Genomic DNA, 48,932 nt, shown 5'->3' on the forward strand with positions numbered 1-48,932 from the left:
ACCCATGACCGCCCAGCTCACCCCACGACGCACCCGGCCGTCCCGGCCGGAGCCGGCCGTCACGGCCAGCGTCCCGACGCCCGGCCGCGCCCGGAGACAGGATCACCCGCTGTGGTTCCTCGTGCCCGCGCTCGTGGTCCTCGTCGTCTTCTTCTTCGTCCCGACGCTGTTCAACTTCGTCTACGCGTTCACGAACTGGTCGAGCTTCCACAGCGACATCGCCTTCGTCGGCGGCGACAACTTCGCCGCGCTGTTCCAGAACGGCACCCTGCTCGCCGACCTCCGCACGACGCTGATCTACGCCGTCCTCGTGGCCGTCTTCCAGAACCTCTTCGGCCTCGTGCTCGCCCTGGTGCTCGAGGCGGACACCCGCATCAACCGCATCGCGCGCACCGCGTTCTTCGTGCCGGTCGTGATGTCCGCCCTCGCCGTCGGCTACATCTTCCAGGCCCTGCTCAAGCCAGCGGGCGGGCTCAACGCCATCCTCGGCTTCCTCACCGGACACGAGGTCACGATCGCGTGGCTCGGCAGCACCACCTGGACGCTGCTCGTCGTCGCGATCATCCACGCCTGGAAGTGGATGGGGCTGTCGATGCTCATCTACCTCGCCGGACTCAAGACCATCCCCGGTGACGTCCTGGAGGCCGCACGCATCGACGGTTCCGGCTGGTGGAGCACCTTCCGGTCGATCCGGTTCCCGCTCCTCGCCCCCGCGGTGACGTTCAACGTCGCCACCGCCCTGCTCGGGTCGATGAACGGCTTCGACATCGTCCAGGCCACCACCGCCGGAGGACCCGGCGGGACCACCGAGCTGCTCAACATCTTCATCTTCCGTACCTTCGGCCAGGGCCTGTTCGCGCAGGCCACCACGATGAGCCTGTCGCTGTTCGTGATGGTCACCCTGCTGGCGTTCCCCGTCATCTTCTTCCTGCGCAAGCGAGAGGACGTGCTCTCATGACCGTCACCGACCTGCCGCTGCCTGCCGACCAGCGCCGAGCCACGCAGCCGCAGCCCACCCTCCGCCGCCGTCGTCCGGTCAGCCGCTGGCTGCAGCCCGCCGTGGTCGTGCTGCTCGTCGTCGCACTGCTCGGGGTGCCGTTCTGGATGGTCGTCGTCACCGCCGGCAAGGACCAGGCCGAGGCGCTCGACCCGAACCTGTCCCTGCCGTCGCACTGGCAGCTCCTGGAGAACTTCGGCACGGTCCTCAGCCAGGGTCGTATGGTCCCGGCGTTCCTCGGCAGCATGCTCGTCATGGTGCCGTCCGTCCTCGGCGTCCTCATCCTCGGGTCGATGGCGTCCTGGGTGCTCGCCCGCCGGAAGAGCCGCCTCGTCTCGTTCGTGTACGCACTCGGGATCAGCGGCATCGTCCTCCCGCCCGCGGTCGTCACGATCGTGCTGCTGCTGCGCCAACTCGGCCTCGCGGGCACCGCGATCGGCATGATCGGCGTCTACATGGGCATGTACCTGTCGACGGTCATCTTCTTCGTCACCGGCTTCGTCCGGACCATCCCGGTCGAGCTCGAGGAAGCCGCCAGGGTCGACGGCGCCGGACCCGTGCGCGTCTTCGCCCGGATCATCCTGCCGCTGCTCGGCCCGACCCTCGCGACCGCGACGATCCTCATCTGCCTGTACATCTGGAACGACGTCTTCTACGCGCTGTTCGTCGTCGGTGGCCGACTCGACACCCTGCCGCTGAACCTCTACCAGGTCGCCTCGAGCGGGCTCTACCTGCAGAACTGGCACCTGATCTTCGCCTACATCATCCTGATGAGCCTGCCCCTCCTCGTCACGTTCGTCGTGATGCAGCGGAAGATCATCGCCGGGATCACCAGCGGAGCGGTGAAGTGAGCGTACTCGTCGGCAGGTCGTATCGTGAGGGGACCATGACCCCGCCTCGCCGCGAGAAGCCCGTGACCATCAGCGACGTCGCCCAGCTCGCCGGCGTGTCCGTCCCCACGGTGTCCCGTGTCCTCACCGGGGCGGCCAAGGTCAGCGAAGGCCGTCGCTTGCGCGTCCTCGACGCGATCGCCGAGCTCGGGTACCGCCCGAGCGCCGCAGCGCAGACCCTGGCGTCACGCCGGTCCAACGTCATCGGCATCGTCGCCGGGAACACCTCCCGGTACGGCTACGCCGAGGCCATCCGGGGCGTCGAGGAGTCTGCGCGGGCCGCGGGCTACCTGAGCTTCATCGTCGTCGTGGAGACGGCCGACGAGGCCGATGTCTCGGCCGCCACCGACGCGGTCCTCCGCCAGTCGCCGGCCGGGGTCGTCGTCCTGAAGTTCGACCCGCCCGGGGTGGCGGCGCTCGCGGCACTCCAACCGCACATCCCGGTCGTCGCGCTGTCCGGCGTGCCCGAGAGCGGTGTCCCGCAGGCCGTGCTCGACGAGTCGCACGCCGCCGCTGCACTCACCCGGCACCTGCTCGGGCTCGGGCACCGGACCGTCCACCACGTCCGGGTCCCGCCGTCGGGGAAGGAGGACGGCCGGACCTCCGGGTGGCGCCACGCGCTCACCGAGGCCGGCCTCGACGTGCCTGCCGTCCGGGACGTCTCCTGGGACCCCCGGTCGGCGTACGACGTCGGTGTGGCGATCGCGGCCGAGCCGGCGGTCACGGCGGTCCTCTGCGGCAACGACGAGACGGCCATGGGGCTGATCCGCGGACTCCACGACGCGGGCAAGCGCGTACCGGACGACGTCAGCGTCGCCGGGTTCGACGACCATCCACTCGCGGCGATGTTCCTGCCGTCGCTCACCACCGCACGGCAGGACTTCGCCGAGCTCGGTCGGCACGGCATGGCGCAGCTCGAGGCGCTGCTGACCGGAGCTGCCCCGCTCGCACTCGACACGGTCGACCCGCCGGTGCTCATCCGCGAGAGCACCGGCGCGCCCCACGCGTCGTCCAGCGAGAGCGCCGCTGCACCGCACGTTCCACCGGGGGAGTGACCGGTGCCAGCGTCGGAGCGTCCCACCATCTACGATGTCGCGGCCGTCGCCGGTGTCTCACACCAGACGGTGTCCCGGGTGTTGAACAGCCCGGAGACCGTCCGTCCCACGACCCGGACGAGGGTCCTCGCCGTGATCGGGTACCTGGGGTACGAACGGAGTCCCGAGGCGGTCCGGCTCGGGCAGCGACCCCGGCACTGATCCGCACGTCGACCAGGACGTCGGCGGTCCCGCGTGTCCGACTGCTGCCGGTCTGGGCCGCCCCGCGGTGGTCACGGTGCCGAGTCGTCTCCCGGGGCGCGGATCGCACCCGATCAGGACGTCGAGGGCGACCCCGTCCGCCGCACTGCCCGGACGCTGCGGACCGCATCGGGCCAGTAGGGTTCGGGTGTGGATCCGAACAGCCGCGCCCAGGTGACCGCGTTCGCCGCGTACCTCATCGGCCCGTCCGTCGTTCTCCTCGGTGTCGCCGGGGTCTTCGTCCTCGGCGCCGTACCTGGAGCAGCCATGATCCTCGGTGGCCTGCTGATCGTGTGCACGGGGATGCTCGTCAGCGCACTCGGTGCTGGCCGGCCCGAAGTCCCGCGCGCAGACGAGGCCTGACACCTCGCGACGAAGCGCAGCGACCGTCAACGGAACGCGTCGCGCCAGGGCGACGCCGGGTGCCGTGCCGCCCGCTCCCATCGGGCGCCGGAGCCGGTGACCGCTCGGAGGACGACTCGTCAGTCGGTTCCCCGCGCATCGACCCCGTCCCGGAGCCGATCGATCCTGCTCGGCAGCGCCCCGACCTCGAACTGCCCCTGATCGCTGCCGAGCGAGACGATGTGGAGTTGCGGGTTGATCGACCACAGGTGACGCAACGGCGGCCGCCGCCCGGTGTCCGGCCCGAGTGTCACGTTCGTCAGCGGAGTCTTCTCACCGCTCGGAATCCGCATCTGCCAGCGGTACCGTTCGAAGGTCATCGTCCCCGGCGACACGGTGAGACGACCGTGCCGCCACTTCTCCCCAGGCTGACGGAGGGCAACCTCGATGCGGTCGCCGACGAGACGCCGTCCGATGGCGATCCCCAGCGACAGGAGACCGGCCGCGACGGCGAGGCCGACCACGAGGCCGACGAGGTACGCCCAGAACGGACCGCGCTCGGGCCGACCGGTGACAGCGGGGACGATGAAGAAGACGCAAGCCAGCGCGATGACCATGCTCACGAGCACGGTGATGATCCGGAACGAGTGCTCTCGGAGCGGCTGACGAGGCGGCACGTGCGAGCTCCTTCGGTCCACGGGGCAGCGAGGTCGACGCCCGGAGAGCGCGCGACGCGCAACCTGAACGTACTCGCCCTCGTTCAGCCCTGCTGCGCAGCTGGCTCAGATCTGAGGGATCTGTCATGTTCCGATCGTGTCCGGTGGCTTCCGTGCTCTACCGTCGGTCCCGGGGGCTCGAGGCTCCCGCCGACCCTCCGAGGAGCTCCGATGTCCACGACACCCCCTGGCTGGTACCCCGACCCGTCCGGTCAGCACGGCACCCGCTGGTGGGACGGCGCGCAGTGGACGCAGCAGGTCGGTCCGCCGACGTGGCAGACGTCCCGCCCGCGCATCCCCGACCACGTGCCGACCGACACCGTGTGGGTGTGGATCATGGCGCTGCTGCCGATCGTCTCGTTGCCGGTCTCGCTCCTGTACCAGCCCGAGTTCCGCTACGAGGTCCTCCCGGGTGGCGTCCGGACCGTCGATCCGCGGTCGGTCTACACCGCCGGGTACCTGCTCGTGCAGGCGTTCACCCTCCTGGTCTACGCAGCGACCGTCGTGCTCGCGTACTTCGACCAGCGCGAGCTGAAGCGGCGCGGCGTCGTGCGTCCGTTCCCGTGGGGCTGGGCGTTCCTGCTGTCCCCGATCCTGTACCTGATCGGGCGGTACGTGGTCGTCCGGAAGGTCGCGCCGGGCCGACCCATGTGGCCGCTCTGGATCAACATCGCTCTCGTCGTCATCGGCTTCGTGCTCGGCATCGCCCGGGCCGTCGCACTGTTCCAGCAGATGCTCCCGTAGGCGCAGGCCGTCGCGATCGAGGGTCGCTGACGCGACCGGAGCCGGACGGGAGGCGCGGTGCGGGCCCGCCCCGCGCCTCCCGTCCGGGACGGCGGAGCCGGTGCCCTTCGATCAGTCGAGCAGCTGGACGGTTGCGATGACGGCGAGCACGAACGCGACGCCGGCCGCCGTCGACCGGAGCACGTCGATGCGCTCCCACCGCCGAACGACGTCCCGCCAGTCGCTCGGCGGGGCGTCGGCGTCCCAGTCGTTCACGCCGATGTTGATCGGCACCGTGCCGAGGAACGACGCGAGCAGGAACGCGAGGAGTGCCGCCGCCGACGCGATCCTCCACCCGAGGCCCGGGCCCGCGCCGGCCACGACGAGCACGGCGACCGTGGCCAGGACGGCGGGGAGCATGAGGATCGGCACGACGACCTTGAGCCGCTGCACGAGTGCGATCCGGGCGCGGACGTGCGCGTCGTCCGGGAGCCTCGTGAGCGCGGGTTGCACGCCCCACCGGACGATGAACTCCTCGCCGGCGAGGAGGCCGACGAGGACGAGTTGCGCGGTGAGCAGGACGGTCACGCCAGCAGCTTCGCACGGGCGATGGCCCCGCGGCGTGCCCGTTCGACCCATCGTGTTTCCCGATGGCCAGTGGCGATGATTCGGGCTACCTCCGGCCCGGACCCCTCGCCACGCTGGACCCATGCAGCTCTCCTCCCGCTTCACCACCCGCAACGCCGACCGCTTCCGGTTCGTCAAGGCCCCCGGCGTGGACACCCCGCCCGCCCAGCGCGACCCGGCGGTCATCGAGACGGTCAGCCGCATGCTCTCGGAGATCGAACGCGGCGGGATGGACGCGATCGCCCGGTACGCGAAGGAGCTCGACCGGCAAGACGCTCCGGTGGAGCTCACCACGGCGCAGATCGCGGCGAGCGGGGACCGCCTCGCGCCGGACCTGCGCGAGGCGATCGAACTCGGGTCCGCGCGCACGAAGCAGTTCGCCGCGATGCAGCGCGAGCACCTCGCGGACTTCGAGGCCGAGCTCGTCGACGGACTCGTCGTCGGGCAGCGCTACGTCCCGGTCGGCAGTGTCGGCGCGTACCTGCCGGCCGGGCGCTTCCCCCTCACCGCGAGCGCGTTCATGACGGTCGGCGTGGCGAAGGTCGCCGGTGTCCCCTCGGTCGTCGCCTGCACCCCGCCCCAGCCGGACGGCGGTGCGAACGACGCGGTGACGTACGCGGCGCACCTGTCCGGCGTCGACCGGCTGTTCGTGCTCGGGGGCGTCCAGGCGCTCGCGGCGATGGCGTTCGGCCTCCTCGACACCGACCTCGACCCGGTCGACATGCTCGTCGGGGCGGGGAACGCCTACGTGGCCGAGGCCAAGCGCCAGCTGTTCGGCACGGTCGCCATCGACCTGCTCGCCGGACCGAGCGAGGTCGCGGTCATCGCGGACGACTCGGCCGACGCGGAGATCGTCGCGGCGGACCTCCTCGGGCAGGCCGAGCACGGTCCGAGCTCCCCGGCAGCGCTGGTGACCACGTCCGAGCGGCTCGCCCGCGAGGTCGTCGCGGCGGTCGAGCGGCAGCTCCCCACGCTGTCCACGAACGGGATCTGCGGCCCGGCCTGGCGTGACCACGGCTCGGTCGTGCTCGTGCCGACCCGCGAGGACGCCGTGCTCGTGATGGACGAGTTCGCCCCCGAGCACCTCGAGGTGCAGACGACCGAGGACGACTGGTACCACGACCACCTCACCAACTACGGCTCGCTGTTCCTCGGCCACTGGAGCACGGTCGCGTACTCGGACAAGGGCATGGCGGGGACGAACCACACCCTGCCGACCGCCGGGGGAGCGAAGCACAGCGCCGGACTCTCGGTGTCCCGCTACCTCAAGCCCCTGACGTACCAGCGCATCGCCCGCGAGGCCACCCCGGCGGTCGCGCACGCGGTCGACGTCATCTCGGCGAGCGAGGGCATGAGCGCGCACCGCGCCACCGCCACGATGCGGCTCGACACGTACGCTCCCGTCACCGCGACCACCGACTGACCCATCCCCTCCATCCCCGAACCCCGAGCGCAACGGAGCCAGCGATGACCACCGAGCACCACCCCACCCCGACCGTCCCGCCCGCCCCCGGCCTGAAGCGTGAGCTCAAGGTCGCCGACGCCGCAGCGTTCTCCGTCGGCCTGATCGGACCCGTCGGCGTCATGGCACTCCTCGGCGCCGGTGCCGCGGGCATCCTCGGCCGCGGCGCCACCTGGGCCTTCGTGTTCGCCCTCGTCGCGGTCTCGCTCGTCGCGTACGGGTTCGTGAAGCTCTCCCGCCACATCGCCCACACCGGCTCGGTCTACGCGACGGTCGGCCTGACCCTCGGTGCCCGGGCCGGGTTCGTCGCGGGCTGGGCGTTGTTCTTCGCGTACGTGACCATCGGCGCGGGCTCCGGCATCGAGATCAGCCTGTTCGTCACGCAACTGCTGAACGACGTCGGGATCGCCGTGCAGCCGGACTGGATCTGGATCACGATCGTCGCGTTGGCCGTCGTCGTCCTGCTCGGTCGCCGCGAGGTGCACGTCATCACCCGGTCGCTCCTCTACGCCGAGCTCATCGGCGCGGTGCTCGTCACGATCCTCAACGTCGTGGTGCTCGTGCGCCTCGGGGTCGGTGCGGCACCGGCCGGGCGCCACCTCAGCTGGGCGTTCCTGGAGCTGCCGAGCGGCACCGACGTCAGCCTCATCGCCGGGGCGGCGGTCTTCGGGTTCCTCGCGTTCGCCGGGTTCGAGGGCGCCGCCACCCTCGGCGAGGAGACGAGCAACCCGAAGCGCGACATCCCCAAGGCCCTGAAGATCGCGATCGTCGTCGTCGGTGCGTTCTACCTGCTCTCGATCGTCGCGCAGTCGCTCGGCTACGGCACCTCCGCCGGCGGGGTGAAGCAGTTCGCCGGCTCGGCTGCACCGTACGGCGACCTCGCCCGCACCTACGTCGGCAGCTGGCTCGCCGACCTCCTCACCCTCGCCGCCGTCGTCAGCCTCTTCGCGATCTTCCTCGGCACGCTCTCCGGGGCGTCGCGCGTCCTCTTCGCGCTGTCGCGGGACACCGGGATCGCCCGTCCGATCGCGAAGCTGTCGCCGCAGGGTTCGCCGGTGAACGCGCTGAGCGTCGTCGCCGTGGTCGTGGTCCTGGTCGTGATCGGCGAGCGGCTCACCGGGGCCGCCGTGCTCGACGCCACCTACTGGGCGCTGACGGTCGGGACGATCGCGCTGCTCGTCGCCTACGTCCTCGCGACCGTCGGCGCCGTCCGGTTCCTGTTCTTCTCGGGGCGGACCGACACCCCGAAGTGGCAGATCGTCGTGCCGGTGCTCGCGCTGGCCCTCGTGCTCTACACGATCTACAAGAACGCCGTCGGACTCGAGGCCCCGTACAGCTGGTTCCCGTACATCGTCGCGGCCTGGCTGCTCATCGGGCTCGCGATCACGTTCCGCAGGGGGCTGGTCGGACGGGTCGGCGCGGCGCTGGCAGCGTCGGCGGGGAACGGCCGGGAGGCCCCTCCCGCGGTCGTCGACGGCACCTCGCCCCGGCAGGCCCAGACGCCGCAGCCCGACGAGGACGTGGTCCGGTGACGCGCGTCGCGGCGGTCCAGCTCGCGCCGGTCGTCGGCGACCTCGCCGCGAACGCGGCGACCGTCGGAGCGGCGCTCGCCGCCGTGGCGGACGACGTGGACGTCGTCGTCCTGCCGGAGCTCGCGACCAGCGGTTACGTGTTCCGGGACGCCGCGGAAGCACGCTCCTGCGCCGTCCCCGCGACGGACGCGGCCGTGACCGGTTGGGCGACCACTGCCTCCCGGCTGGCCGGCGGAGCCGGTGGGGTCGTGATCGGTGGCTTCGCCGAACTCGGCGAGGACGACCGCGTGTACAACTCGGCCGCCGTGGTCGATGCGTCCGGGGTCGTCGGCGTGTACCGGAAGGTGCACCTGTGGGACGGCGAGAAGGTCTGCTTCACACCGGGGGACCAGCCACCGCTCGTCGTCGACACGCCGCACGGCCGGATCGGTGTCGCGATCTGCTTCGACATGGAGTTCCCCGAGTGGACGCGGCTCGCGGCCCTCGACGGTGCGGAGCTCCTCGCGGTCCCGACGAACTGGCCGTGGGTCGACCGTCCCGAGGGTGAGCGGGCGCCCGAGGTGCAGATCGCGATGGCCGCGGCGCGGGTGAACCGGATGGCGATCGCGTGCGCGGACCGGTGCGGCACCGAACGGGGTGTCGACTGGAACGAGGGGACCTCGATCGTGGACGCCGACGGGTGGGTGCGCGCCGCGACCGGACCGGGAGCGGGGATGGTCGTCGCCGACCTCGACCTCGCGGGCACGCGGGACAAGACGCTCAGCCCCGTCGCGGACCTCTTCGGGGACCGGCGGCCGGACCTCTACGGTCCGCTGGGCCGTCCGTGACGGGTCTTCCCGGCATTCGGTGACGGGTCGTCTCAGCCCTCGGTGAGGAGCTCGCGGGCCAGGCGGGCGAGCTCCGCCGTGGCGGCCGACAGGACCGAGCCGTCCCGTTCGACGAGCGCGACGGTGTCGAGCACCGGCTCGGCGAACGGCGTCCAGTGCAGCCCGAGGGCCGCGGCCGACACCTCGGCCACCGCGCGGGCGATGAACGTGTCGCCGACGCCGGACGCCACGAGGGCGAGGGCCGTCTCCACCTGCTCGACCTCCACGTGCGGCTCGAGCGTCACCCCGGCCAGGCGGGCGCGCTCCGCGAACTGTCGTCGGGTGGGGTCCTTCCAGCCGTAGTGCGCGTCGTAGAGCACGAGTCGTCGCGCAGCCATCGCCTCGATCGTCATCGGGGCGTCGACGATCGACGGGTCACGGCTGACGAAGACGACCTCGTCGCGGCGCAGCGGTGTCACCCGGAGCCCTTCGGTGTCGATCGGCAGCACGACGAGGCCCGCCTCGAGTCCGCCGGACGCCACCTCGCTCGCGACCTCCACCGAGTTGAGCCCGATCACGCGGAGCCGGACGGCCGGGTGCGCTGCGTGGAACCGGGTGAGGAGCTCGTCGAGCGCGTAGTACTTCGCGTTGCGGAGCAGCCCGAACGACGCCGTCCCACCGACGAGCGAGGTCACGGCCCGGAGCGCGCGGTCCGCGGCGTCGGCCTCGGCGACGATGCGCTCGGCCATCGGCAGCAGCACGGCGCCGGCGTCGGTCAGGGTCAGGCGTCGACGGCCGCGGACGAACAGCGCGGTGTCGTACGCGCCCTCGAGCCGCCGGATGAACTCGGACACCGAGGACTGCGAGCGGAGCAGGGCCTCGGCGGCCGCCGTGAACGACCCGAGGCGAGCCACAGCGATGAACACGCGGAGCTGCACCAGGGTCACGGCGGCAGCCTAGCGACGGGGCGTGCGATCAGCGCAGCCGCAGCCGCAGCAGGACCGAGTCACCGTGCACCGGGTCGACCTCGCGCTCGCCGGTGTCCACGAAGCCGAGCTCGTCGAGCACGCGCAGCGACGCGGTGTTCCACTCCCGGACCGTCGAGGCGAGGTGCGTGTACCCGATCGATGCCGCACGGTCGACGACTGCCCTTGCCGCCTCGGTCGCGTAGCCCCGTCCCCGGTGCTCGCGGAGGAACTCGTACGCCAGCTCGGGCTCGGCCGGGACACCGACGCTGTTCGGCACGAGTCCGCAGTACCCGATCGGTGTCGCGGTGCCGAGCGTCTCGACGACGAGCAGCCCGGGAGCCGGCACGTGTCCGTACGCCCGGAGTCGGTCCTCGAGCTCGGCGACGGTGGGGTGACCGTCCGCCGAGATGCGGCGATGCGCGGGGACTCGGGGATCCCGCTCCTCCCAGAGCCGGCGCTGGAAGCCCGCGTCGGCGACCGTCCAAGGGCGGAGCCGGAGCCGCTCCGTGGACAATCCGTCGTGCGTCACGCGAGCAGCGCCGCCAGCCAGGGCTCGACGAGTTCCGCGACCTGCTCTCGTGTGGGGGCATCGGCAGCGTCGTCGTCGCCCCCGAGCCCACGCAGTCCGACGACGTGCCGGGCGATGGTCAGGCCGAGGATGCTCGCCACGACGACCGTCGCGCGGAGTTCCGCGTCCTCGGCGGCGCTCGCCGCGGCGAGGGCGTCCACTCGCTCCTGCAGGTACGCCCGCATGATCCCCGCGGCCTCCGCTGAGCTCGACATCGAGCGGATGAGTGCCATCGTCGCAGGCGGCAGATCACCCAGACGTGCGTCGAGCACCGCGCGGAGGTGGTCGTCGACCTCGTCCCCGCCGAGCGTGTCGACCGGATGCACCGCGAGCGCGAAGAGGCGGTCCTTCGACCCGTAGTGCTGGAGCACGAGCGACGGGTCGACACCGGCGCGGGCGGCGATGCTGCGGACGGTGGCCGCCGGGCCCCGGTCCGCGAACTCGCCCTGCGCTGCTTCGAGGATCCGCGCGGCCGTGGCGGCCCGGCGGTCCTTCCGGGAGATCGGCTCGGTCACGAGTTCACTCTACAACTGGTGAGCGAGCGTGCTACCGTCCACTCAACAGACGATGAGCGAAACGGAGGGTGCGGTGGGCGAAGAACTGATCGGCATCGAGGAGCACTGGGTCCACGAAGGGATCGACCGCGCGCAGCGTGCGCTGCCGGCGGCGAGGCGCGACGACAGCCTGCTGCTGAACGACCACGGCGACGTCGCGCGACAGCTCGCCGACACCGGCGGCGGGCGACTCGCGGTGATGGACGCGCAGGGGGTCGACGTGCAGGTGCTGTCACTCGCGCCGCCCGGGACGCAGGGCCTCGACGCCGCTGACGCCGTCGTCCTGAGTCGGGAGGCGAACGACGAGGTCGCCGCCACCGTCGCGGCGTCGCCCGGTCGGTTCCGCGCCTTCGCCACCCTGCCGCTCGCCGACCCGCACGCAGCCGCCGCCGAACTCGAGCGTGCCGCGGGTCTCGGTCTGGTCGGGGTGATGCTGCACGGTCGGACGGGTGACGTGCTCATCGACGACCCGCGCTACGACGAGCTCTGGACGGTCGCCGAGCGTCTCGGTCGACCGGTGTTCATCCACCCGCAGATCCCGCCGCGTCCTGTCCGGGACGCGTCCTACTCGGGCCTCGGCGACCTGCCCGACCTCGCGATGGCGACCTTCGGGTGGGGCTGGCACCTCGAGGCCGGGACGGCGGCGCTCCGGCTCATGGCACGCGGCGTGCTCGACCGGCACCCGTCGCTGCAGCTGGTGCTCGGGCACTGGGGTGAGCTGCTGCTCTTCTGGCACGACCGAGCGGACGGGTTGGCGCGCGCCGCGGGGACGGAGCGGTCGATCACGGAGTACCTGCGCGAGAACGTGTGGATCACGGCGTCGGGGATGCTCGACCCCGCGATGCTCCGGCACGCACTGGGTGTGACGGGCCCGGATCGTCTGCTGTTCTCGACGGACCACCCGTTCCAGCAGCCGAGCGCGGCTGCGATCGAGGCGTTCCTGGCGGAGTTCACGAACCCGGAGGAGCGGGTGGCGTTCGCGTCCGGCAACGCCCGCAGGCTGTTCGGGATCGCCGGCTGAGACCTCCGTGACCTCCGGTCCGGACACCGCTGCGGTCGCGGACGCGACCACCGGACGGACGGGAGGCACGGTGCCGGCCCGCACCGCCTCCCCCGCAGGCTCGGTCGGCGCGCCCCGCGCAACGCTCCGCGTTGCCGTTGAGCGGGGCGCGCCCGTCCGTCCTTCGTCGCGTCAGCGACGGTCGGCCGCGGCCCGGGGCCGCTCCGGCTCGACGATGGCGCGGACCGCCTCGGTCGTGATGCGCTCGTCCTCGACGGGCTGCGCCTGGCCGCCGTGGTCGTCAGCCGACATCGTGCGCTCGTCGAACGGTGCCGTGCCGGACAGCACCCGCTCGACCTGCTGCTTGTCGATCTGCCGCGTCCACGTGCCGACGAGGACGGTGGCGACGGCGTTGCCGGTGAAGTTCGTCAGCGCGCGGGCCTCCGACATGAACCGGTCGATGCCGACGATGAGGCCGACGCCGTTGACCAGGTCGGGACGGTGCGCCTGGAGCCCGCCGGCGAGGGTGGCGAGGCCGGCACCGGTCACGCCCGCCGCGCCCTTCGACGCGATGATCATGAAGACGAGCAGCGAGATCTGCTCCGGGATGTTCAGCGGCGTCCCGAGGGCGTTCGCGATGAAGAGCGACGACATGGTCAGGTAGATCGCGGTGCCGTCGAGGTTGAACGAGTACCCGGTCGGGACGGTGACGCCGACGACGGGCTTCGAGACGCCGAGGTGCTCCATCTTCGCGATGAGACGCGGCAGACTGACCTCGCTCGAGGACGTCGAGACGATGAGCAGGTACTCGCGGCCGAGGTACTTCATGAGGCGGAAGATGTTCACGCCCGTGACGACCCGCAGCAGCACCCCGAGGACCCCGACGACGAACACGATGCAGGTGATGTAGAAGGCGACCATCAGGGTGCCGAGGGCGAACAGTGCGGCGACGCCGGTCGCGCCGACCACCGCGGCGATGGCGCCGAACGCGCCGATCGGGGCGGCCCACATGACCATCGCGAGGATGCGGAACACGAGTGCCTGCAGGTGCCGGATGCCGTTCAGGATCGGCGCGCCCTTCTCGCCCATCGCCTGGAGCGCGAACCCGACGAGCAGGGCGACGAACAGGGTCTGCAGGATGCTGCCGCTCGTCAGCGAGGACACGAGCGTCGCGGGGATGATGCCGAGCAGGAAGCCCGACGTCGACGACGCGTTCTCCTCGGTGCCGGCCGGAAGCTCGTACTTCGCGGTCGACATGTCGAGGTGGTCGCCCGGGTGGATCAGGTTGCCCACCACCAGACCGATGGCGAGGGCGAAGGTCGACATCGCGATGAAGTACCCGAGGGCGAGCCCGCCGACCTTGCCGACGGTCGCGGCCTTGGCGATGGAGCCGACGCCGAGGACGATCGTGCAGAAGATGACGGGGGCGATCATCATCTTGATGAGGGCGATGAAGCCGTCCCCGATGGGCTTCAACCCGACCGCGAACGTCGGGGCCGCGAGGCCCACTGCGATGCCCGCGGCCACCGCGGCGATCACCGCGATGTAGAGCCAGTGCGAACGGTCCAGACCACGACGCCGACCGGGGCGCGCGGGGGACGGGTGCGTCGATGCCATGAGACTTCCTTGTCGTCCGGGTTCGGAGCGCCGTCGCTCCGATCGGCCCACCCTGCCCCGCGTCCGGCTCGGGGACGGGGTTGCGTTCATAGCGTTCACGGACGCGGTCGTGCGGTCGGGGCCGCCGGTGCCCGAGAATGGTGTCCCGCGACGAGGCGAGGAGGACCGACGTGGCACCGAGACGGTGGAGCATCGCGCAGCGGCTCTTCGCGCTGCAGCTGCTGTTCGTGGTGGTCGGGGTCGCGATCGGAGGCGCCTGGAGCTGGGCCTCGGCCCGCGCCGACCTCGAGCACGACGCGGCGGAGAAGTGCACGGCCGTCGCGGTGTCGGTCGCCCGGAACCCGTTCGTCGTCGACGAGGCCGGGTCCGCCGACCCTTCGGAGCGCCTCGAGCCGTACGCGCTCGACCTCATGCGCCGGACGCACACCGACTTCATCACGATCATGGCGCCGGACCGCACACGGTGGACGCACCCGGACCGGTCCGAGCTCGGGAAGCCCTTCCAGGGCACGATCGCCCCCGCGCTCGCCGGGAGGACGTTCACGGAGACCTACACGGGGACCCTCGGGCCGTCGGTGCGGGCCGTCACCCCGATCACGGACGACTCCGGCTCGGTGATCGGTCTGGTGTCGGCCGGCGTGACGGTGGCGAACATCTCCGGCGCACTCCTGCCCCGGCTGGGGTCGGTGATCGGCATCGCAGCGGCGGTCGTCGTGGTGTCCGCGCTGTTCTCCTGGTTGCTGAGCCGGTACCTCGGCCGCGTCACGGCGGGTCGGGGGCCCGAGGAGCTCGCGCGGGTGTTCGCGTCCTACGAGGGGGTGCTGCACTCCGTCCACGAGGGGCTCATCGTGGTCGACCGGTCGGGCGCGGTCGTCCTGCACAACGACCGGGCCGCGGAGCTGCTGCACCTGCCCGCCCCGGACGAGCGCCACGACCCGATCCCGCTCGCCGACGTCGACGTCCCCGAGGGGCTCCGCGTGCTGCTGGCCTCGGGTGACCGCGCCGTGGACGAGCGCTACGAGACCGAGGACCGCGTGCTCGTCGTGAGCCAGGAGATGGCGTTCTCCCGGGGCGCGTCGAAGCCACTGGGCACCGTCGCGACGATCCGGGACGAGACCGAGCTGCTGCAGCTGACCGGCGAGCTCACCGCCACCCGGTCGCTCAGCGAGGCGCTCCGGACGCAGACGCACGAGTTCGCGAACCGGCTGCACACGATCGTGGCGCTCGTCGAGCTCGGCCGCACGGAGGAGGCGATCCGCTTCGCCTCGGACGAGATCGACCGCCACACGGAGGGCGGTCGGGCTGAGGACCTCGCTGAGGACCTCGCTGTGGGCCCCGCTGAGGACCTCGCCGAGGACGGCGGGCCCGAGCCGACGGCCGGGTCGGTCGCGCCCGGCGTGAAGCCCGATGCGCAGCCCATCGCGCCGGCGGACGTGGTCGCCGCGGTGCTCGACGGCAAGCGACACCGGGCGCTCCGCCGTGGTGTCGCACTCTCGGTCGACACCGCTGCGCTCCGGGAGTCGGTGCCGGCCCCCGCGCTCGACGTCGTCACGGTCCTCGGGAACCTGGTCGACAACGCCGTGGACGCGGCGGCGGAGAACGCGGGCGACCACCCAGAGGTCGTCGTGACCGTCGCGACGACCCCAGCCGGCGCGCGGTTCACCGTCCGCGACTCCGGACCGGGCATCCCGGACCTCGAGACCGCGTCGGTACGCGGCTGGTCGACGAAGGCCCCCGGCCCGACCGGACGCGGCGTCGGGCTCGGCCTCGTCCAGGACACCCTCGAGCGGCTCGGCGGCACGATCGCGGTCACCACCGGCACGGACGGCAGCACCTTCGTCGTCGACCTCCCGCACCGGGAGGGCGCAGCGTGACCGACGTCGTCCGGGTGCTCGTCGTCGACGACGAGCCGCTCACCGCCGAGGCGCACGCGGCCTACGTCGGGCGGCTCGACGGCTTCGAGGTCGTCGGCACCGTGGGGACCGGGCGCGCGATGCTGGCCGCGGTGTCCGCCGAGGCCCCGGACCTCGTCCTGCTCGACTTCGACCTCCCGGACGCGCACGGCCTGCAGCTCGTCCGGGCGCTGCGCACCGCCGGGTCCGCCGTCGACGTCATCGCCGTCACCGCTGCGAACGACGCCCGGGGCGTGCGGAACGCGATCGCGCTCGGCATCGTGCAGTACCTCGTCAAGCCCTTCAGCTTCCGCACCTTCGCGGAACGGCTCACCACCTACCGGGAGTACCGCCGCGGCTTCGAGGACCGCCGAGCACTCACCCAGGCGGACATCGACCAGCGGCTCGGTTCGCTCCGGCCGACCGCGCCGTCGGAGCTGGAGAAGGGCATCGCGCGGGAGACGCTCGAGTCGATCCGGGCGGCACTGATGGAGGCGACGGCGGGCGCGTCCGCCACGGAGGTCGCCCTCGTGACCAACACCTCCCGCGTCACCGCGCGTCGGTACCTGGAACACCTCGTCGCGGCCGGTCAGGTCGAGAAGGACGTGCGGCACAGCGGCCCGGGGCGGCCCGAGTACGAGTACCGCTGGCTCCGCTGACCGGCGCGCGTCGCATCACCGCCAGGCGGCCAGGTCCCGCTCGAGCGTCTCCCTGGCCCGCGCGAGCAAGCCGCGGACGGTCGACACCGGCAGACCGAGCTCGTCGGCGACCTCGAGGTAGGACCGCCCGTCGAGGTGCCGGAGCTCCCAGCACCGCCGTTGCGGCCAGGGCATCGTCGCCAGCACGGCCTCCGCGGCCCGGACGAGCGAGGCGCGTTCGGCGACGTCCGGCGGCGCGAGGTCGACCGGGGCAGCGAAGGAGTCGTCGAGTTCGTCGAAGAGCTGCCGAGCACGCCCGCGGAGGCGGTCGACCGCGCGTCGACGGGCCGTCGTCACGAGCCACCCGCCGATCGCGGCGGGGTCGTCGATCGTGTCGAGGTGGGTCCATGCGGCGAGGAAGGTCTCCTGCACCACGTCGTCCGCCTCGACGGTGGAGCGGAGGACGCGCATCGCGGTGGCGTGCACGAGACGGGTGTGGTCGCGCACCATCGGCGCGAAGGTCGTCGCGGCGGGGGCGACGGGGGCGGGCATGAGCACGGTGCGGTCCGATCCTCGGGTGGATGCGTGAGGACCATTCGGACGCGCGGCGCTGGCGGACGGGGGCTGCGGATACCCCAGACCAGAGGGCAGAATGCGCGTTCTCTGCTTCCCGGTGGGACGGCGGCGAGCGGGACCGTCGGGCGGCCGCGAGCGGGACCGTCGGGCGGCGGCCCGGCATCGGTCAGAAGTGCGTCGACCCCCGGAGTCGCCGCGGACGCCCGTCCGGGTCCGCGGCGAGCCGCGCGAGCGGGGCCGCCCACAGGCGCTGCCACGCCGACACCGGCTCGGGGACGTGCTGCCGGACACGACCGGGCGGCCGGGGTCCCGGTTCGCCGTCCTCGTGCCAGTGGTCGAGCGCCCGCGCGGACGCCTTCCACAGCGCGAGCAGGTCGGCGCCGGTGCCGAGGAGCCTCGGGTCGTCCGGCGTGGTCGCGAGGTGCTCGGCCCACAGTTCCAGCCTGAGGTCGCGCGCGGTCGAGCCTCCGACCACCGCGCACGTCAGTTCGCTGTCGGACGTCCAGGATCGGCGGTTGAAGTTGTCCGAGCCGATGGTGAACCACTCGTCGTCGACGATGCAGACCTTCGCGTGGATGTAGATCGGTCGACCGGACTCGTGCTCCAGGTCGAACACGCCCACGCGGTCCGGAGCTGTCCGCTGCAACTCCCGGATCGCGTCGATCTGCCCGAGCCGCGCAGGCGGACCACCGAGCGCGCCGTCGGAGTTCGGGTAGCGGGGGACGAGCACGACCACCCGGAGCTCGCGGTTCCGTTCGAGGGCTTCGGCGATGCCGGACGCCACCTCGCGTGACCACAGGTACTGGTCCTCGATGCTGATGAGGGAGCGCGCGTTCCGGAAGGCCTTGCCGTACGCCCGTGCCACGCTCCGTTCCCCGTGCGGCGCGAACGGGAATGGCGGCCGCTTCACCCCGTACGTGCGCAGCAGCTGGACGGCGTGGTCGCCGGCCGGGGGCGGGGGCGGTGTCCGCTCGGGCAGCGGTTCCGGGTGCCGCGGCATCCGGGTGAGTCGCTGCAGGAGCATCCGGTAGGGCAGGCTGCGGTCGAGCGGGTGCGGGTCGTCCCACCGCTCGGCGAACACGGCGAGGACGTCCGCGACGACGGGCCCGCGGAGTTCCATCGAGGCGTCGTGCCAGGCGGGGCGGTCACCGTAACGGGCGTCGATCGCGACGTGCTGGGGATCGCCCTCGTGCGCGGCGTCGTCCCGGCGGCTGTGGCACAGGTCGATCCCGCCGACGAACGCGACGTCCGCTGCCGGGTCGTCGTGGTGCTGGATGACGAAGAACTTCTGGTGGTGCGAGCCGAAGACGCGCACACGCTGGTCGAGGAGGACCTCACCACCGGCCTCGTTGACCTTCCGTCCGAGCAGTTCGTTCGACCGGGCGCTGAGGGACGCCGAGACCCGTTCACCGTGCGATCGCCAGATGAGTCCGCGGACCTCGACCCCGGCGCGTGCGCGATCGGCCAGCAGGTCACCGATGGTCGGGCCGTCCGGGAGCAACCGTTCGTCCGCGTCGCCTCGCCAGTCCGTGAACCACACGCGGTCACCTGCCCCGAGCGCGGACAGCTCGGCGTGCAGTCGCGCGAAGTACGGCGCTCCGTGCACGAGCGGGATGACGGCGTTGCCCTCGGACCACGCGCCGCCGCCGCCTCCGGCGTCGGAGTGCACATCGGTGGCGGTGTTCCCGCGTTCGTCGCGGGCCAGGAACCAGTGACGCGGATCGGTGGGCACGTCCGCAGACTACGGCGCGGGACGCGGGAGTGGCCGGGGCGTCCCCCGGCGTTGCCGGATCGGACCGGACCGCTCACCGGATCAGGGGTGGCAGACGGCACGGGCGTCGGACGGGAGGCCCGTGGCGGCGCCGCCACGGGCCTCCCGGCCGTCAGGCGCTCGCGTCGGCCGTCGCGGCGTCCTCGACCAGGCGGACCGTCACCGTGACGAGGTCGGCGCCGCCCTCGACCCACTGGTCGACGAGCCCGCGCACGCGCTCGCCGACCTCGCGGACGGTGTCCGGGGCCGGGCGGTCCCCCGAGACGGCGATGCCGGCTGCGACGCGCACGGCGGCGCCGTGCCGGTCGATGTCGACGAGCACGTCGGGCTCCCGGAGCGCGAGGGCCGTCGCGACCACCTCGGCCGCCGCGTGCACGAGGGGCCAAGGCGGGTACACGGCGAGCACGCCGGGGACCCCGCGGATCGCGGCGGTGAGCTCGCTCGACAGTGCTGCATCGTCCACGGTGGGCTCCTCAGGGCAGGACGACGTCGTCGAAGCGGACGTCGATCGACGCGATCGTGAGTTCGGTGTGGTGGGCGAGCGCGGCGGCGACGGCGTCGCGCAGCCGGTCGGCGGTCTCCTCGGCGGACGCCCCGTAGAGCAAGCTCGCGGTCACTGCGACCCGGACGGGTGCGCCGGGCACGTCCACGTCGCCGTCGAGTTCGCAGCGTCCCATCACGACCTCACGGAGGGCGTCCCCGGCACGCCGGACGACGCCGCGCACCGCGGCTTCGGTCATCGCGAGCCGCAGCCGCGGGTCCGGGTGCGCGACGGGGACGTCGCGTCCCGACCGGACCTCGGATCGGATGGTGTCCAGCAGGCGGTCGATCCAGGCGGTCTCGCGACCCGCTTCGTCGTCCGCGCGCCGTTGCAGTGCGCCGAACGACAGCTCGCGGAGCCGCTGCATGTTCGCCAGGGCCAGCCGGCACCCCGGCGAGGACTCGATGGATGCGTCGAGGGGTTCGCGGCCGCGGTCGAGGTAGTCGGCGAGCTCTTCGATGGTGTGCCCGTCGAGGTCGTCGTCGGGCACCGGGAGGTCGTGGTCGGTCATCGCCATCCCTCCATCTCGGCGGCGAGGAACCGTCGTGCTCGTGCGAGGAGTCCGCGGACGGTGGACGTGGACAGCTCGAGTTCGTCGGCGATCTGCTGGTAGCTGTACCCGGCCGTCTCACGGAGGAGCCAGCACCGGCGCTGGTCGGCGGGGAGCCGGTCGAGTGCCGTCAGCAGGGCGTCGAACTGCAGCCTGTTCTCGACGATACGCTCCGGGCTGCGTGCCGCGTCGACCGGGGCCTCGACCTCGCCGAGTTCCTCGTGGTGCCGACGGCGGCGGAGGCGGTCCAGCGCCTTCCTCGTGGTGATCTGCAGCATCCAGGAGCGGAACCGCGCCGGGTCCTCGAGGTCGGACAGCTTGCGCCAGCCGGTGAGGAAGGCCTCCTGCACGACGTCGTCTGACTCGAGGGTCGACCCGAGGACCTGCTCGGCGTACACCCGCATCAGGGCACCGTGTCGACGGGCGAGCACCTCGAACGCCAGCACGTCGCCGTCCGACGCCCGTACCACGAGCGTGGCGTCGGAACCGCGCTGCAGGGGATCCTCGTCGCCCATCCCCGCCTTCCGGTCCACAGTCGGTCCCGACCGGTCGATCGGAACTCCGAGCATGCACCACGGGGCCGCGACGTGCCCGGGGATCGCTCGTGGCGGCGGTTTCGTGACATCCGCCCTCCCACGGACGTCTACCCGTACGACATGCACCACGACGCCACACCCGAGGCCCACGAGCCGGCCAGTACCCACGAGTCCCCGAGCACGCCCTCGTCGTTCGACCCCCAGGGCCCCGTCCGCGACCTCTGCATGAGCGTCTTCGACCGGTGGCGCTGCGGCCGGGAGGACGGGCACGCGGGGCTCCACTCCACCGGCGACGACGGGCTGACGGCGTCGTGGAACGACACGGCGGCCGGTCGCCGGCTGCGCTGGCGCTGACGGCTGACCGCTGGCCGCTGACCGCTGCGTGCTCTCGCCTCCTACCACCGAGGTCGCGTCGGCGCGCAGCCGCGACCGGGGTACGTCGCAGATGCGCGGTTTCCGGTCACACCGCGTCACGACGCGGCCGGTTCCCGAAGAGTGGTCCCGCGGCGGTACGGATCGGGGGACAAGAACCGGCCTCGAACGGCTCTTGTCTGGGAAGCCGATGGAGGATCTCGGTCCGGCGTGACCACCGTCTGGGGAGGCCCGTCTCATCCGTGAACAGCAACCGCTGGGAACGCCCGGCGGGACGAACGGAAGGAAACGACATGGCTGACACCACGACCACCACCCCCACCCTCGCTGCGAACCGCGCGGCCGGTACCCACGCCGCGGGCTCGAACCCGACCGGCAAGACCACGATCGACGACACCGTCGTCGAGAAGGTCGCCGGCATCGCCGCTCGTGAGGTCAACGGCGTGCACTCGCTCGGCAAGGGCGCCGCCCGTGCGATCGGCGCGATCCGCGACGCGATCGGCCAGCGTGACTTCGGTCAGGGCGTCAAGGTCGAGGTCGGCGAGAAGCAGGTCGCCGCGGACATCGTGATCGTGGCCGAGTACCCCGTGTCGCTGCAGCAGGTCGCCGACGGCGTGCGGTCGTCGGTCTCCCGCGCGCTGACCCAGATCGTCGGCATGGAGGTCGCCGAGGTCAACGTGACCGTCCAGGACGTCTACATCCCGGGCGACGACGACGACAACGACGACAAGAAGGAGTCGCGCGTTGAGTAACACGTTCGCAGGCGCCCTCATCGGGGCGATCCTGGCCGTCGTCGCACTGCAGTTCGGGTTCGGTGGCTTCGTGCTGGTGATCGTGTTCGGCGCGATCGGTGCCCTCGTGGCGGCGCTCACGTCGGGCAAGATCGACCGCGGTGCCCTGACCGACGTGCTGACCGGACGCCGGAGCTCCCGGTGACCGGCGGCCCGGGTGTGCCGGGCCGCGTGGAGATCTCCGCTCGTGCGTTGAACTCGCTGGCGCGGGCCGTCGCAGCCGAACGGCTCGGCGCGCCCGCCCGGCGGGTCCGCGTGGAGCTCGGTGACCACGCGGGCGGCATCGCACTGCAGGTCACCGGTCCCATCCGCGCACGCGACGACGTCGTCGGATCGGCCGTCGCCGCTGCCGAACGCGTCCGTGAACGGGTCGGCGAGCTGTCCGGCCGGCGGGTCGGCAGCGCCCACATCGAACTCACCGGCATCGTGCACGAGCACGACGGCCGGGTCCGCTAGGAGGAACCCATGAGCACCGCCTCGCTCGAACGGCGCATCCAGCGTCGGAGCATCCACCGTTCCCGGTCCGGCGCCGTGTCGGTGTCCCTGGTCGTCCTCGCGCTCGTGGCGGCGTGGGTCGGTACGGAGTCGGTCCTGAAGGCCGTCGGTGCGGCCCCGCTGCTGGCGGACCCGCAGACGGTCGTCGACGCGGCCCTGAAGCCCGATGCGGCGTTCACGACGATCGTCGAGGTCGTCGCCGTGGTGCTCGTGGTCCTCGGGATCGTGCTGATCGTCCTGGCCCTCAAGCCCGGCCGGCAGCACCGTTCCGCGGTCGAGCACGACCGGGGCGCCGTCGTCATCGACACCCGCATCCTCGCGTCCACCGCCGCGAACGCGGCCGGACTGGCCGCCGGCGTCCCCGAGGACAACACCTCCGCGACCGCGCGCGGCCGGAGCACTGAGGTCCGCGTCGTGCCCGTCACCGGGATCCCGGTCGACGAGCAGCGTATCCGGTCCGCGGTGGAGGAACGCCTCGGTCGGCTCGACGGCCGGTTCGGTAAGCGGGTGACGGTCCGTGTGGACGAGAAGGGAACGTTGGCATGACCCGGAGCAACCGCACCCTGAACCGCATCATCCTGCTCGTGTTGGGCCTCGTCGCCGTCATCGTCGGCCTGACCATCGGCGCCGGCGTCCTGCCTCCGGTGCGTGACGCCCTCAACCCGTACGTCACGTTCCCCTCCAGCCTCACCGTTCCTGCGGCGTCGCTGTGGATCGTCGTCGCCGCTTGCGTCGTGGTGATCGTGCTGGCACTGCTGTGGGTGTTCACTCGCGGCCGTGGCGGCACCAGCGTCGCCGTCCGGGAACGCAACGGTGAGGACCAGGTCACGATCAACGTCGCGCTCGTGCGGGACGTCATCGACCACGAACTCGCCGGCGTCCGCGACGTCGTCGGCTCCAAGGTCGACACGTACCTCGTCAAGCGGCAGCGTGCCGCACGGATCCGGGTGAACGTGCGCCGTGGCGGTGACGCGGTCACCGTCCTCGACGCCGTCGACCACGCGATCGGCGTGCTGGACCGCACCCTCGGCCGGCAGGTCCCGGTGCTGGTCCACCTCACCGGCGGCACCCGCGCCGCCCTCGCCAAACCCACCCGCGTGCAGTAGCCCCAAGCACCCACCACACGCAACCAGACCCCGGGAGGCGCACCGCGCCTCCCGGCCGGTCCGGCGTGCTCCCCACCCGATCAACCCCGACGGCAGGACGCAGCAGCGTCCTGCCGTGCTTCATGAGGAGACCCCCATGGCCAAGCAACACCCCGTCAGTGCGTCCACCTCCGAGCAGCGCCGAGAGGACGCGGCCACCTGGTCGCCGCTCGCGCGCTACGCGTCCGAGTTCTTCGGCACCTTCCTGCTCGTGCTCGGCGGTGTCGGCACCGCCCTCTTCGCCGCCAACGTCCCGAGCGCGACCGACAACCAGCAGGGCGTCGGCTACCTCGGCGTCGCGCTCGCGTTCGGCCTCACCCTCGTCGCGGGCATCTCCGCCGTCGGGCACATCTCCGGTGGGCACTTCAACCCGGCCGTGACGCTCGGGCTCCTCGCCGCCGGTCGCACGGACGCCAAGCACGTCGCCGGGTACATCGTGTCCCAGGTCGTCGGCGGTCTCGTCGCCACGAGCATCATCGCGGCGGTCCTCAGCGGCAAGCCCGGTGCCTTCGCTGCAGCCCGCGAGGGCGGCTTCGCCTCGAACGGCTACGGGGACGCCAGCCCGAGCGGGTTCGGTCTCGGCTCGGTGTTCCTGACCGAGGCGGTCCTGACCGGTGTGTTCATCGCGGTGATCCTCTCGATCACCGCGAAGAAGGAGTACCAGGCCGTCGCGCCGCTCGGGATCGGGCTGACGCTCACCCTGATCCACCTCGTGAGCATCCCGGTGAGCAACACCTCGGTGAACCCGGCGCGATCCATCGCCGCGGCCGTCTACGGCGGGGCCACTCCGCTCGCGCAGCTCTGGGTCTTCATCGTCGCGCCGATCCTCGGAGGGGTCGTCGCCGGACTGGTCGTCCGGGTCGCCGGCCGGAAGCGTCTGACCAGCTGACGGGACGCCTGGTGCGGCGACGCTGCGCACCAGCCGCGTGAGGGACTGCACGCTGTGCGGTCCCTCACGACTCGTTCACCTGCCGTCCCCCGAGCGGGGGCGATCACGGGGCGAGACTTCCCACATGAAGCTCTTCGGTAGGACCAAGGGTCGACGGCGCACCGCAGCGTTCGTCGCAGCGGCAGGCATCTTCGCCGCCGCGTTCGCGGGTGTCGCGACCACCAACGCCTCCGCAGCCGATGCCAGCACGGCGCAGCGCGGGACCACGATCACCTCGACCGGGCTGCGTCCCGGGCAGGTGAAGCACGTCTGGTTGATCATCCTCGAGAACAAGTCGTACGACGCGACCTTCACGGGCCTCAACCAGAACAGCTACCTCTGGAAGACCCTGCCGGCGCAGGGGGTGCTGCTGAAGAACTCCTACGGCACCGGCCACTACAGCATGGACAACTACCTCTCCATGGTGGCCGGCCAGGCACCGCAGGCCGACACCCAGGCCGACTGCAACGTCGTGAACACCCGGTTCGGATCCGACCGGAGCATCATCCGCTCCGGGAAGGACGCGGGGCAGGTGCGATCGCTGGCGAACGCCTCGCAGCCGAGCGGCGCCAACGCTCCCGACGGGTCGAACGGCTGCACGTACCCGCACGCCACGCCCACCCTCTTCAACCAGCTCGACGCCGCACACAAGACGTGGAAGGGCTACGCGCAGGACCTCGGGAACCAGCCCGGTCGTGAGGACGGTGTCTGCGGTGCCCCCGGGACGGCCGCGAACAACCCCAAGACGAACCCGACCTACCTGACCCCGACGGCAGACCACCCCGCACCCACGGGCGTGACGAGCTTCACCGGCGCCCAGGCGAACGACCAGTACGTCGCGAAGCACTTCCCGTTCCCGTGGTTCGAGGGGCTCACGGGCACTGCCGGGGCCCACGGATCGGCGGCGAAGTCGCTCACCACGCCAGCCCAGGGCGGTACCGACTGCGACGCGGCGCACATCGCGAACCTCGACTCGTCGTCGAACGGCCTGTTCCGCGACCTGCAGCACGAGAAGACCACCCCGGCGTTCAGCTGGATCACGCCGAACAACTGCAGCGATGCACACGACGCCGTCTGCAAGGGGAACAACCTCTCGGGGTCGTTCACGAGCAGCGGGCAGCCGGTCTACCAGTCGGGCACCCCGGCGCCGGAGTCGACCACCCCGAAGAACCACACCGGTGGTCTCTACGCCTCGGACCTCTTCCTCAAGTACTACGTCCCGATGATCGAGCGCTCGGCCGCGTTCAAGGACGGCGGCCTCATCGACATCACGTTCGACGAGGCGAACCCGCCCTTCACCTACACCGGCAACAGCTTCAACAACGCGAACCACTACGGCCCGACCCTGTCGGACAAGCCCGATGCATCTTCCGGGATCGCGGCCGACCGCGCCGGAGAGAACATCAACGGCAAGAACGTCGCCTACGAGCCCACCGGCCCGAACTCGACGCTCGGCAAGGACGCGAAGGGCAACCAGCTCTACCCGGGCCCCGGCGACAACGCCTTCATCGACCGTCCGCCGGTGTGCACGCAGACCTCGCCGACGCTCGTGCCCGCGAACTGCGTGCCCGGCATCGTCCGCGGTGGCTCCGGCAACACTCCCGGAGCGCGCACCGACGCCGTCGCCGCGAACACCGCGTCGAGCTACGTCAGCGACCAGTCGATCGTCGCGACCGACACCGGCCGCGGCGTGACCGACACGACCGACACGACCGGTCCGGGTGGCATCAGCCCGATCCCCGCCGACACCTTCGTCGGTGCGGTCAGCGACACCGGTCCGCAGTTCCCGACGACCTCCTCGGGCTCGGTCGTCAACGGCTCGTTCCAGCTCCTCGACGCTTCGGGCAACCCCGTCACGCCGACCGGCCCGGTCACGAGCCTCACGCTCAGCGCCGAAGGGGCGCCCGGGTTCCTCAGCACCGGACAGACCGCCGACCCGCTGTACGACGCCACCGATGCCACCCCCGGCGGCGGCGACACCGGCAGTGTGCTCATCAGCCCGCTCATCAAGCCCGGCACCGTGTCCACGACGTACTACAACCACTACAGCTGGTTGCGGACGATGGAGGACCTGTTCGGGGTGAGCCGAGGGGACGACCACCAGCGGCTGCCCGGCGGCACCGTCTCCGACGGCGTCGACGGTCGCGGACACCTCGGGTACGCGGGTCAGGCCGGGCTCGAGCCGTACGGGCCCGACGTGTTCAACAACGCGTCGCCGAGGCACCACCGGTGACCAGGGTGTTCCGGACGACCGCCTCGCTCACCACCGCTGTGGTCGGGGTGGTCGTCCTCGCGGGCACACTCGTCGGCTGCTCGTCGTCTCCGCACGCCGAGCCGAGGGCCGAGGACACCTACGGCGGCATGCCGTCCTACCTCGCGGGGATCTCGTCGACCACCGACGAGGTGCTCGACGGCACCGCGGCCCGGCCGGCCCTGACCTCCGAGGGGGACGCGGTCCGCGTCCACCTGCACGGGGGCGCGACGGTGCTCGCCACCGTCACCGGTCCGGTCGTGCCCGGTGAGGGGCTGCCGTACCAGGGCGAGACGACGACCTGCACGTGGACGGTGTCGTTGCGGGACGCCTCCGGCAGCGTGCCGGTCTCCCTGACCGACCTGACGACGACGGACCAGCTCGGGAACGCCTACCGGCTGTCCCCGGTCCCGGGGAAGGGCACACCGTCGAGCGTGCTCCGTCCCGGGCAACGCACGACGTTCGAGGTCCGCACCGTCATGAAGGTCGGCGAGGGTGTGCTGCGCTGGGCGCCCGGCGGCGGGAAGACCCTCGCCGAGTGGGACTTCGAGGTCGAGAACGACTGAGGTCGCTGACGCGACCGACCGACGAACGGGAGGCACGGGGCGGCTCCGCCACGTGCCTCCCGTCCGTCGTCCGGTCACCACTCCACGACGATCGTTTCAGACCGCGGCGAGCTCCCGCGTCAGCGCCGCCACGAAGTCGTCGATGTCCTGCTCCGAGGTGTCGAACGAGCACATCCACCGCACCTCGTTCCGGCTGGCGTCCCAGTCGTAGAACCGGAAGTGCTCGCGGAGCCGGTCGGCCACGCCCGCCGGCAGTGTCGCGAACACCCCGTTCGCCTGGGTCTCCTGGCTGAACCCGACGCCCTGGATGCTGCCGTCAGCGATGCCTCCCTCGAGCGCGCCGCGGAGCCGAGCAGCCATGGCGTTGGCGTGCCGGGCCGAGCGGAGGTAGAGGTCGTCGGTGAGCAGGGCGATGAGCTGCGCCGACACGAACCGCATCTTCGACGAGAGCTGCATGTTGAGCTTGCGGAGGTAGTGCAGCCCCTCCGACGCCGAGGGGTTCAGCACGACGACGGCCTCGCCGTAGAGGAGGCCGTTCTTCGTGCCGCCGAAGCTCAGCACGTCGACTCCGGCGTCGGTGGTGAAGGCACGCAGGGGAACGTCGAGCGTGGCGGCGGCGTTCGAGATCCGGGCACCGTCCATGTGCAGCTTCATGCCGAGGCCGTGCACGTGGTCAGCGATCGCGCGGACCTCGTCGACGGTGTAGGCGGTGCCGAGTTCGGTGGTCTGGGTGATCGAGACGACGAGCGGCTGGGCACGGTGCTCGTCGCCCCAACCCCAGGCCTCGCGGTCGATCAGTTCCGGTGTGAGCTTGCCGTCCGGCGTCGCGACCGGCAGGAGCTTGATGCCGCCGACCTTCTCGGGCGCACCGGCCTCGTCGGTGTGGATGTGCGCGGTCGCGGTGCACACGACGGCACCCCACCGCGGGAGCATCGACTGCAGCCCGACGACGTTCGCTCCGGTGCCGTTGAAGACCGGGAACGCCTGCGCCTGCTCGCCGAAGTGCTCGGTGAAGACCTCCTGCAGCCGTGCCGTGTAGACGTCCTCGCCGTAGGCGATCTGGTGGCCCTGGTTCGCCGCGGCGATGGCGTCGAGGACCTCCGGGTGGATGCCGGCGTAGTTGTCGGAGGCGAAGCCGCGGAGGTCGAGGTCGTGGAGTCGGAGGGTCACGCGTCGATCCTAGGTTCGGTGGCGGAGGGCTCGGGCGCCAGGGGGATCCGGACGCCGTTCACCGCGGCCGGCTCGGCGTCCCAGAGTCGGACGACCTCGTCCCCGAGGCGTGCTTCCAGCCCGTCGAGCGCCTTGACGACGAAGACGGTCGCGGCAGCGGTGGCCGGGGCGTCCTTCCGGAAGCCCTGGGCGACGGCCCGGGTCCAGGCGTCGGCGGCCGCCTTGGCCGCGGCGTAGTTCGCACCTCCGGCGGTGGGGGACTCGACACTCGTCGACGACACGACGGCGAGGCGCCCGGCGGGCGAGGCCACGAGGTCGTCGTACAGGGCACGGGTCGTGTTCCGGAGCGTGCGGAAGCCGCGGTCGAAGAAGTCCCAGTCCTCGTCGGACTGCCCGGCGAGACCGCCGCCACCCCGCCACCCGCCGACGAGGTGCACGAGACCGTCGACGTGCGTGTCGTCGGCCTGGAGGCGCGACACCAGTCCGTCGACCGCGCTGCGGTCCGCCAGGTCGCACCGCTGGGTCGTGACCTGCGGGACGGACGCGCGCAGTGCCTCCAGGCCGTCTTCCCGGGCACCGACGGCGACGACCGCCGCACCCGCGGCGACCAGTGCTCGCGACACGGCCGCGCCGCTGGTGCTGGTCGCTCCCGCGACCAGCACCGTGCGGCCGGCGAGTGCGCCGCCGCTCACGCGGCGGCAGCCGGGGCGTCGTCGGTCGTCCCCGTGATGCCCGCGGTGGACTGGATGACGGTCGCCATCTTCTTGTTGAGGGCCTCGTAGAACATCGACAGCGGGAACTCGTCGTCGAGGACGGCGTCCGTGTAGCCCTTCGGTGGCCCGGCGAGCGTCTCCTGCGGCAGCCCCTTCGCCCACGTCGAGGCGGGGTGCGGCGTGAGGGTCTGCGTGAGCATCTCGTAGGCGGCGAGCCAGTGCGCCGACTTCGGGCGGTCGATCGAGCGCCAGTAGAGCTCGTTGATCTGGTCGCCCAGCGCGATGACCACGTCGGGGACGGCGTCCCAGTCGATCGTCAGCTGGGTGTCGGTCCAGTGCAGGACGCCGTGCTGGTGCAGCCACGCGAAGAGGAGCTGCCCGCCGAGTCCGTCGTAGTTGCGCACGCGGCTGCCCGTGATCGCGAAGCGGAAGACCCGGTCGAAGAGCACCGCGTACTGCACGAGCTTCGCGTGGTCGCGGATCGCGCGCTGAGCGTCCGACAGCTCGGCGTCCGGCACCTCGGACAGCGATCGCTGCAGGGACACGGATTCGCGGAACGCCGTGAGGTCGCAGCGCAGCTCCTCGAGCGAGTACAGGAAGAACGGCATGCGCTGCTTGATCATGAACGGGTCGAACGGCAGGTCGCCGCGCATGTGCGAGCGGTCGTGGATGATGTCCCACATCACGAAGACCCGCTCGGTGAGCTCCTGGTCGTCGAGCATCGCCGCTGCGTCCTCGGGCAGGTCGAGCTTCGTGATCTCGGCGGCGGCACGGACGACCCGGCGGTAGCGGGCGGCCTCGCGGTCCTGGAAGATCGCGCCCCAGGTGAACGCCGGCACCTCGCGCATCGAGACGGTCTCGGGGAAGAGCACGGCGGAGTTCGTGTCGTACCCGGGGGTGAAGTCGACGAAGCGGAGCGCCACGAAGAGCTTGTTGCCGTAGTCGCCGGCCTCGAGCTCGGCGATGAAGTCCGGCCAGATGACCTCGACGAGCAGGGCCTCGACGAAGCGCGAGCTGCTGCCGTTCTGCGTGTACATCGGGAACACGACGAGGTGCCCGAGGCCGTCGACACGGTGCTGCTGCGGCTGGAACGCGTTCAGCGAGTCGAGGAAGTCCGGGACGCCGAAGCCCTGGGCCTCCCACGCCGCGAAGTCCCGTCCGAGCAGGTCGAGGTACTCAGCGTCGTGCGGGAAGGCGGGGGCGAGCTCGGCGATCGCGGGGACCACCACGGCCAGCAGCTCGGACGCGGCGGCGTGGTCCGAGCGCTCGGGGACGGAGCCGTCCGCGGCCTGCAGGTCCTGGAGTGCGACGACGGCGTCCTTGAGCCGGAGCCACGCCGGGTGGTCCGCGACCTCGCGCACGCGGTGGTGCTCCACCACGGGCCGGTCCTCGACGACCTCGGGCTCTCCGATGATGGCGTCCTGGGTGAACCTCTGGACGAACTGCGACATCTCGAACCTCCCGTCATCGGGCCGTCGTGCATGGCCGGACCGCCTCGATCGGCGGTCCTGACGGAATCCTAATGAGGACCGCGAGCGGCATTCTTGCCACTTTCCGGCGCTTTCCTGCGCGCTGGTGGGACGCACGCTCGGAACCGAGCGCGGCACGCACGACATCGTTCGCGGAGCGCTCCTGACCCCCGTCCGGGACGGTCATCCTGCGGGATGATCCGGCTGGCCGACCGGTCTCGCTACGGTGACGTCGACCGCGTGCCGCCCGGGGCCTGCGCTCGCAGACAGGGGTACCCCGACATGGACCGTCACCACCGCCAGCACAGCCCTCGCCGGCACCGTCGCTCGGGTCGCGCGCACCTCGCCGCCGCGGCCCTGGTCACGGCGTTCGCCCTCGCCGGGAGCCTCGTCGCGCTGCCAGCGGTCGCCGCCCCGTCGGACGGCACGACAGCCGCTCCGGTGGGGTCGGCCGCGACGGGCGACGGGACCGCGCCCGTCGCGACCGGGCCCGGCTGGACGGTGACCCCGACCGACGGTGGGTACACCGTCACCCTGACCCTCGACGAACCGCTGCCCGTCCGCGCCGCCGCCCCGACGCTCGTGGTCGACGGCACCGACATCGGCATCGCAACGACGAGCCTCGACCAGCGCACCCTCACCGTCACGACGACGGACCCGTCCGTGGCGGACGCCACGAGCGTCGTGCTCGGCTCGACCGGCGGCGTGCAGCGGCCGAGCGGCTCCTCACCACAGGTGCAGGCGAAGCCGCAGGCCGGTCCGCGGGAGACCCCGGCGCCGCTCGACTCCGACCCCGCCGCCGCGGGGCCGTACTCCGTCGTCCGCGCCGACTACGACCTCGGGGACCAGGCCGAGACGATCCGCGGGTTCGCCGGGCGCAAGGGCGAGATGCGCGCGGCCGTGTGGCTGCCGTCGAACGCCCCGGGGAAGCGCCCCGTCGCGGTGTTCCTGCACGGTCGGCACGAGGCGTGCTCCGGCGGGACCCCCTCGAAGACCGGCTGGCCCTGCGGGAAGAACCAGACCGTCATCCCGAGCTCCCTCGGCTACACCGCGGCGGCGCAGGCCCTCGCCAGCAACGGCGTCGTCGTCGTGTCGATCTCGGCGAACGCGATCAACGCCCTCGACGGCACGTACGCCGACGACGGCGGGGCGCTCGCGCGTGGTCAACTCGTCCTCGACCACCTCGCGCTGCTCCAGCGCGCGGACGCCGGGGCCGAGCCGCGCCTGTCGGCGGAGCTCGTCGGCAAGCTCGACCTGCAGCACGTCGGGCTCATGGGGCACTCCCGCGGCGGCGACGGCGTCGTCCGCGCGGCGCTGCTCAACGCCCAGCGGAAGCAGCCGTTCGGCATCGTGTCGGTCATGCCGCTCGCTCCGACGGACTTCGGCCGGACGACCCTGCCGGACGTCGACACCGCCGTGGTGCTCCCGTACTGCGACGGCGACGTGTCCGACCTGCAGGGCCAGCACTTCTTCGACGACTCCCGGACGGCGTACGGCGACGACGTGCTCCGCTCGTCGGTGCTCGTGATGGGCGCGAACCACAACTTCTTCAACAGCGTGTGGACCCCCGCCACCTACCCGAAGGCCTCGTCCGACGACTGGTGGGACGACACCGACCCGGTGTGCGGCGCGAAGGCGAAGGGCACGACCCGGCTGTCGTCGTCGGCGCAGTACGCCGTCGGCACGAGCCTCGTCAGCGGCTTCTTCCGCCTGACACTCGGTGGCGAGCAGCAGTTCCTGCCATCGTTCGACGGCACCGGCCGCGTGCCGTCCGCGCTCGGGAAGGCCGACCTCCGCGTGACCGCGTCGCTCCCCGGCAGCGCGCGCCGCGACCTCGCCCCCTTCACCCAGGCCACGGCCGCCGTGACGACCACGGGTGCACTGCGCGGGACGACCTGCGCGAGCTCCGACGGCACCGCGGTCCCGGCATCGCTGCCGACCTGCGTCTCCGGCGCCACCATCGCCCCGGACTACGTGCCGGCCTGGCTCGCTCCGTCCGTCACCGCGACCCCCGCCCTGCACGTCACGCCGACCGGCACCGCGACCGGCGGCGAGGTCCGTGTCGCGGTCGACCCCGCCGAGGGGGACCTGTCGTCGTACGCGGCGTTGTCGCTCCGCCTCACACCGGACGACGGTGCGACCACGGCAGCGGACGTCTCGCTCCGGGTCACCGATGCGACCGGTGCCACGGCGAGCGTCCGCCTGTCCGACGTCAGCCGTGCCGGCGCACTGCTGCCCGGGTCCTCGTCGGTCCCGCGGAAGACCCTGCTCCAGGAGGCGCGGGTACCGCTCGCGTCGTTCGCCGGTGTCGACACCTCGTCGGTCCGCCAGGTGGCGATCGTCGTCCCGAAGGGGAAGACCGGGCTGCTGCTCAGCGACCTCGCCGCCGTGCGGTCCTCGTCACTCGGGACGCCCCGGGTGGTCGACCGTCCGACGGTCCGCATCGCCGACCGGTTCGTCGACGAGGGTGCCGGCCGCGGGTCGACCCGCGTCGCCGTCGTGCTGTCGCGTCCGGCCGAGCAGACGGCGACGGTCGCGTTCGACCTCGACTCGTACGACGGCGCCGTCCCCTCGATCGTGCAGACCGTGGTGTTCCGTCCCGGTGAGGTCTGCCACGCCGTCGTCGTCCCGAAGGTCGGCGACCGGCACACCTCGGAGTCGCCGACGACGACCTGGCCGATGTCGGTCAGCCTGACGCAGGGCGGTGCCGTCCTCGGGGACGGGATCGGAGTCCTCACGCTGCGGGAGGACGACGGCGTGCGGGTGGGCGGGAAGACCCGGCCGTCCGCGCCGCCCGTCGGTGTGGCCGGCGATGCGTGCGCCGAGGCGACCGCCGGCAGCGGAACGGTGACCGTGAGCCCGACGCAGCCGCAGCAGGGACGTCCGACGGTGTTCCGGAGCACGGGCTTCCGGGCGGGCGAGTCGGTCGCCGTGCGCATCGACAGCGGCGGGGTCGTCCGGGTGACGGCGGACGCACGGGGCACCGCTTCGCTCCGGGTCGCGAAGGCACCGTCCGCGGGGCCGCACCGGGTCAGTGCGGTCGGCTACGGATCGGCACGGAAGGCCTCCGGCAGCTTCACCGTGCGGCGCTGACACGGCCGACAGCGGACGGGAGGCGCGGGGCGGCCCCGCACCGCGCCTCCCGGCCGGTGTGCTGTCGGCTCGACGTCCGGTGGGCTCAGCCCGCCAGTGCGGTCGCGACGCGGCTGTCGCGCACGGCCGGGTCGTCCGACAGCGTCGCCTTGACGGGCCCGAGTCGGCTCGGGCGAGGTCGTCAGACGGTAGGTCGCGTCGCAACTCATCGGCACGGAAGCTCCGGACGAGTCGGAGCCGGTGTCGGTCAGAGTCCGACGCTGCCCTGCGAGATGCCGCCGTCGATCGTGACCGTGGTGCTCGTCATGTAGGCGGCTCGTCCGGATGCCAGGAACACCACGACCTCCGCGATCTCGTGCGGCTTCGCGAGCCGTCCGAGGGGGATGGCGTCGTCGAGCTGCTTGAGCTTCTCCGGGTCGGACTCGGTCGAAGCGTTGATCGGAGTCTCCACGGCTCCGGGCGCGATGTTGACGATGCGCACGCCGTGCGGACCGAGCTCCACGCCGCCGCTGCGGGCGAGCATCCGCATCCCGCCCTTCGAGACGCAGTACGCGAGGTTCCCGGGCATGGGCCAGTCCTCGTGCACGCTCGAGATGTTCAGGACGAGTCCGCCGGTGCCCTGGGCGATGAACTGCTTCGCGGCGGCTTGCGTGCCGAAGAACGCGCTCTTCATGTTCACCGCCATCACCTTGTCGTAGCCCTCCTCGGTCTCCTCGAGGAGCGACTTCCGGTCCTCCGTGCCCGCGTTGTTCACGAGCACGTCGAGGGAGCCGTACGTGTCGACGGCCTTCTGCACCATCGCGTGCAGGTCGTCCGACTTCGTGATGTCGGCATCGACACCGACCGCCTTGCCGCCAGCGCGTTCGATCCGTTCGATCAGGGACTCGGTCGCGTCCGCGTGCGCGACGTAGTCGATGACGATGTTGGCACCCTCCGCGGCGGCGGCCAGGCAGATCTGCTCACCGATCCCGCTGTTGCCTCCGGTGACGACGATGGTCTTGCCCTCGAGCAGCATGGTTCCTCCTGTGTGGTGAGCGGGTTCGCCGTCGACGCTGCTCGCCTGACCTGGCCGTCGGCGGCGAACGCCTGAGCTTCCTCGCACCCGCGCGGCTCGAGCGGCGGCGCGGTCAACGACGCCCACGGGCGTACGCGCTGCCGTCGCACGTGTGCACCGCGTCGTCGTCGCCGAGGAGCCGGAGCGAGTACTCGGCGCAGTCGACGAACGTCCCGATGCTGATCCACCACGAGGACCGGCGCAGCCGCCCCCTCGACGGCCCGTCCGACCCGATGCCCGCGCGGTGCACGACCCACCGGAGGTCGCGGGCCTCGGCGTCGAGGAACCGCATGACGGCCTCGTTGTCCCGGTGCTGGCCGTCGTAGCTCTTCGCGATGGTCCGGCGGACGATCCGGAGCGCGAGCGGAAGACGCTTCCCGGGCTTCGCGCTGAGGCCGCCGGCCTGGTACAGGAACCGCTGGACGCCGTGCCGACGCATGGCGGGTACGAGGCGCTGGACGAACTCGGTGTTGATCATCCGGGTCTCCTGGGTCTGCCGGTCTCCGAGCATCGCCACCACGGCGTCGATGCCGTCGAGCAGGGAGTCGAGGTCGAGCGGGTCCGTGATCGAACCCTGCACGACGTCGAGGGCGTCGTGGGTGATCGCGAGCTTGGACGGCGTCCGGGCGACGGCCCGGACGGCGTGCCCCGCGGCGAGGGCGAGGCGGACGAAGTGCTGGCCGGTCTGACCGGTCGCACCGAACACGAGGATCTGCATGCACCCAATCTAGGCACTGACTAGAAAATAGGCAACGTCTAGTTCGGGATTAGGATGGTCCTGTGTCCGAACGGCCCTTCCACCACGGCAACCTCCGAGCGGTGCTGCTCGACGAGGCCGTCGCCGTGCTCCGCGAAACGGGTGTCGACGGGCTGTCCCTACGCGACCTCGCCCGACGAGCCGGTGTGAGCCACGGCGCCCCCCGCAGCCACTTCGTCGACCGCCAGGCACTCCTCGACGCCCTCGCGGTGACGGGCTTCGAGCGGCTCACCGCGGCGGTGCGCCGCGCGCTCGCCGCGTCCGGTCCGGACCTCGCGGCTCGCTTCCGGGCGGTCGCGCACGCGTACGTCGACTTCGCGATCGACGACGCCGCGCTGATGGAGCTGATGTTCCAGGCCAAGTCCGGCGCGGGTGTCGGGCCGGCGGGGGAGTCCGCAGCGACCCTGTTCACGGTGCTCGACGGCGCCATGGGACCCCGACCGGACGACGGCGTCGACGAGCCCTCGCGGACCTCGTTCAAGATGCTCTTCGCCGCCACCATGCAGGGCATCGCCGCGCTCGTCGCGTCACGCCGGATCGCGCGTGCGGACGCCGACGGCCTGATCGACGCGGCGACCGAGATGATGCTCGCGTCGGACCTCCGCGCGCGGGCCGTCACCGTGGACTGACCGTGCGGTCCGCAGCGGTCTGCTTCGACCTCGACGACACCCTGTTCGATCATCGAGGGGCGGCCCGCGCCGGCGCCCGGCGGTTCCTCGGCGACCTCGGTGTCGACGTCGACGAGGCGGTCCTCGCGGAGTGGTCCCGGGCCGAGGACGTGCAGTACGAACGGTGGCGGACGGGCGAGATCGACTTCCCGGAGCAGCGGCGGGAGCGGCTCCGGACCGTCCTCCCACCGCTCGGGATCGCGGTGCCGACCGACGACGCGGGACTCGACGCGCTCTTCGGTGCCTACCTCGCCGCGTACCGGGAGGCCTGGCGGGTCTTCCCGGACGTCCTGCCGCTGCTGCGGTCGCTGCGGGATCGCGGGTACCGGCTCGGGCTCTTGACCAACGGCTCCGAGGCGCAGCAGCTCGACAAGCTGACCGTCACGGGGCTCACGGACGCCTTCGACGCGGTGTGCGTCTCGGAACGGATCGGCGTGCAGAAGCCCGACCCACGGGCGTTCAGGCTCCTCGCCGAGCGGCTCGTGGTCGATCCGGAGTCGTGCCTCTTCGTCGGGGACGACCCCGAGAAGGACGTCCGGGGTGCCCGACGAGCGGGCATGCGCGCGCTGCTCGTCGACCGCGCGGACCCCGGGGCCCCGGATCTTCAGACGTTGGTCCGGACGGCCCTCGGCGCAGACTGAACGACGGGTCGACTCAGGCTGACTTGCCCCGGTTCAACCGGTCGGCCGCGTTGCCGAGCAGCCAGTTCACGGCCCAGCCGACGACGCCGACCACGGGGACGAACAGGATGACGATCGTCCAGACGATCTTCACGGCGTCGCTGCGCCGACGGTCGCGCCACACCTGCACGAGTGCGAGCACGTCGAGCGCGAGCAGCACCAGCAGCACGATCGCGTGGACACCGGACACGTCTGAGAACACGTGGTCCTCCCCCTTCCGCACCGGTGGCCCGGTGCGTCGGATCGACCCTACGGATCGGCTCGCGCGGTGTAGTCATCCGCTGGACGGACCGGACGGGAGGCGCGAGGCGGGCCCGCACGTGCGCCCACGCCGCCGGTCCCGGACCGACGCGCCAGCGGCGGGCAGGCCGTGCCGGTGGGGAGCCTCCCGTCCGGTGCGACCCGGCCGTGCGCCGGGGGCGACGCGGACCGTCAGCCCAGCAGGTCGGCGATGCGCGCGGCACGCGCCGCGTTGTCCTGCGCCTCCGGCAGCTCGCCGCGGCTGACGTACCAGAGCGCCGACTCGACCAACCGGGCCACCGACCAGGCGTGGATCCGCTCCGCATCGAGGCCCGTCCGGTCGGCGACGAGGGCCGTCCGCTCGACGACGGCGGTCACCGGGTCGGGCAGCGCGAACGGGTCGTCGACCTGCATGAGCAGCGGGCACAGGTCGTAGGCGGGGTCGCCCGTCATGGGCTTCGGGTCGATCACGAGCCACGGTTCCCGCTCGGCGGCGAGGACGTTGCCCGGGTTGTGGTCACCGTGCACGACGACCTCGCGCGGAGCGGACCGGGGGAGGTCCCGGAGGAGCGCGACCCCCTGCCGGACCACCCCGGGATCGAGCGGTGGGGCGAGGGTGCGCATCCGCTCCTCGGCGAGGAGCGCCCACTCGTCGCAGACGTCCACGAGCCGTTCGAACGGGGAGTCGTCCGGCACACCCGCCGCCCAGAGCCGCGCGGCGGCGTCGGCGCCGATCGTCAGCCGCTCGGCCGCGCCGAGGTCCGTCCGGTCGCCCAGGCGCGTTCCGGGCTCGCACCGCTCCAGGAGGAGCACGAACGGGTCGTCCGGGACCCTGGCGAGCAGCCGCACCGCGCCGTGTCCGTCCCACCAGGCGAGCGCTGCCGCCTCGTCCCGCGCCTCACGGTGCGGGAACGACAGCTTGAGCACGGCAGGGGTGCCGTCCGCGGTGGTCACCGCCCGGACGTGCGAGACGCTGCCGCCCTCGATGACGGCTCCGGGACGGAGGCCCCAGCGCTCGACGGCGGCGGTGAGCAGCGCCGGCACCGACCGGCGCCAGTCCTCCTCCGCCGGCCACACGGGCAGGATCAGCCGGCCACGGGCGTCAGCTTGACCGGGACGGCCTTCGACACCGGGGTGTTGCTCCCCTTCGCGGCGCTGTCGAGCGGCACCAACACGTTCGCCTCCGGGAAGTACGCCGCCGCGCACCCCTTCGCACTCGGGTAGGCGACGATGCGCTGGTCGCGGAGGACCCGTTCGACGTCGTCGTGCCAGACCGTCGTGACGTCGACGTGCTGTCCGTCCTCGAGTCCGAGTTCGGCGAGGTCATCAGGGTTCACGAAGACGACGTGCCGCCCCTTCTTGATGCCGCGGTACCGGTCGTTGAGGCTGTAGATGGTGGTGTTGTACTGGTCGTGGCTGCGCAGGGTCTGGAGCAGCAGGGAGCCCTCGGGTCGCTCGACGTGCTCGAGCTCGTTGACGGTGAGCATCGCCTTGCCGGTCTCGGTCGCGAACGTCCGCGAGTCGCGGGGACCGTTCGGCAGCACGAAGCCCTCCTTGCTGCCGGCTCGGCGGGAGTAGTCGTCGAAGCCCGGTACGACGCGGCTGATGTGGTCGCGGATGACGCCGTAGTCGTCGCGCATGGCCTCCCACGCGATCGGCACCCGGTCGCCGAGGACGGCACGGGCGAGCTCGCAGACGATCGCGACCTCGGAGCGCAGCCCGGGCGCGACCGGCGGCACCTGGCCGTGGCTGCCGTGGACCGAGCAGACCGTGTCCTCCACGGAGACGAACTGCGGTCCCGCGGCCTGGACGTCGACCTCGGTCCGGCCCATCGTCGGCAGGATGAGGGCCTCGTCCCCGACGACGGCGTGGGAGCGGTTCAGCTTCGTGGACACCTGCACGGTCATCTCGGTGCCGCGGAACGCCGCCTCGGCGAGCTGCGAGTCCGAGATCGCGGCGACGAGGTTGCCGCCCATGCCCATCCAGAACTTCACGTCGCCGCGCTGCATGGCCTGGATGCCCTTCAGTGCGTCGACGCCGTGCTCGCGGGGCGGATCGAAGTGGAACTCGTGCTGCAGGGCGTCGAGGAAGGTGTCCGGCATCTGCTCCCAGATGCCCATCGTGCGGTCGCCCTGCACGTTGCTGTGCCCGCGGATCGGGGAGGCGCCGGCGCCGGGCTTGCCGATGTTCCCGCGGAGGAGCAGGAGGTTGATGATCTCCTTGATGGTGTCGACGGCCTTGGTGTGTTGGGTGATGCCCATCGCCCAGGTGATGATCGTGCGTTCCGAGCGCAGGTAGCGGTCGGCGAGTTCGTCGATCTCGCTCAGCGTCAGACCGGTCGCGCGGACCACCTCGTCGTCGTCGACCTGCAGGATGTGCTCGACGAACGCGTCGTACCCGCTCGTGTGCTCGTCGATGAACGCCCGGTCGACCACGGTGCCGGGGGCGGCCTGCTCGGCGAGGACGACCCGCTTCGCGAGCGCCTGCAGCAGGGCCATGTCGCCGCCGAGCCGGATCTGCAGGAACTGGTCGGCGATCTGCGTGCCGTGCCCGACCACCCCGCGGACGCGTTGCGGGTTCTTGTACCGTCGGAGCCCGGCCTCGGGGAGCGGGTTGACCGCGACGATCTCGGCGCCGTTCTGCTTCGCGTCCTCGAGCGCGGTGAGCATGCGCGGGTGGTTCGTGCCCGGGTTCTGGCCCATGACGATGATGAGTTCGGTCTGCTCGAAGTCGTCGTACGCGATCGTGGACTTGCCGATCCCCACGACCTCGGCCATCGCCAGACTCGTCGACTCGTGGCACATGTTCGAGCAGTCCGGGAGGTTGTTCGTGCCGAACGCCCGGACGAAGAGCTGGTACACGAAGGCCGCCTCGTTCGAGGTGCGGCCGGACGTGTAGAACGACGCCTGGTCCGGGCTGTCGAGGCCGTTCAGCTTCGCCGCGATGAGCTCGTACGCACGCTCCCAGCTGACGGGCTCGTAGTGGTCCTTGCCGGCCGGCTTCCAGACCGGCTCGGTCAACCGCCCCTGCATGCCGAGCCAGTACTCGGTCTTGTCGGCCAGGTCGTCGACGGAGTGCTCCGCCCAGAAGGTCCGCGGCACCGTGACCGGGGTGGCCTCCCACACCACCGCCTTGCCGCCGTTCTCGCAGAACTCGGCGGTCTTGCGCTTGTTCGGGTCCGGCCAGGCGCAGCTCATGCAGTCGAAGCCGCCCTTTTGGTTCAGGGCGAGCATCAGCTTGGCGGTCCGCGCGGCCCCGAGCTGTTCGAGCGCGGGCCCCATCGAGTGCAGGACGCCGGGGACGCCGGCTGCCCAGTCCTTCGGTTCGCCGACCTCGAGCTCGGCGTCGGTCACGTCGTCGGTCGGGGGCTGCTTCGTCATCGGGCGCTCACGGTCTCTCGGTCGCTGCTGCTGTCGGTGGTCGTGCCGGGTTCGATGATGCGCTCGGGGCGGCTGTACACGACCATGCTCTGGCCGCGGAGGAACCCGACGATCGTGATGCCGACCTCCTTCGCGAGGTCGACGGCGAGCGACGACGGTGCGGAGACCGCGGCGAGCACCGGGATCCCGGCCATCGACGCCTTCTGTGTCAACTCGAAGCTCGCGCGGCCGCTCACCATGAGGACGGTGCCGCTCAGGGGCAGCCGGTCCTCCTTCACCGCCCACCCGATCACCTTGTCGACCGCGTTGTGGCGACCGACGTCCTCGCGGAGCACGAGCATCCGGCCGGTGCGACCGTCGAAGAGCGCGGCAGCGTGCAGGCCGCCGGTCTTCTCGAACACGGCCTGCTCTTCGCGGAGCAGGTCGGGGAACGTCGCGAGGAGCTCCGGGTCGAGCACGAGGTCGTCGTGGAGGACGGCGTGCTGCGAGGTCGTGCGGACGGCGTCGATGCTCGCCTTGCCGCACAGCCCGCAGGAGCTCGTCGTGTAGAAGGCCCGCTCCAGGCTGGGGTCCGGCGCGGGGACACCGGGGGCGAGGGTGACGTCGAGCACGTTGTACGTGTTGAGGCCCTCCTCGGTCGCGCCCGCGCAGTACCGTGCTGCCAGGAACTCGTCACCGCGGGCGATGACCCCCTCGGAGACGAGGAACCCCGCGGCGAGGTCGACGTCGTTCCCCGGGGTCCGCATCGTGATCGCGAGGGACGAGCCGCCGACCCGGATCTCGAGCGGTTCCTCGACGGCGAGGACGTCCTCCCGCACCGACCGTGACGTGGCGACCGTGATGCGGGTGACCCGCTTCCGCGCGGTGATCCGGTTCATGGGACGGGTCTACCACCCGTACCCGTCGCCGACCAGTGCTCGGTGCGGCTGACGACCAGGCTCGGCCCCGTGATCGGGCTCCGCGTCACGCCCACGGCACACGGAGTGCCGGGACGACGTCTCCGGCGAACCCGCCGCCGGTCCCGACCAGCAGCAGCCCGTCGGCCTCGGCCAGCCCGCGGAGCATCGCCGACGACTGGTGGCTGGTCGGCACCGCACCGTCCGGGGTCGACCGGTACGCGAGCACGAGCGCTCCCCGTCGCTCGTTCGGCACGTCCACGGCGAGCGACACCCGGTCCGGCTCGTCGAGGGCGCGGCCGGTCAGCCCGGCGACGAGCGGGCCGCCGAACAGCACCGCGCCGACCATCGCCGCCATGGGGTTGCCCGGCAGGCAGAGGAACAGCGTCCGGTCCCGTCGGGCGAGCATCGTCGGTCGTCCGGGTCGTACGTCCACCCGGTCGACGACGAGCTCCGCGCCGATCCGCTGCAGTGCGCCGCGGACGTGGTCGGTCGACGACCCGGCCGTCCCGCCCGTCGTGACCACCAGCCGTTCGGTGGCGTCGCCGAGCAGTCGTTCGGTCGCCGTCGGGTCGTCGGGCACCCGCACGGCGGCGACGGGCGACGCACCGAACCCCTGCAGCACGTGGGGGAGCGTCATGGTGAACACGTCCCGGACCCGGCCCGGCTCGGGGACGCCGCGCGCGACGATCTCGTCCCCGAGGACGGCGACCCGGGCGGTCGGTGACGGCACCACGTCGAGGTCGTCCACGCCCGCTGCGGCCGCGAGGGCGATCCGCGGCGGGGTGAGCGGCGTGCCGGCGGTGAAGAGCAGTTCACCGAGCGCGACCTCCTCACCCGCCGGCCGCACGTGCCGGCGGGTGCCCGGACCGTGCCGGACCAGTCGACCGTCCACGATGTCGGCGTCCTCCGAGCGCACGACGGACGTCGTCCCGGGCGGGACGGGCGCCCCGGTCGTGATCGGCCGCGCCCGACCGGTCTCGAGCCGCTCGGTCGACGGGGCCGCCCCGGCGACGATCGCCGCACCGAGCGACCACGGGCCGTCGCCCGCGACCGCCCAGCCGTCCATCGCTGCGCCGTCGTACCCGGGGACGGGGCCGGGAGCGGCCAGGTCCGTCGCGAGCACCCGTCCGAGACCGGCCACGAGGTCCACCCGGACCCCGGGCTCGCACAGCGCGGCACCGGCTGCGTGCGCCGCCGCCCGGGCATCGGTCCACTGCACGGGACCGCGGGTCACGCTCCGCCCTGCTCGGCCCGCGCCGCGGCGAGACGGGTCGCGGTGTCGACGGCATCGGACAGGTCCTCGGCGCTCCCGCCGCGGAGCCCTGCCGCGTACCCGACGAGGAACGTCGTGAGCGGCGCCGCCGGACGGGCGACCCCGTGGGCGGCGTCACGCGCGAGGTCGAGCACGACACCGATGTCGATGGTGGCGTCCGCGGGGAGCCCGAGCGCCTCGGCGAGCTCGGCTTTCCACGCGGCGAGGACGTCGTCTGTGGTCATGCCGCCAGTCAAGCAGTGCCGGTCGTACAGCGGTGTTCGGGTCGGTTCAGGTGAGCCGCTCAGCGTCGTCCGGGGTGTCGACGTCCGTGCACAGCGCCGAGGGCACCGGTACCTCGACGATGTCGAGCGGCGCGATGAGTCGCCGGAGTGACGCACCGTCGACCTCGCCCAGCGAAGCGACCGCCCGCCGCAGGGCCGCCGAGCGGTACAGCGCCAGGAGCGGTTGGCGCCGGCCGTCGTCGTCCACCGCGACCCATCCGTCAGCCGCGGCGCTGGACGAGGAGCCGACCTGAGCAGAGCCCGCCCGAAGTGCCGCGACCGCCTCCACGGGCCGCACCAGGTCGCAGGCCAGCACGAGCGTGGTCGGGGCGCTCGCCGGGAGCGCGTCCAGGGCGGCCGCGAGGCCGCTCACCGGTCCGCCGAACGGTGGGTCCTCACGGACGAGGACGACGTCCGCCGGGGCCCTGGCATCGTCGCGGAGGCCGACGACGACGGTCCGCCGAGCACCGACCGACGCGTCGAGGGCTCGGTGGAGCAGGGTCGAGCCCTCAGGGCCGAGCGCGGTCTTGTCGATGCCGCCCAGCCGCGCGGCCCGCCCGCCCGCGAGCAGGACCGCGTCGAAGTCTGAGCTGTCGGACACGTCCGAACGGTACCGCGTCAGCGGCCGTGTCCCGGAGCGCCCGGATCCGTGGGGAGGGACCATGTGGCGCCGGGGCTCGCCGCGGCCGGAGCACCCGCCGAGGGACGACGTCGCCCGAGTTCGGCGAGCGCCCGTTCGGTGTTCCGCAGTCCGCGCCGCGTCTGCCACGTGCTGAACGCGAGGAACCCGAGGAAGACCACGACGAAGAGGAGCCAGACCGGGTTGACGCTGACGGCCATCACGATGCTGAGCACCGAGAACAGACCGAACACGACCGGTGCGAGCCACCGGTTGCGGAGCCACTGCTTTCGGTACCGCTCCAGCTCCGAGGTCCACCGGCCAGTGTCGACGTCGTCCGGGACGACGCCCGTCCGCATGGTCTTCTGCATGTCCGTGACGGCGTCCGCGCCGCCGGCGCGACGCCGTCGGACGCCGATGATGATGCCGAACACGACGGTCGTGGTGACGGCGGAGAAGAGTGCACCGACCAGTCTCGCGCCGACGTTGATGCGCGACGGGTCGGAGAGGAAGCCCGTGCCGAAGTACGCGCCGCCGACCACCACGAACATGACGGGCAGCAGCACGGGCAGCGGGAGACGGTTGAACCGGTCCACGGGTCCTCCTCGGGTCGTTCCACAGCATGCTCCGACCGGCACCCGGCCGGCTGTGAGCGACGTCCCCCGAGCAGCGGACGGGAGGCTCGGCAGGGCTCCGGCGCGCACGTCCGGACCGCTCGCGGTCGGCTCGCACAGCCGGTGGTGGCTCCGCGGTCAGCTGCAGCGCTCGAGGGTGAAGGACGGCTCGTCCCCGGTGCCGCCGTGGCTCGTCACGAACCCTCGGCCGGCAGCGTCCGACGAACCCCAGTGCCGCACCGTCGTGCACCCGAGCGCGTCGGTCGCCTGGACGACGGGGTCGCTGCTCGTCGCGGAGGACGCGACGACGACGAGCCGGTCGGCCCCGGTCGCGACGAGGCGCTCGATCTGGGACACGGTGAACACCGGCACGTGACCGGAGAACCCGCCGTCCGTGAGGACCTCGCGTCCGGTGTCACCGATGACGTCAGCGGAGATGCGCCACGAGTCGGACAGGAACAGCGGCCGCCCGTCCCGTCCACCGCCGTCCTGCTCGGCGGTCCGGACCAGGGCGGCCTCGGCGGGCGTCAGCGTCGGGTGGCCGCCCCAGACGTCCGGCGTCGAGATGCGGAAGGCCGCGCTCGGGGCGACGCTCCGGTCGGCTCCCGCCATCCCCTGCCGGGCGAGCGCGAACGTCCGGTCGGGGGTGCGGTCGCCGAACGCGAACGCACCGTTGCCCGTCCCCACCGACGCGTCACCGCCGCTGCCGACCCGAGCGGCGTCGAGGGCCTGCAACGAGAAGCAGGCGGGACCCGCGACGACCGCGGCGACGAGCAGGACGGTCGTCGCCCGCCGCCCGCGCGCGCCGGTCCGCACGGAGACGCCGCCCCAGTGCACGAGCAACGCGATGAGCGCGACGATCGTCACCCCGACCGCCACCGCACCGAGCGCCACCGGCTCCGCGGACGACCGCGCGAGCCACGCCCACCATCCACCCTGGACGACGAGGAGTCCGACCGGGACGACGCGGAGCCGACGGTCCGCTGCGTCGACGAGCGAAGTCGCACCCCACCAGCCGACCGCAGCGAGCCCCGCGAGCTGGACACCGATGCCGGCGACGTACGCGGTGTGCGGAAGCCGCATGACGGACAGCACCACCACGGCCGTGACCAGCCACACGGTGACGGTGACGAGCGTCGCGAAGGCGGGTCGTGCCTCCCGGCCGGCGCGTCCCGGCCACCACCGGGCCGCACCGATGCCGATGCCCGCCAGCGCTGCCGGCCACGACCACCCCACCTGCGAGGCGTACCGCGGTGAGAAGAGCTGCAGCAGTGTCGTCCCTCCCGGGCGTGGACCGCCGCCGAAACCGCGGAACTCGTGGGTCAGGTGGGCACCGGCGCGTGCGAACGCGCCGCCCAGTGCGCTGACGGCGCCCGGCCAGGCGCCCGGCAGGAACCGGTCGACGCCGTTGTAGCCGAACACCATCGCGAACACGCTGTCGTCCGTCGAGCCGTCGACGTACGGGTGGTCGGTGGTCGGGAGCAGCTCGACCACCACCGTCCACGCGAGGCTCGCGACGAGCGTGGACGCGACGAGCACCGCGACGTGCCCGAGGATGCGACGCCACCGCACACCCGGCACCGCCTGCGCGACCACGGTGCCGACGACGAGCGCCGGGACGACCAACCACGCCTGGAGCATCTTCGCCTGGAAGCCGACGCCGACGAAGAGTCCCGCGAGCACGAGCGGCCACCAGCGCCCGGTGAGCGCGGCCCGCTGCCACCAGACCAGCGCGACGGCGAGCGCCATCGTGAGGAGTCCGTCCTCCATCGGGTGACCGAACATCGAGACGAAGATGGGTGTGGCCGCTGCGAGGGCCGCCGCGACGAGGCCGACCCGCGCGCCCGCCCACCGCAGTCCGACGACCGACACGGCCACCGTCGTCACCGCGCCCTCGAGCACCTGCGGCAGCGCGAGTGCGGCGGTGGACATGCCGAACAGGTGCACGCTGACGGCCTGCGGGACCGCGAAGCCCGCGAGCTTGTCGAGCGTGACGGTCGCGCCGGGGTCGAACGAGCCGCTGAGGAACGCGGGCAGTGACTCGGACATCGAGCGCGCGGCGGCGGCGTAGAAGTCCGAGTCACCGCCCCGCGCGAGGTTCCAGCTCGTCAGGACGGCGCCGAGGACGACGATGACGGCGAGGACGGCGAGCTGGAGGCGCGGTTGGTGCAGCCAGCGTGCCGGACGTGCGCCGGTGCGGTCGGACATGGTCATGACCGCAATGTGCTGCTCGCGTCGATGAGGCAGCCGGGGATCCGCCCGGGCGCGGCAGCGGGTTCGTTCAGGCGGTGCCCGCTCTCAGGAACCGTCGCGGAGGTCGGCGAGGGTCGCTGTCGCGAAGCTGATCGCGTCGAAGGTCGCCGTGCAGCCGTCGCCGAGCGGGGCCTGCGCGAGGAACCCGACGGAGAACGGCTGCGGACCGGGTTCGAGCCGGAAGGTCCGGACGAAGTCCCATGTCTCGCCGTCGTCGGACGCGTGGAAGGCGAAGGCCGGACCCACCCGGGCGATGCGCAGGAAAACGCTCGGACCGGACAGCAGTCGGCCGTTGCCGTCGTCCGAGGTGTGGTCGGTGACGACGCTGACGACCATGTCCCGACCCTGCGGCGAGTGCTCGTCGCAGAGCTTCGCCCAGTGGTCGCGGTCCGACCACAGCGCGAGCGCCCCCGCGTCGAAGGTCGTCCGGTCGCCGTGCACGGTCACGCGTGCGGACAGGGTGAAGTCGCCGGCCGGCGCGGGGAACGCGAGCGCGGTGGCACCGTGCTGCTGCGACCCGCCGCCCGCGTCGTTGGTCCAGTCCACCCCGGCGGTCGACACCAGGGTCAGTGCTCCGGTGTCGGGGGCGAGGCGGACGGTGCCCTCGGCACCGGTCCAGCGCAGGGGCGGGAGGCCGGGGACGTCGGTGGTCACGCTCGCACGGTACCGGTTGGATGGGATGGTGTCCGTGCTCATCGTCACCGCCCACCCCGATCCCGACTCGCTGACCCACGCGGTCGCGCGCGCACTCCGGTCCACGATCGAGGACGACGGACGGATGCCCGTCGCGGTCGCCGACCTCGCCGCGGAGGGCTTCGATCCTCGCTTCACCCTCGCCGACCGGCACACGTACCGGACCGGCCACGACGCCCCGCCGGACGTGGCGGCCGAGCGGGAGCGGCTGGACGGTGTCCGTGACCTCGTCCTGGTCTTCCCGGTGTACTGGTGGTCGCTCCCGGCGCTGCTCAAGGGGTGGGTCGACCGGGTGTTCGGCAACGGCTGGGCGTTCCGCGTCGGGCCGGACGGCGGCATCGTCCGACTCCTCGGCGACCTGACCGTGCACCTCGTCCCGATCGCCGGTGACGACGCGGGGCGGTACGAGCGGCACGGGTACGACCGGGCCTTCACGGCGCAGGTCGAGCACGGCATCGTCGACTACTGCGGCGCTCGTCGAGGCGTGACCGCCTGGCTGCACGAGTCGGAGACCGAGGACCTGGATGCGCGGACCGCCGCCGTCCGTGCCGTGGTCGATGCCGTTCGGGGAGCGCTGCCCCGGGGCTGACCGTCGCCCGTCGCGCGCCCACCGGTAGCGTTGGTGCATGCCCCGCTTCACGCCACCGCCGCCCGACGCGATCCGCGCGCGACTCCTCGACGCGGCCCGCGACGAGTTCTCGTCGCAGGGCGTCACCGGGGCGAAGGTCGAGCGGATCGCCGCCGCTGCCGACAGCAACAAGGCACAGCTCTTCCACTACTTCGGCGGGAAGGACGGGCTGTACGAGGCGCTCCTCGTGCAGACCGCGACCGAGCTCGCCGCCGAGGCGCCGCTCGACGTCGACGACCTGCCCGGGTACGCCGGCCGTCTCCACGACGCGTACACCCGTCGGCCGTGGGTGCCCCGGCTCCTCACCTGGCACCGACTCGAGGGTCGTCCGGTCGAGTCGCTCGAGGACGCGCGAGCGGACGCCGTCGCCACCGTGGAGGCAGCCCAGCGAGCCGGCGCGCTGCCCCGGACCTTCCGCCCGGCCGTGCTGCTCGGCTTGGTCGAGCACCTGGCAGCGTTCTGGGCCGAGACCACGCCCGAGGCCGAGGGGTCCGTGCGGGCCGTCGCCCCGCAGCGGCGTCGGCAGGCCGTCGTCGACGCGGTGACGGCGCTGCTCGGACGGTCGGGGGATTCCCGGCCTCGTGGGAGTTCGCTGGGCGCATGAGCGAGTTCGTGAGGGACAACCCGGCCGCCGGACCCGAGGAGCCGGACGCGTACGGCATCGACCTCGTCGACGGCGACGAGCCGTCCGTCCGCCTGCTCGTCCGCGGCGAGCTGCCCGAGTCGGTCGAGCACGACGGCCGCACCTGGGTGGCCACGGACGAGGAGCACGACCCGGGTGACGACGGCCCACCGATCGCGGTGTTCCGGCCCGAGGGCTGACCGTGGCGGCAGCGGACGAGACCGGACCGTTCTTCCACGGCACCCTCGCGGTGTTGCGGGAGGGGGACCTGCTCGTCGCGGGCAGGCCGTCGAACTACCGGCCCGAGGTCGTCATGAACCACGTGTACTTCACGGCGCTCGCCGACGGCGGTGGCCTGGCCGCAGAGGTCGCGGTGCTGCTCGCCGGTGCCGGTGACCCCCACGTCTACGAGGTCGAGCCGACCGGAGCCTTCGAGGACGACCCGAACGTCACCGACAAGAAGTTCCCGGGCAATCCGACCCGTTCGTACCGCACGACCGCGCCGTTGCGGGTCGTGCGGGAGGTCCACGACTGGACGCGTCTGTCGTCCGAGGCGCGCGAGACGTGGCGGGAGCGGCTCGCGACGATGCAGCGGGACCGCGCCGAGATCATCAACTGACGCTCGCCGGGCCGCCGGGCCGCCGGGCCGCCGGGCCGCCGGGCCGCCGGGCCGCCGGGTGGCCGGGTGGCCGGGC

General features: G+C 72.3%; 54 protein-coding genes. 28 read left to right on the plus strand and 26 right to left on the minus strand.

Translation table 11 applies throughout. The annotated features are described in order from the left end of the window. The 5 genes from ACSW7Y_RS01745 to ACSW7Y_RS01765 form a co-directional block, all read left to right on the plus strand. Nucleotides 1–958 (plus strand): carbohydrate ABC transporter permease (locus ACSW7Y_RS01745; RefSeq protein ID WP_438124632.1); only part of this gene is annotated, 958 nt, incomplete at its 5' end. Continuing rightward, nucleotides 955–1,848, plus strand: a complete 894-nt coding sequence (locus ACSW7Y_RS01750) for a carbohydrate ABC transporter permease (RefSeq protein ID WP_438124633.1) — start codon at nt 955–957, stop codon at nt 1,846–1,848. The genes ACSW7Y_RS01745 and ACSW7Y_RS01750, both read left to right, overlap by 4 nt. Nucleotides 1,849–1,883: 35 nt before the next feature. Then, nucleotides 1,884–2,942 (plus strand): LacI family DNA-binding transcriptional regulator, encoded by a 1,059-nt coding sequence (locus ACSW7Y_RS01755; RefSeq protein ID WP_438124634.1) that lies wholly within the window; start codon nt 1,884–1,886, stop codon nt 2,940–2,942. Between the two features lie 3 nt (nt 2,943–2,945). Continuing rightward, nucleotides 2,946–3,143: a LacI family DNA-binding transcriptional regulator gene (locus ACSW7Y_RS01760; RefSeq protein WP_438124635.1), complete on the plus strand. Its 198-nt coding sequence runs from the start codon at nt 2,946–2,948 to the stop codon at nt 3,141–3,143. Between the two features lie 189 nt (nt 3,144–3,332). Continuing rightward, on the plus strand, nt 3,333–3,545 hold the full coding sequence (locus tag ACSW7Y_RS01765; RefSeq protein ID WP_438124636.1) for a hypothetical protein: 213 nt from the start codon (nt 3,333–3,335) through the stop codon (nt 3,543–3,545). 119 nt (nt 3,546–3,664) lie between these two features. On the opposite strand, the gene ACSW7Y_RS01770 is transcribed toward ACSW7Y_RS01765, so the two are convergent. Continuing rightward, nucleotides 3,665–4,201, minus strand: coding sequence for a hypothetical protein (locus tag ACSW7Y_RS01770; protein ID WP_438124637.1), 537 nt, complete (start codon nt 4,199–4,201; stop codon nt 3,665–3,667). A 210-nt stretch (nt 4,202–4,411) separates the two neighbouring features. On the opposite strand from ACSW7Y_RS01770, the gene ACSW7Y_RS01775 reads away from it, so the two are divergent. Further along, on the plus strand, nt 4,412–4,984 hold the full coding sequence (locus tag ACSW7Y_RS01775) for a DUF2510 domain-containing protein (RefSeq protein ID WP_438124638.1): 573 nt from the start codon (nt 4,412–4,414) through the stop codon (nt 4,982–4,984). 111 nt (nt 4,985–5,095) lie between these two features. On the opposite strand, the gene ACSW7Y_RS01780 is transcribed toward ACSW7Y_RS01775, so the two are convergent. Beyond that, nucleotides 5,096–5,551, minus strand: a complete 456-nt coding sequence (locus tag ACSW7Y_RS01780) for an anthrone oxygenase family protein (protein ID WP_438124639.1) — start codon at nt 5,549–5,551, stop codon at nt 5,096–5,098. 121 nt (nt 5,552–5,672) lie between these two features. Here ACSW7Y_RS01780 and hisD point away from each other — a divergent pair, with 121 nt between their 5' ends. Genes hisD through ACSW7Y_RS01795 form a run of 3 tightly spaced genes read left to right on the plus strand, consistent with a single transcriptional unit; the run spans nt 5,673 to nt 9,411 of the window. Continuing rightward, on the plus strand, nt 5,673–7,013 hold the full coding sequence (gene hisD / locus ACSW7Y_RS01785) for a histidinol dehydrogenase (protein ID WP_438124640.1): 1,341 nt from the start codon (nt 5,673–5,675) through the stop codon (nt 7,011–7,013). Between the two features lie 44 nt (nt 7,014–7,057). Further along, nucleotides 7,058–8,584, plus strand: coding sequence for an APC family permease (locus ACSW7Y_RS01790; protein ID WP_438124641.1), 1,527 nt, complete (start codon nt 7,058–7,060; stop codon nt 8,582–8,584). Then, a complete protein-coding gene (locus ACSW7Y_RS01795) occupies nt 8,581–9,411 on the plus strand; it encodes a nitrilase-related carbon-nitrogen hydrolase (RefSeq protein WP_438124642.1) in 831 nt (276 codons plus the stop codon). Before ACSW7Y_RS01790 ends, ACSW7Y_RS01795 begins: the two co-directional genes overlap by 4 nt. A 32-nt stretch (nt 9,412–9,443) precedes the next feature. On the opposite strand, the gene ACSW7Y_RS01800 is transcribed toward ACSW7Y_RS01795, so the two are convergent. Genes ACSW7Y_RS01800 through ACSW7Y_RS01810 form a run of 3 tightly spaced genes read right to left on the minus strand, consistent with a single transcriptional unit; the run spans nt 9,444 to nt 11,441 of the window. Then, the gene (locus ACSW7Y_RS01800; RefSeq protein WP_438124643.1) at nt 9,444–10,337 is read right to left on the minus strand and encodes a LysR family transcriptional regulator; all 894 of its coding nucleotides are present in this window, start codon (nt 10,335–10,337) and stop codon (nt 9,444–9,446) included. 28 nt (nt 10,338–10,365) lie between these two features. Next, nucleotides 10,366–10,887 carry a GNAT family N-acetyltransferase gene (locus ACSW7Y_RS01805; protein ID WP_438124644.1) on the minus strand — a complete coding sequence of 174 codons (522 nt, stop codon included), beginning with the start codon at nt 10,885–10,887 and terminating at the stop codon, nt 10,366–10,368. Continuing rightward, the gene (locus tag ACSW7Y_RS01810) at nt 10,884–11,441 is read right to left on the minus strand and encodes a TetR family transcriptional regulator (RefSeq protein WP_438124645.1); all 558 of its coding nucleotides are present in this window, start codon (nt 11,439–11,441) and stop codon (nt 10,884–10,886) included. Before ACSW7Y_RS01810 ends, ACSW7Y_RS01805 begins: the two co-directional genes overlap by 4 nt. Before the next feature lie 52 nt (nt 11,442–11,493). Between ACSW7Y_RS01810 and ACSW7Y_RS01815 the strand changes: the two genes are divergently transcribed. After that, nucleotides 11,494–12,501 carry an amidohydrolase family protein gene (locus tag ACSW7Y_RS01815; RefSeq protein WP_438124646.1) on the plus strand — a complete coding sequence of 336 codons (1,008 nt, stop codon included), beginning with the start codon at nt 11,494–11,496 and terminating at the stop codon, nt 12,499–12,501. 171 nt (nt 12,502–12,672) lie between these two features. Here ACSW7Y_RS01815 and ACSW7Y_RS01820 read toward each other — a convergent pair whose 3' ends face one another. Continuing rightward, nucleotides 12,673–14,097, minus strand: coding sequence for a cation:dicarboxylate symporter family transporter (locus tag ACSW7Y_RS01820; RefSeq protein ID WP_438124647.1), 1,425 nt, complete (start codon nt 14,095–14,097; stop codon nt 12,673–12,675). Nucleotides 14,098–14,267: 170 nt separating this feature from the next. Between ACSW7Y_RS01820 and ACSW7Y_RS01825 the strand changes: the two genes are divergently transcribed. Both ACSW7Y_RS01825 and ACSW7Y_RS01830 read left to right on the plus strand, forming a co-directional pair. Further along, a complete protein-coding gene (locus ACSW7Y_RS01825) occupies nt 14,268–15,971 on the plus strand; it encodes a sensor histidine kinase (RefSeq protein ID WP_438124648.1) in 1,704 nt (567 codons plus the stop codon). Beyond that, nucleotides 15,968–16,648 carry a response regulator gene (locus ACSW7Y_RS01830; protein ID WP_438124649.1) on the plus strand — a complete coding sequence of 227 codons (681 nt, stop codon included), beginning with the start codon at nt 15,968–15,970 and terminating at the stop codon, nt 16,646–16,648. Before ACSW7Y_RS01825 ends, ACSW7Y_RS01830 begins: the two co-directional genes overlap by 4 nt. A gap of 15 nt (nt 16,649–16,663) precedes the next feature. On the opposite strand, the gene ACSW7Y_RS01835 is transcribed toward ACSW7Y_RS01830, so the two are convergent. The 5 genes from ACSW7Y_RS01835 to ACSW7Y_RS01855 form a co-directional block, all read right to left on the minus strand. After that, entirely contained in the window at nt 16,664–17,179 is a 516-nt protein-coding gene (locus ACSW7Y_RS01835; protein WP_438124650.1) for an RNA polymerase sigma factor, read from the minus strand. 190 nt (nt 17,180–17,369) lie between these two features. After that, on the minus strand, nt 17,370–18,935 hold the full coding sequence (locus tag ACSW7Y_RS01840; protein ID WP_438124651.1) for a phospholipase D family protein: 1,566 nt from the start codon (nt 18,933–18,935) through the stop codon (nt 17,370–17,372). A 151-nt stretch (nt 18,936–19,086) separates the two neighbouring features. Further along, nucleotides 19,087–19,437 (minus strand): hypothetical protein, encoded by a 351-nt coding sequence (locus ACSW7Y_RS01845; protein WP_438124652.1) that lies wholly within the window; start codon nt 19,435–19,437, stop codon nt 19,087–19,089. A gap of 10 nt (nt 19,438–19,447) precedes the next feature. Beyond that, complete coding sequence (locus ACSW7Y_RS01850; protein ID WP_438124653.1) at nt 19,448–20,026, minus strand: hypothetical protein; 579 nt, start codon at nt 20,024–20,026, stop codon at nt 19,448–19,450. Beyond that, nucleotides 20,023–20,580, minus strand: a complete 558-nt coding sequence (locus tag ACSW7Y_RS01855) for an RNA polymerase sigma factor (RefSeq protein ID WP_438124654.1) — start codon at nt 20,578–20,580, stop codon at nt 20,023–20,025. Before ACSW7Y_RS01855 ends, ACSW7Y_RS01850 begins: the two co-directional genes overlap by 4 nt. Nucleotides 20,581–20,721: 141 nt before the next feature. Between ACSW7Y_RS01855 and ACSW7Y_RS01860 the strand changes: the two genes are divergently transcribed. From ACSW7Y_RS01860 to ACSW7Y_RS01900, 9 genes are all read left to right on the plus strand, one after another. Further along, nucleotides 20,722–20,955 carry a hypothetical protein gene (locus tag ACSW7Y_RS01860; protein ID WP_438124655.1) on the plus strand — a complete coding sequence of 78 codons (234 nt, stop codon included), beginning with the start codon at nt 20,722–20,724 and terminating at the stop codon, nt 20,953–20,955. Nucleotides 20,956–21,266: 311 nt separating this feature from the next. Further along, the gene (locus ACSW7Y_RS01865) at nt 21,267–21,725 is read left to right on the plus strand and encodes an Asp23/Gls24 family envelope stress response protein (protein WP_438124656.1); all 459 of its coding nucleotides are present in this window, start codon (nt 21,267–21,269) and stop codon (nt 21,723–21,725) included. Continuing rightward, a complete protein-coding gene (locus tag ACSW7Y_RS01870) occupies nt 21,718–21,909 on the plus strand; it encodes a hypothetical protein (RefSeq protein WP_438124657.1) in 192 nt (63 codons plus the stop codon). The genes ACSW7Y_RS01865 and ACSW7Y_RS01870 overlap by 8 nt, the downstream gene beginning before the upstream one ends. A gap of 47 nt (nt 21,910–21,956) precedes the next feature. Further along, on the plus strand, nt 21,957–22,220 hold the full coding sequence (locus ACSW7Y_RS01875; protein WP_438124658.1) for a hypothetical protein: 264 nt from the start codon (nt 21,957–21,959) through the stop codon (nt 22,218–22,220). Between the two features lie 9 nt (nt 22,221–22,229). After that, nucleotides 22,230–22,805 (plus strand): DUF6286 domain-containing protein, encoded by a 576-nt coding sequence (locus ACSW7Y_RS01880; protein ID WP_438124659.1) that lies wholly within the window; start codon nt 22,230–22,232, stop codon nt 22,803–22,805. After that, a complete protein-coding gene (locus ACSW7Y_RS01885) occupies nt 22,802–23,365 on the plus strand; it encodes a hypothetical protein (RefSeq protein WP_438124660.1) in 564 nt (187 codons plus the stop codon). The genes ACSW7Y_RS01880 and ACSW7Y_RS01885 overlap by 4 nt, the downstream gene beginning before the upstream one ends. 136 nt (nt 23,366–23,501) lie before the next feature. After that, on the plus strand, nt 23,502–24,293 hold the full coding sequence (aqpZ, locus tag ACSW7Y_RS01890) for an aquaporin Z (protein WP_438124661.1): 792 nt from the start codon (nt 23,502–23,504) through the stop codon (nt 24,291–24,293). Between the two features lie 124 nt (nt 24,294–24,417). After that, on the plus strand, nt 24,418–26,565 hold the full coding sequence (locus ACSW7Y_RS01895; protein WP_438124662.1) for a hypothetical protein: 2,148 nt from the start codon (nt 24,418–24,420) through the stop codon (nt 26,563–26,565). Next, nucleotides 26,562–27,149 (plus strand): hypothetical protein, encoded by a 588-nt coding sequence (locus ACSW7Y_RS01900; protein WP_438124663.1) that lies wholly within the window; start codon nt 26,562–26,564, stop codon nt 27,147–27,149. The genes ACSW7Y_RS01895 and ACSW7Y_RS01900 overlap by 4 nt, the downstream gene beginning before the upstream one ends. A gap of 96 nt (nt 27,150–27,245) precedes the next feature. Here the strand turns inward: ACSW7Y_RS01900 and ACSW7Y_RS01905 are convergent, their stop codons facing one another. The 3 genes from ACSW7Y_RS01905 to ACSW7Y_RS01915 are packed head-to-tail and all read right to left on the minus strand — an operon-like array spanning nt 27,246 to nt 30,483. Next, entirely contained in the window at nt 27,246–28,319 is a 1,074-nt protein-coding gene (locus tag ACSW7Y_RS01905; RefSeq protein ID WP_438124664.1) for a threonine aldolase family protein, read from the minus strand. Beyond that, nucleotides 28,316–29,011 carry an SDR family NAD(P)-dependent oxidoreductase gene (locus ACSW7Y_RS01910; protein ID WP_438124665.1) on the minus strand — a complete coding sequence of 232 codons (696 nt, stop codon included), beginning with the start codon at nt 29,009–29,011 and terminating at the stop codon, nt 28,316–28,318. Before ACSW7Y_RS01910 ends, ACSW7Y_RS01905 begins: the two co-directional genes overlap by 4 nt. Continuing rightward, entirely contained in the window at nt 29,008–30,483 is a 1,476-nt protein-coding gene (locus ACSW7Y_RS01915; protein WP_438124666.1) for a DUF6421 family protein, read from the minus strand. The genes ACSW7Y_RS01910 and ACSW7Y_RS01915 overlap by 4 nt, the downstream gene beginning before the upstream one ends. Nucleotides 30,484–30,783: 300 nt before the next feature. On the opposite strand from ACSW7Y_RS01915, the gene ACSW7Y_RS01920 reads away from it, so the two are divergent. Next, nucleotides 30,784–33,594: a hypothetical protein gene (locus tag ACSW7Y_RS01920; protein WP_438124667.1), complete on the plus strand. Its 2,811-nt coding sequence runs from the start codon at nt 30,784–30,786 to the stop codon at nt 33,592–33,594. 247 nt (nt 33,595–33,841) lie between these two features. On the opposite strand, the gene ACSW7Y_RS01925 is transcribed toward ACSW7Y_RS01920, so the two are convergent. Together ACSW7Y_RS01925 and ACSW7Y_RS01930 are read right to left on the minus strand one after the other, a co-directional pair. Continuing rightward, nucleotides 33,842–34,609, minus strand: a complete 768-nt coding sequence (locus ACSW7Y_RS01925) for an SDR family NAD(P)-dependent oxidoreductase (protein ID WP_438124668.1) — start codon at nt 34,607–34,609, stop codon at nt 33,842–33,844. Nucleotides 34,610–34,721: 112 nt separating this feature from the next. Next, nucleotides 34,722–35,366 (minus strand): NAD(P)-dependent oxidoreductase, encoded by a 645-nt coding sequence (locus ACSW7Y_RS01930; RefSeq protein WP_438124669.1) that lies wholly within the window; start codon nt 35,364–35,366, stop codon nt 34,722–34,724. 62 nt (nt 35,367–35,428) lie between these two features. Between ACSW7Y_RS01930 and ACSW7Y_RS01935 the strand changes: the two genes are divergently transcribed. Together ACSW7Y_RS01935 and ACSW7Y_RS01940 are read left to right on the plus strand one after the other, a co-directional pair. Continuing rightward, complete coding sequence (locus ACSW7Y_RS01935) at nt 35,429–36,034, plus strand: TetR/AcrR family transcriptional regulator (protein ID WP_438124670.1); 606 nt, start codon at nt 35,429–35,431, stop codon at nt 36,032–36,034. A gap of 2 nt (nt 36,035–36,036) precedes the next feature. Continuing rightward, complete coding sequence (locus ACSW7Y_RS01940) at nt 36,037–36,714, plus strand: HAD family hydrolase (RefSeq protein ID WP_438124671.1); 678 nt, start codon at nt 36,037–36,039, stop codon at nt 36,712–36,714. 13 nt (nt 36,715–36,727) lie between these two features. Here ACSW7Y_RS01940 and ACSW7Y_RS01945 read toward each other — a convergent pair whose 3' ends face one another. The 10 genes from ACSW7Y_RS01945 to ACSW7Y_RS01990 form a co-directional block, all read right to left on the minus strand. After that, on the minus strand, nt 36,728–36,955 hold the full coding sequence (locus tag ACSW7Y_RS01945; protein ID WP_438124672.1) for a PLDc N-terminal domain-containing protein: 228 nt from the start codon (nt 36,953–36,955) through the stop codon (nt 36,728–36,730). 230 nt (nt 36,956–37,185) lie between these two features. Continuing rightward, nucleotides 37,186–38,070 (minus strand): aminoglycoside phosphotransferase family protein, encoded by an 885-nt coding sequence (locus ACSW7Y_RS01950; RefSeq protein WP_438124673.1) that lies wholly within the window; start codon nt 38,068–38,070, stop codon nt 37,186–37,188. Between the two features lie 8 nt (nt 38,071–38,078). After that, nucleotides 38,079–40,373 (minus strand): FdhF/YdeP family oxidoreductase, encoded by a 2,295-nt coding sequence (locus ACSW7Y_RS01955; protein ID WP_438124674.1) that lies wholly within the window; start codon nt 40,371–40,373, stop codon nt 38,079–38,081. Further along, a complete protein-coding gene (gene fdhD / locus ACSW7Y_RS01960) occupies nt 40,370–41,251 on the minus strand; it encodes a formate dehydrogenase accessory sulfurtransferase FdhD (RefSeq protein WP_438124675.1) in 882 nt (293 codons plus the stop codon). The genes ACSW7Y_RS01955 and fdhD overlap by 4 nt, the downstream gene beginning before the upstream one ends. Nucleotides 41,252–41,336: 85 nt before the next feature. Continuing rightward, nucleotides 41,337–42,506, minus strand: a complete 1,170-nt coding sequence (locus ACSW7Y_RS01965) for a molybdopterin molybdotransferase MoeA (RefSeq protein ID WP_438124676.1) — start codon at nt 42,504–42,506, stop codon at nt 41,337–41,339. Further along, nucleotides 42,503–42,769: a DUF6457 domain-containing protein gene (locus ACSW7Y_RS01970; protein ID WP_438124677.1), complete on the minus strand. Its 267-nt coding sequence runs from the start codon at nt 42,767–42,769 to the stop codon at nt 42,503–42,505. The genes ACSW7Y_RS01965 and ACSW7Y_RS01970 overlap by 4 nt, the downstream gene beginning before the upstream one ends. Before the next feature lie 46 nt (nt 42,770–42,815). After that, on the minus strand, nt 42,816–43,409 hold the full coding sequence (mobA, locus tag ACSW7Y_RS01975; protein WP_438124678.1) for a molybdenum cofactor guanylyltransferase: 594 nt from the start codon (nt 43,407–43,409) through the stop codon (nt 42,816–42,818). Nucleotides 43,410–43,426: 17 nt separating this feature from the next. After that, the gene (locus ACSW7Y_RS01980; protein ID WP_438124679.1) at nt 43,427–44,023 is read right to left on the minus strand and encodes a DUF6703 family protein; all 597 of its coding nucleotides are present in this window, start codon (nt 44,021–44,023) and stop codon (nt 43,427–43,429) included. A gap of 156 nt (nt 44,024–44,179) precedes the next feature. After that, the gene (locus ACSW7Y_RS01985; RefSeq protein ID WP_438124680.1) at nt 44,180–46,255 is read right to left on the minus strand and encodes an ArnT family glycosyltransferase; all 2,076 of its coding nucleotides are present in this window, start codon (nt 46,253–46,255) and stop codon (nt 44,180–44,182) included. Nucleotides 46,256–46,339: 84 nt separating this feature from the next. Continuing rightward, a complete protein-coding gene (locus ACSW7Y_RS01990; RefSeq protein ID WP_438124681.1) occupies nt 46,340–46,948 on the minus strand; it encodes a DUF1349 domain-containing protein in 609 nt (202 codons plus the stop codon). Nucleotides 46,949–46,973: 25 nt separating this feature from the next. Between ACSW7Y_RS01990 and ACSW7Y_RS01995 the strand changes: the two genes are divergently transcribed. The 4 genes from ACSW7Y_RS01995 to arr are packed head-to-tail and all read left to right on the plus strand — an operon-like array spanning nt 46,974 to nt 48,856. Next, complete coding sequence (locus ACSW7Y_RS01995) at nt 46,974–47,576, plus strand: NAD(P)H-dependent oxidoreductase (protein ID WP_438124682.1); 603 nt, start codon at nt 46,974–46,976, stop codon at nt 47,574–47,576. Nucleotides 47,577–47,613: 37 nt separating this feature from the next. Further along, a complete protein-coding gene (locus ACSW7Y_RS02000) occupies nt 47,614–48,219 on the plus strand; it encodes a TetR family transcriptional regulator (protein ID WP_438124683.1) in 606 nt (201 codons plus the stop codon). Beyond that, nucleotides 48,216–48,437, plus strand: coding sequence for a hypothetical protein (locus tag ACSW7Y_RS02005; protein WP_438124684.1), 222 nt, complete (start codon nt 48,216–48,218; stop codon nt 48,435–48,437). Before ACSW7Y_RS02000 ends, ACSW7Y_RS02005 begins: the two co-directional genes overlap by 4 nt. Nucleotides 48,438–48,439: 2 nt before the next feature. After that, on the plus strand, nt 48,440–48,856 hold the full coding sequence (gene arr, locus ACSW7Y_RS02010) for an NAD(+)--rifampin ADP-ribosyltransferase (protein WP_438124685.1): 417 nt from the start codon (nt 48,440–48,442) through the stop codon (nt 48,854–48,856). Nucleotides 48,857–48,932: the final 76 nt, after the last annotated feature.

Origin of the sequence: Curtobacterium flaccumfaciens, assembly GCF_051548005.1 — a bacterium.
Taxonomy (GTDB): Bacteria; Actinomycetota; Actinomycetes; order Actinomycetales; family Microbacteriaceae; genus Curtobacterium.

Bases quoted from the DNA above. Each gene is read 5' to 3' on its own strand.
- ACSW7Y_RS01750 (WP_438124633.1), top strand. From the start codon at position 955: ATGACCGTCACCGACCTGCCGCTGCCTGCCGACCAGCGCCGAGCCACG.
- ACSW7Y_RS01755 (WP_438124634.1), top strand. From the start codon at position 1,884: ATGACCCCGCCTCGCCGCGAGAAGCCCGTGACCATCAGCGACGTCGCC.
- ACSW7Y_RS01775 (WP_438124638.1), top strand. From the start codon at position 4,412: ATGTCCACGACACCCCCTGGCTGGTACCCCGACCCGTCCGGTCAGCAC.
- hisD (WP_438124640.1), top strand. From the start codon at position 5,673: ATGCAGCTCTCCTCCCGCTTCACCACCCGCAACGCCGACCGCTTCCGG.
- ACSW7Y_RS01790 (WP_438124641.1), top strand. From the start codon at position 7,058: ATGACCACCGAGCACCACCCCACCCCGACCGTCCCGCCCGCCCCCGGC.
- ACSW7Y_RS01815 (WP_438124646.1), top strand. From the start codon at position 11,494: ATGAGCGAAACGGAGGGTGCGGTGGGCGAAGAACTGATCGGCATCGAG.
- ACSW7Y_RS01820 (WP_438124647.1), bottom strand. From the start codon at position 14,097: ATGGCATCGACGCACCCGTCCCCCGCGCGCCCCGGTCGGCGTCGTGGT.
- ACSW7Y_RS01835 (WP_438124650.1), bottom strand. From the start codon at position 17,179: ATGCCCGCCCCCGTCGCCCCCGCCGCGACGACCTTCGCGCCGATGGTG.
- ACSW7Y_RS01850 (WP_438124653.1), bottom strand. From the start codon at position 20,026: ATGACCGACCACGACCTCCCGGTGCCCGACGACGACCTCGACGGGCAC.
- ACSW7Y_RS01855 (WP_438124654.1), bottom strand. From the start codon at position 20,580: ATGGGCGACGAGGATCCCCTGCAGCGCGGTTCCGACGCCACGCTCGTG.
- ACSW7Y_RS01860 (WP_438124655.1), top strand. From the start codon at position 20,722: ATGCACCACGACGCCACACCCGAGGCCCACGAGCCGGCCAGTACCCAC.
- ACSW7Y_RS01865 (WP_438124656.1), top strand. From the start codon at position 21,267: ATGGCTGACACCACGACCACCACCCCCACCCTCGCTGCGAACCGCGCG.
- ACSW7Y_RS01880 (WP_438124659.1), top strand. From the start codon at position 22,230: ATGAGCACCGCCTCGCTCGAACGGCGCATCCAGCGTCGGAGCATCCAC.
- ACSW7Y_RS01885 (WP_438124660.1), top strand. From the start codon at position 22,802: ATGACCCGGAGCAACCGCACCCTGAACCGCATCATCCTGCTCGTGTTG.
- aqpZ (WP_438124661.1), top strand. From the start codon at position 23,502: ATGGCCAAGCAACACCCCGTCAGTGCGTCCACCTCCGAGCAGCGCCGA.
- ACSW7Y_RS01895 (WP_438124662.1), top strand. From the start codon at position 24,418: ATGAAGCTCTTCGGTAGGACCAAGGGTCGACGGCGCACCGCAGCGTTC.
- ACSW7Y_RS01915 (WP_438124666.1), bottom strand. From the start codon at position 30,483: ATGTCGCAGTTCGTCCAGAGGTTCACCCAGGACGCCATCATCGGAGAG.
- ACSW7Y_RS01920 (WP_438124667.1), top strand. From the start codon at position 30,784: ATGGACCGTCACCACCGCCAGCACAGCCCTCGCCGGCACCGTCGCTCG.
- ACSW7Y_RS01925 (WP_438124668.1), bottom strand. From the start codon at position 34,609: ATGCTGCTCGAGGGCAAGACCATCGTCGTCACCGGAGGCAACAGCGGG.
- ACSW7Y_RS01930 (WP_438124669.1), bottom strand. From the start codon at position 35,366: ATGCAGATCCTCGTGTTCGGTGCGACCGGTCAGACCGGCCAGCACTTC.
- ACSW7Y_RS01955 (WP_438124674.1), bottom strand. From the start codon at position 40,373: ATGACGAAGCAGCCCCCGACCGACGACGTGACCGACGCCGAGCTCGAG.
- fdhD (WP_438124675.1), bottom strand. From the start codon at position 41,251: ATGAACCGGATCACCGCGCGGAAGCGGGTCACCCGCATCACGGTCGCC.
- ACSW7Y_RS01970 (WP_438124677.1), bottom strand. From the start codon at position 42,769: ATGACCACAGACGACGTCCTCGCCGCGTGGAAAGCCGAGCTCGCCGAG.
- ACSW7Y_RS01985 (WP_438124680.1), bottom strand. From the start codon at position 46,255: ATGACCATGTCCGACCGCACCGGCGCACGTCCGGCACGCTGGCTGCAC.
- ACSW7Y_RS01995 (WP_438124682.1), top strand. From the start codon at position 46,974: ATGGTGTCCGTGCTCATCGTCACCGCCCACCCCGATCCCGACTCGCTG.
- ACSW7Y_RS02000 (WP_438124683.1), top strand. From the start codon at position 47,614: ATGCCCCGCTTCACGCCACCGCCGCCCGACGCGATCCGCGCGCGACTC.
- ACSW7Y_RS02005 (WP_438124684.1), top strand. From the start codon at position 48,216: ATGAGCGAGTTCGTGAGGGACAACCCGGCCGCCGGACCCGAGGAGCCG.